The organism is Synechococcus sp. CS-205, from assembly GCF_025128255.1.
Taxonomy (GTDB): Bacteria; Cyanobacteriota; Cyanobacteriia; order PCC-6307; family Cyanobiaceae; genus Regnicoccus_A.
On sequence record NZ_JAHLZB010000052.1, the window covers coordinates 1 to 42,873 of the forward strand.

A 42,873-nucleotide genomic window follows, 5' to 3' on the forward strand; every position below is an offset into this window, starting at 1 on the left:
GCATGTATCGCCTCTGAGAGGCGCCCCACGCCGCTCATTTCATCGGGACTGAGTTTGGCTACATGCTGAGATGATCACGGCGCAGGCATCTCTGGATCAGAGGCTGGCCCGAGCAATAGCTTTTTCAGGAGGCCCCAATTAAATCCCTACTGCAATGCAATGCTGAAATGACATTGGTTTGGTGTGTCGAGGCAATGTGCCCCCTCCCCCATGATCGGCCAGGTCTTCTTTGGCGGGCTCACCACCTGCATCGAAGCAGTGTCTGGGGCGGGGGGATGACCCAGCGGGAGGTGGAGCGCCAACTGCGGGTGATCCAACGCGAGGGGAGGGCCTGATGGAATTCCGCTACCGCCGCCGCCTCAGGATCCTTCCGGGTCTGCCTCTCAATTTCAGCAAGAACGGGGTCAGCAGCCTGTCAATCGTGAAACGTTGCGCCACTGCCCACGTTCCCCCCGTCGTGGCAGCGATGGTGAGGCCGCCACCCGGTAACGCGAGATCGTCGATGCGCTGCAGGAGGTTGAAGTCGACGCGTAGGGGCTCGGGCCGATCGGAGAGCTGCGCCTGGAGCGCTCTGATCTCAGAGATGGGCCGCTCATCTGCCTTGAGCAACGGTTTCGCCTTGCAGGGGTGGGGGTTCGCTGAAACCCTGCGAACACGATGAGACAAGCCTCCCGCCAGTCAAGCCAGGGTGCGGGGCTTGGCGGGGATTGGTCTGCCACACCAACAGCTGATCTGACAAGTGGAAGGGGGCCTTCCAGCCCCCCATGGGTCATTTGGGTGATAAGGCTGACCTACCCCATCTCCCTATAGGAGTCAGGCGGCCACAGGGGCGGGCTGACGGGAGAAACGAACGATGTTGTTCGCTGTTACGGGTTTGCTCTTACCGAGCAGGCTTCAGTCACCCTCCTCATACCCGTCGAAACCATTGCAGCCCCGTGAAACCGTCGCCGCAGCGGGGTGAAATGGAGCTGAGCGGAATCGAACCGCTGTCCGAAGCACTGGTGTGAGCCACCTAGTCAGTCCGAAGACTGACCTTGCCATTGTGGCAGCACACGCGCGTCCCCATGCCGCCCGGCAGGGTGGGCATGACCGAACCCAAGCGCCAGAGCCAAGCCAAGATGAGCCGATCCATGGGCGGGCCGCTGGCCGGCGTGGCCGTGCTGCCCCCGGGGCTGGAGGAGGCGGGCGCCGCTGAGCTCACGAGCCTGGGCGCCGAGTCGGTGCAGGTGCTGCGGCGGGCGGTGGCGTTCCGCACCGACCTGGAGGGCTTCTATCGCCTGCAGCTGCAGGCCCGCCTTCCGTTCAGGATCCTGCGGGAACTGGCCCGCTTCAGCTGTGATGGCCCCGGCCAGCTCTACGACGCCGTGGCCGGCGCCGCCGACTGGGACCAGTGGCTGCCGCCGAGTCGCAGCTTCCGGGTGGATGTGACTGGCAGCCTGCCGGGGCTGGCCCACAGCCACTTCACGGCGCTGCAGGTGAAAAATGCCCTGGTGGATGGGCAACGGCAACGCTGGGGCGAGCGCTCCTCGATTGATCGCGACGATCCCGATCTCTGCCTGCACCTGCACCTCGGCCGTGCGCCGGGAGGGCGCGGCGGGATGGGGGTGCTGAGCGTGGATGGGGCCGGCGGCAGCCTGCACCGCCGCGGCTGGAGGGCCGCCGTGGGCCTGGCGCCCTTGAAGGAAAACCTGGCCAGTGGCCTGATCGCCCTCACGGGCTGGGATGGCTCGGTGCCTCTGGCCGATCCCCTCTGTGGTTCCGGAACGCTGTTGATCGAGGCCGCCTGCCGCCAGCTCGGCCGTGCCCCGGGCCTTGATCCCGCCGGCAACCAGCCGCGGCCCCAGCTGCTGGGCCACTGGCCCGATTTCAAGGCCGCGCTCTGGGCGCAGGAGGTGAAGGCCGCCCAGGGGCTGGCGGAGGCGCCCCCACCGCTGGCGCCGATCGTGGGCCTGGAGCACAACGCCGACGTGCTTGAGCAGGCCCGCGCCAACGCCGTCAGCGCCGGCGTCGGCGACCACGTGCAGCTGCAGCAGGGAGACTGCCGCGACTTCCAGCCGCCGAGCGGGCCGGGAGTGATCGTCTGCAATCCCCCCTACGGCGCCCGGCTCGGTGGCGAAGACAATCTCGAGGCCCTCTACGCCGACCTCGGCGTGATGCTCAAGCAACGCTGCTCCGGCTGGAGCCTCTGGCTGCTCAGCGGCAACCCGGAGCTCACCGGCGCCCTGCGCATGAAATCCAGGCGGCGGATTCCGATCAGCAACGGCGGCATCGACTGCCGCTGGCTGCATTACGAGATCCGCTGAGGCGCTGCTGCCGCGGGGCCGCGGCCGTCATGGCTCCGGCTCAGCCGTGACCTGGAGCAGCTCCTGGGTGTGCCGGGCCAGCAGCGAGAGCATCAGCTCGAAGAGAAACTGCTCGCTGCGCTCCAGATCGGCTTCGGCGTTGCTGTAGTGCTGGCTGAGCTGCTCCACCATCGTTTCGCTGGGGGGCAGGCTCAGCACCAGCGAAAGCAGCAGCAGCAGACAGCCGCCCAGGTAGGAGCCCTCATCCCCGGCGGCCTGCAGTTGGTTGGCCCGCTCACAGACATCGGCGTAGCCGATCTGCTGCAGGTGGTGGAAGCCGCAGGCGCAGCCGGTCTGCAGGCGCAGTTCGGCGCGGATTTCCGGTGACAACCGCCCCAGGCTGGTGGCGCTGGGCACCGACTCCCGGCGCAGGCTGCTCCAGATCCGGCTGGGCACCGGCTGAGATGGCAGGCCCTCGGGCAGCGCCTCGGCCAGATCGTGGCAATCGATCAGCATCTGGCACCAGAGCTCGGTGAGCAGCACGTCCTGACGGCGCAGCTCGGGCGACTCCCGCTGGGTTGGTTCGTGCTGATCCGGCGGCGACGGGCTCTGGGAGCCAGGCTCGGTTCCGAGGCTCCCCTCACCGCCGTGGCTGGATCTGGGGAACGGCTTCGGGCTCATCGGCCCAGCAGGGCGCGGGTGGTCTTGCTCAGCCCAGCCGTGGTCTGGGGCAGGTAGGGCCCGCTGATCAGCTGGCCACCGATGCGCAGCAGCACACCTGCGAACACCAGATCCCCCACCAACAGCAGCAGCACGGCCTGGAGCCATTCCCAGCCGAAGCTCTGGTGCAGCCACAACACCAGGGCGACGTGGCCGGCCACCGAGGCCAGCAGCATCAGGGTGCCGCCGGTCGCCAGCAGCACGCCACCGCTGATCAGCCGTCGCTTCTCCTGGTCCACCTCCTGCAGAGCGATGCGCACGTGCAGGTCCATCACCGACGTCACCAGGGCGGTGACGCGGCCCGCTGCCACCCGACCCATCCCAGCGCCGCCGGAGCGTCGGCCCCGGCGCTCGTCGTCGGCCGAACTCATGAGGAGCGCCGACCGGGAGCCAGCAGCAGCCCGGCGATCAGCCCCACCGCAGCAGCCACTCCGACCGCCAGCAGCGGACGGTCACGCACGGGTTTCTCGATCCGGGGCCGCAGGCTGCTGTTGAGTTCATCGAGAAGATGCTCCAGCTGCTCCTCCAGCGGACCGATGCGATCCACCAGGTCGCGGGTGCGATCGCCGGCCACGTGGACCAGATCAAGCAGTTGGTCCTGCACGCCACTGGCCGTGCGCCCGGTCTGCTCCGCAATCACCGAGACCATCTCATCCAGGTTGCCGCGGGTGGCCTCCAGGGTTTCGCGGGCCACCTGCGGCCACTCGCGCTGGATGGTGGGCAGCAGGGCGTCGAAGCGTTCACGGAAGCGATCACGACTGACGGTGGTGGTTTCCGGTTCCATGGGCTGACGATGCATAGGGTCTCTGCCCTTCACGATAAGGAGGGGCTTGAGATCGGCAGCAGTTCCGCTAGGTTGCGGGTGCTCAGCACTGCACGCGGGCCTGTTGGTTTACATCAATCAGGTCGAACTCGCTCAGTTCAAGTCGTTCGGCGGAGCGATGGCCATCCGGCTGGAGCCATCGTTCACCGTGATCACCGGCCCGAACGGCTCGGGCAAGAGCAACATTCTTGATGCTGTGCTGTTCTGCCTGGGCCTGGCCAGCAGCCGCGGCATGCGGGCCGAACGTCTGCCCGACCTGATCAACAGCGCCACGGTGCGCCAGGGCAAGGCTGCCGAAACGGTGGTCAGCGTGCGTTTCGATCTCAGCGACTGGCAGCCCGATCCGGCCGAAGCGGGCCTCGAGGCCCCGGCTGAGGGGCCCTGGATCCAGCCGGGGCAGAAGGAATGGACCGTGAGCCGGCGGCTGCGGCTGGCCCCCGGCGGCACCTACAGCAGCAGCTACAGCTCCGACGGCGTTCCCTGCAACCTTCAGCAGCTCCAGACCCAGCTGCGCCGCCTGCGGGTGGATCCCGAGGGCAGCAACGTGGTGATGCAGGGGGATGTGACCCGGATCGTCTCGATGAGCGCCCGCGACCGCCGTGGCCTGATCGATGAACTGGCCGGGGTCGCCCTGTTCGATTCCCGCATCGAGCAGACCCGCGCCAAGCTCGACGAGGTGCAGGAACGCCAGGAACGCTGCCGGATCGTTGAGCAGGAGCTGCTGGGGGCCCGCCAGAGGCTGGAGCGCGACTGTGCCAAGGCGCGCACCTATCAGGACCTGCGCCAGCGCCAGCAGCTCGGCCGCCTGCAGGAGCAGGTGCTGGCCCATGAACAGGCTGGCTGCCAGCTGGATGCCCTGCGGCAGCGCCAGACGGCTCTTGAGGAACAGGAACAGAGTGATCGCACGGGGCTCGCCGCCGCCCAGGACACTCTGGAGCAGGCCAGCAGCGGGCTGGCCCTCCTCCAGGCGGAGGTCAAGGCCCTCGGAGAAGACAGCCTGCTGGTGGTCCAGGCGGAGCTGGCCGGCCTGGAGACCAGCGCCCGCGAGCTGCAACGCCAGGCGGAACGGCAGCAGCAGCAGGCCGAGACGCTGCAGGGCCAGCGCCAGGACCTTCAAGGCCAGAACGCCGAACTGCAGCGCCAGCGCCTTGCTCTCAGTGCCGACGAGCAGCACAGCGGCGCCCTGGCGGCGGCGGAGCAGGCCTGCCTCAGCGCCGAAGGCGCCGTGGAACTCTCCCGCCGGCGGCTGGGGGAGGTGGCAGGCCGCTCCGGCACCTGGCTGGAGGAGCAGAAGCACCGGAGCCAGCGGCGGCATGACCTGCAGCAGGCGGTGGCACCCCTGCTGGCGGAACAGCAGCAGCTCACCGAGAGGCTCAGGCAGGCCGAGGAGCGCCTGCTGGAACTCGAGGGGGAACTGGCGAGCGGTGGCAACGCCGACCAGGACCAGCAGCGGCACCTGCAGGAGCTGGTGACCGAGGGCGAAACCCTGCAGAAGCTGGTGGAGGAGCGACAACGCCAGGCCCAGGAGCTGGCCGAAGCACTGGCCCTGCAGCAGCGCACCCGCACCCGCTTGGAGCAGGAGCAGACCCAGCTGGAGCGCGAGATCGCCCGGATCGAAAGCCGCCGCGACACCCTCCAGGAAAGCCGTGGCACCGGCGCCCTCCGGCTGCTGCTGGAATCAGGCCTCGGTGGTCTGCACGGCCCCGTGGCCCAGCTGGCCGAGGTGGAGGAACGCTATCGGCTGGCCCTGGAGGTGGCCGCGGGCGGCCGCCTGGCCCAGGTGGTGGTCGATGACGACCGCATCGCCTCCCAGGCGATCGAGCTGCTCAAGAGCCGCCGCGCCGGTCGCCTCACCTTCCTGCCGCTGAACAAGATCCGGGGCGGCGGCAGCGCCGGCAGTGCTGCCCTGGAGCGGGGAGGCGGGGGTGGACGCACCGGCGGTGACGGACTGGTGGGCCGGGCCGTCGACCTGCTGCGCTTCGAGCCCGTCTACCGGGAGGTGTTCCGCCACGTCTTCGGCGACACCCTGGTGTTCCAGGACCTCGCCAGCGCCCGCCGCGAGCTGGGCCGCTGCCGCGCAGTGACCCTGGAGGGAGAACTGCTGGAGCGCAGCGGAGCCATGACCGGCGGCAGCCTTCAGCAGCGCTCCGGACAGCTCAGCTTCGGACGGGCGGGCGAGCAGGACGAAGCGGAGCCCCACCGGCGCCGTCTGCTGGAGCTCGGGGAGAGCCTGGTGGTCTGCCGTCGCCGGGAGGCTGATCTGGGCCGGCAGCTGGAGCAGCTGCGCCCGGCGCTTCAGGAGGACCGACAGCGGCAGGCTGGCCTCAAGGCGGAGCTGGCGGCGGCAGAGCGGGCCCTGGGGCCTCAGCTGCAACGGCTGGAGCAGCTCCAGCAACGGCGCAGCCACACCCGGGCCAGCCTGGAGAGCGGCCGTGAGCGCAGCCAGCAGCTGGAGCACGAGCTGGCCCCCCTGCTGCAGGACGTGGCGGTGCTGGAGCAGGCCGAGGCCGAAGCCCAGGCGTCGGGCGACAGCTCCCGCTGGCAGGGCCTGCAGCAGGATCTGGAGACGGCCGATCAGCAGCTGGCGGCCGCCCGCCAGCACCGGGACAACCTGCTGCTCGCCCAGCGGGAACGCAGCCTGAGCCTCACCCGCCTGGGGGATCAGCTCGAGGCCCTCGCCCTGGAGGAAAAGCGGCTGCAGCAGGCCGTGGCCAGCCTGGCCGAGGAGCACAACCTGCGCCGGGAGCAGGAACGCCAGGGCCAGGAGCGACGTGCGGAGCTGGAAGGGCAGCAGCAGCAGTTGCAGGAGCGCTTCGGCGAACGGCGTCGCGCCCGCGATGCCGCCGAAGCCCAGGTGGCCCAGCAACGGCAGGCCGTGCAGCAACGCCACTGGGAGCTGCAACGGCTGGGGGAGGAGCGTCTGGCGCTCACCGAACAGGAACGGGCTCTGGCCCTGCGGCTGGAGGCCATGGGCAGGGCCCTGCCCGATCCCCTGCCCGAGATCTCCGAGGAGGTGCGCTCAGCCGGCCTCGACGCGCTGCAGCAGGAGTTGCAGCGTCTGCAGCAGCGCATGGAGGCCCTGGAGCCGGTGAACATGCTGGCCCTGGAGGAACTGGAGCAGCTGGAGCAGCGCCTAGCCGAACTGGCCGGCCGGCTGGAGGTGCTCTCCAGCGAGCGGGAGGAGCTGCTGCTGCGGATCGAAACCGTGGCCACCCTGCGCCAGGAGGCCTTTCTGGAGGCCTTCCACGCCGTGGATGGCCACTTCAGAACGATCTTCGCCGGGCTCTCCGACGGCGAAGGCCATCTGCAGCTGGAGAACGAGACCCAGCCCCTTGAGGGAGGTCTCACCCTGGTGGCACACCCCAAGGGCAAGACCGTGCGCCGGCTGGCCTCGATGTCGGGCGGCGAGAAATCACTGACGGCCCTGAGCTTCCTGTTCGCCCTGCAGCGCTTCCGTCCCTCACCCTTCTATGCCCTTGATGAAGTCGACAGCTTTCTCGATGGGGTGAATGTGGAGCGACTGGCCGCCCTGATCGCCAGTCAGGCTGATCAGGCCCAGTTCCTGGTGGTCAGCCACCGCCGGCCGATGATCGCTGCCGCCACACGCACGGTGGGGGTGACCCAGGCCCGGGGCGCCCACACCCAGGTGGTCGGTTTGCCCACCGCCGCCTGAATCGGTGCGGTGGGTCACAATGACTCGACCGCCCCACTCGCCGAAGCCCCCCCGGGATCTGGCCTTTGACCTCTTCTTTCCCTCCGACCTCCGACCCTTCCGGCGCCACCCCCAGCGACAGGCTCTGGCTGCGCTCGGAGCTGATGGGCACCCAGGTGATCACCCGTGACACCGGCCGCCGCCTGGGGGTCGTGGGCGAGGTGGTGGTCGACATCGACCGCCGTGAGGTGGTGGCGCTCGGCCTGCGCGACAACCCCTTCACCCGTTTTCTGCCGGGGCTGCCCCGCTGGATGCCGCTGGATCGGATCCGCCAGGTGGGTGATGTGGTGCTGGTGGATTCCGCTGATTCCCTGGCGGAGGGCTTCAATCCCGACCGCTACAGCCAGGTGATCAACTGCCAGGTGATCAGCGAGTCGGGTGAGCAACTGGGCCGGGTGCTCGGCTTCAGCTTCGACATCGAAACCGGCGAGCTCACCACCCTGGTGCTGGGAGCCCTCGGTGTTCCCCTGCTCGGCGAAGGGGTGCTGAGCACCTGGGAACTGAGCGTTGAGGAGATCGTGAGCAGCGGCTCCGATCGGATCATCGTGTACGAGGGCGCCGAAGAAAAACTCAAGCAACTGGGCAGCGGCCTGCTCGAGAAACTGGGCATCGGTGGACCCAGCTGGGAACAGGAGGAGCGGGAACGCTTCCGCCAGACCATGGTGCCCGTGGAGAACCAGCTGGCGTCGGGGCAACCCGGGGTGCAGGAGCAACGCCGCATCCAGCCCGCCTCCAGCCGCGCCGTGCAGGTGGAGGAGCAGGAGGAACTGGAGTATGTGGAGCTGGAGCGCCGGCGGCAGGAACCCCTGCGCCAACGCCGCTACCTCGACGAGGACGACTTCGACGACGAGGCGCGCGGACGCGAGCGGCGCAGCAGTGGGGCAGGCGGTCGGGAACCCTCCCGCTACCAGCCCGACACCTATCGCGACGAGGAGCCACCGGCCGAGCGCCGCCCCTTGCCCCTTCAGCCCCGCCAGGCACCGCTGCGCTCCAGCCGGGATCAACGCCAGCCGCTCGATGTGGAGCCCGAGCCCTACCGCGGGGCCCCGGAGCCTGAAGAGGAAGTCCGGGAGTCACCGCCGCCACGCCCCCGCAGCAACGAGGAGCGCTTCTCAGATCCTTGGTGAACCTCCGGGGGCCGGCCCAGGCGGGCAGCCTCAGTCTTTTGGCTTGAAATCGAGGGACGCGGAGTTCACGCAGTAGCGCAGGCCGGTGGGAGCGGGGCCGTCGTGGAAGAGGTGCCCGAGGTGAGCCTCGCAGCTGGCACAGCGGATTTCAGTGCGTACCATCCCGTGGCTGCGGTCCTCCACGGTGGTGATCGCAGCGGGATCGAGCCCGGCCCAGAAGCTCGGCCAGCCGGTGCCGGAATCGAACTTGGCGCTGGAGCCGAAGAGCGGGGAACCGCAGCAGATGCAGTCGTAGCGGCCCTCCTGCTTGGTGTTCCAGTAGGCGCCGGTGAAGGCCCGCTCGGTGCCGCCGCAGCGGGCCACCTGGTACTGCTCAGACGTGAGGCGCTCGCGCCAGTCGGGATCTGAGGGGGTTGGCGTGACGGCGGCCGCGTCGGAACTGGCCATGGGGCGCTGAGGGTCCTGGGGCCATCAACCTAGGCAGCCGGCAGAAGTTCCTGCACCATCGCCGCCAGGGCCGCCACGGCCCCGGGCTGGCCGCGAAGACTGCGCAGATCCTCACGCTGCCCCCTGAGCCGCTCAGGATGGGCCAGCCACTCATTGGCCTCGGCGGCAATCTCCGCCGGTGTGATCGCCCCCACCCGCTCGGGCACCACGGCACGGCCGGCCGAGATGTTCGGCCAGGCCAGGAACCCGCGCTGACGCATGCGCCAGGCCGTCAGCGCCAGGCCCAGCAACCAGCGCAGCAGGGGCAGGCGTGCCACCAGGCCGAGCCAGCCATCCCAGGCCTGCATCACCTGCAGATGCTGGGTGGGCACCAGCACGATCATCGGCACTCCCAGGGCCCCCAGCTCGGCGGTGTTGGCACCCACCGTGGTGAGCGCCAGGGCGCACTGGCTGAGGGGGCCATGGGCCGGATGCTGCTCGTACAACAGGATCGGCGTGCCGGCACCGCTCAGCAGCCAGTGCCGGCCGCTGCCCGGCTCGGGATCCAGCAACCGCGGCGGCTGGCCGCCGTAGTGGCGCTGAATCGGATTGTCGCGGCCCCCGTAGGCGATCAGATCAGCCAGGCTGGTGGTGGGTGCCACCGGCAGCAGGAAACGACAACCGGGCCTCAGCCTGGCGAGGCGGTCGGCGGTGTCGAGCAGAAAAGGGACCCCCACCTGCAACTTGGCCCGCTTGGAGCCGGGCAGCAGGGCCACCCATTCCCCCTCCGGCAGGGAAGACTCCACGCGCGCTTCCTCGGAGAGGTCGGCCATCAGATCCCCCACCACAGTGCAGCGCTCGCGCCAGCGGGGCGAGAGCCGCGCGGCGGCCTGGGGACCCATCGCGGCGATGCGATCGTTCCAGCGCGGCCAGCGGGCCACCCACTCGGCATAGGTGAGGTGGCGATAGCCGAGGCGCGCCGAGAGCAGCACAGTCCAGAACTGATCGCCCCCCAGAAACACCACCACGCCATGGGCCGGCCAGGGGCCCCAACGCCGGGGCCTGAGCAGCAGCCCCCAGAACTGGCGGGCGGGCACGATGCGCGAGAAGAGACCGAGTTCGCGGGCCACCCGGTGTTCACTGCCAGTGGCGTTGGGGCATGGAACGAGCACCAGCTCCAGGGAGCAGGCCGCTGCAGGAACGACCGGCTGGAGTGCCAGCTGCTCATGCAGGCGCTGGGCCAGGGGCCGCACCCAGGTGGTGAGCTCGCCCGGACCGTTGCACACCAGCACGATCGCTGTGGTGGGCGGCGTGCGGCTCAGCGGCGGCTCTCTCAAGTTGTGGGGAAGAGAAATGCGGATGGCGAGACTTGAACTCGCAAGGCCGAAGCCACACGCCCCTCAAACGTGCGTGTCTACCAATTCCACCACATCCGCGTGGCCGTCAGGAGTCTGAGCTCCCTTCGGCTCGTCAATATACCCATCGCCCGTCCCAGCCCAGGGCCACGGGCAGATCCCAGGGTCAGCACTGATACAGTCCGCAGCGGCCTGGACCCACCACGGATGCCCATCGGCAAGCTGCTGATCGCCAACCGTGGCGAAATCTCCCTCCGCATTCTGCGCAGTTGCCGGGAACTCGGCATCAGCACGGTGGCCGTTTACAGCACCGTCGACCGCAACGCCCTGCATGTTCAGCTGGCCGATGAGGCGGTCTGCGTGGGGGAAGCCCCCAGCAGCAAGAGCTATCTCAACATCCCCAACATCATCGCCGCGGCCATCTCCCGTGGCGCCGATGCGATCCATCCCGGCTATGGCTTCCTGGCCGAGAACGATCGCTTCGCTGAAATCTGCTCGGCCCACGGCCTGACCTTCGTGGGCCCCAGCCCCGAAGCGATCCGGGCGATGGGGGACAAATCCACCGCCAAGGCCACGATGCAGCGGGTGGGGGTCCCCACCATCCCCGGCAGCGAAGGCCTGCTGGAAGACGCCGCTGAGGCCTCCGCCCTGGCGGCCCGGATGGGCTACCCGGTGATGGTCAAGGCCACGGCCGGCGGGGGTGGGCGGGGCATGCGCCTGGTACAGGAGCCTGATCAGCTTGAGAGCCTGTTCAAGGCGGCTCAGGGGGAGGCGGAGGCGGCCTTCGGCAACCCTGGCCTCTATATGGAGAAGTTCATCGACCGGCCCCGCCACGTCGAGGTCCAGATCCTGGCCGACCGCCACGGCAACGTGGTGCACCTGGGGGAGCGCGACTGCTCGATCCAGCGGCGGCACCAGAAGCTGCTGGAGGAAGCCCCCAGTCCAGCCCTTGATCCCCAGCTGCGGCAACGCATGGGGGAGGCGGCGGTGGCGGTGGCCCGCAGCATCACCTACGAGGGGGCCGGCACCGTGGAGTTCCTGGTCGACCGCGGCGGCAGCTTCTATTTCATGGAGATGAACACGCGCATCCAGGTGGAGCATCCCGTCACCGAGATGGTCACCGGTTTCGACCTGATCGCCGAGCAGTTGCGCATCGCCGGTGGTGAGCCCCTGAGCATGCGCCAGGACGACGTGACCCTGCGGGGCCATGCGATCGAATGCCGCATCAATGCCGAAGACCCCCAGCAGAACTTCAGGCCGGCACCGGGGCGGATCACAGGCTGGCTGCCACCGGGGGGGCCTGGCGTGCGCGTCGACAGCCACGTGTACACCGGCTACGAAATCCCCCCCTTCTACGACTCCCTGATCGGCAAGCTGATCGTCTGGGGGGCCGATCGCGAGGCCGCCATCAGGCGCATGCGCCGTGCTCTGAGCGAATGTGCGATCACGGGCATCCCCACCACGATCGAGTTCCACCTGGCCCTGCTCGATCGCCCGGAGTTTCAGCACGGCGATGTGCACACCAAATTCGTGGAGCAGGAGATGCTGCCGCCTGGGTGATCCAGGGGGGTCAGGGCCAAGTCCGCTGGGCTCAGGTCAGGGACTGACTCTGGCGCAGCACCTGGGTGAGCAGCCCCTGCTGACCCACCACCAGCTCCCGCAGCAGACTGATCAGCCCCACCCAGATCACCGGGGTCACGTCAACACCGCCGATGGCGGGGATCAACCGGCGGCTGAAGCGCAGCAGCCCTTCGGTGGGCCAGCCGATCAGTCGCATCGCCCCCCGGCTCAGGTCGACCTGGGGGTACCAGGTGAGCACGATGCGGAACAGGAAGAGCAGGGTCCAGGCCGCCAGGCCCAGGGCCAGCATGGTGTGCAGCAACGGCAGGGCAGACGCCAGAACTGAAACGGCCGTCACAAAGCGGTAAGCAGCTGAGGGACCATCGTAGGAAGTGGGGACCGCTGCTTAGGATCTCCACCGGATCTCATGGCGCCATGACCCCCTCCCTCTCCAACTTCCTGAGCAGCCTCGTTTACGGAGCGATGATCGTGGTGATTCCGATCAGCATCGCCCTGGTTCTGATCAGCCAGACCGACCAGGTCGACCGCAAGCTCTGAAACGCAACTGTTTCTGCCCGTCCAGGTCCCTAAACTGGGACCAGCCGTTCTCCTCTGGCGAACCGGCCAAGTCGTTCGCCTGAGGTTTCAGCCGTGGTCAATGCCAGCCTGAACTGGGCCAGCATCGTCGGCATCGTCCTGGCTGTCGGTGGTGCCTTCCTCTACTTCATGAGGAGTTTCAAGCCAGCCCTCGCCCGCGACTACGACGTCTTCTTCGCCGCCGTCGGTCTGCTCTGCGGCGGGATTCTCTTCTTCCAGGGCTGGCGGCTCGATCCGATCCTCCAGTTCGGCCAGTTCCTGCTGGCGGGCACCACGGTCTTCTTCGCTTACGAAAGCGTGCGTCTGCGGGGCGTCACCACCGAGCAGGCGCGGCGCTCCTCCTACTTCGACGACGACGAACCCCTGCCTGCCAGGCCGCGGGTGGGCGGTCGTGCCGGCTGGGATGACGATGTGGAGCGCTTCGAGGAACCCCAGCCTCTGCGCCGGAGGATCCGTTCGCCCCAGGCCGAGGAAGCCGAAGAGGATCCGGGCTTCTACCGGCCCCGCCGTGCCGCCCGGCCAGCCATTCCCGAGCGGGCCGCCAGCCGACGCTCCAGGGACGACGACAGCTGGGAGGGGAGCGATGCAGCAGCCCCCCGCCCTGATCCTGGCTCCTACAGCGGTCGGAGCGTCGGGGCCCCAGGAGGTCGCTCGGCCACCCCACGGGCGTCGGGCCCTGCCTTCGGATCCCGCCGCCGCGAGCGCGACAGCAGTGCTGAACCCCGGCGCGGCAGCCGCCCGGTGCCCAGCAACGACACCATTCCCCGCTCCAGCCGCCGGCCTGGGTCTGCCGGGGCGGGTGAATCATCGACCACCACCCCGCCCGGCGTTCCCCAGGGCACCCCGATCAGCCCCAGCGCAGGACGCGGAACCGCTCCTGGCAGCCCCATGAGCGACGCCGACTACACCCCACTGCGGCCCACGCCCTCCAGCAGTCGTCCGCGGGACAACAGCTCCCGTTTCGACAACTGATCCCAGAGGCGCGCACCACCAGCCTGGCAGCCGTGGTTGTGGCCTGTGCCCTGCTGATCAGCGGTTGCGCCGTCCCCTGGGCACGCCGCTCCCGCCCAGCGCCACCAGCTGGTTGGTCCAGCAACCTCAGCCGCCAGGACCCTGCCCTGAGCGGCGATGGACGTCTGCTGGCCAGCGTGGTCGAACGCGACGGCCGCTCCACCGTGCTCCTTCAGGAGCGTGCCGGTGGCCGGGTGCTGCCCCTGCGGCACCTCAGCCGCTGGCAACCCCATAGTTCTCCCTCCCTCAGCTGGAGAGGCCGCTACCTGGCCCTGATCGTGCAGCGGGGGGGGCGGCGTCTGGCGGTGATCGAGGACCGCCAGACCAACAGGCTGCTGCCTCTGCCCCTGCCAGGAGGCAGGGAACCGGTGCGGCTGAGTCTGGCGGCCGATGGACAGCGGTTGGCTCTGCAACTGGTGGCAGCCGGGCGTTGGCGGGTGGAGGTGTTCGAACTGGGAGGTGTGCTGGAGGTCGACCTCCCGGGCGGACAACTGCTGCGCAACCCCGGGGCGCCGCTACCTTGACGTCCCGGCAGCGGCGCGGCCCCGGCGCGGCCTCACTCGGGCTGGGGCTCAGCCTGCTGATGGCCTGCCTGCTGGGGGCCTGTGGGGCAACACCCCTGCGGCCCCTGCCAGCCATCAACCAACGGCTGGAGCAGACCGGCAGCACCCACGAACCATCCCTGAGCGGTCGCTGGCTGGCCCTGATCAGCGGCCGAAACGGGCGAGAACGGGTGGAGCTGGTGGACCTCGAGCTGAACCGGCCCGTGCCCCTACCGGGCCTGAACCGCCCCGATGCCCAGCCGCTGAGTGTGAGTGTCGACGCCGCAGGGGAGCGGGTGGCCCTGGTTCGCCAGCGTGATGGCCGCACTGAGCTGGCCCTCTACCGCCGCAGCAGGCAGAGCCTCCAACCCCTGCCCCTGGAGCCGCCCGGTGTGCCCAGGCAGGTGCAGCTCAGCGCCGATGGCCGCGTGCTGGGAGTTCAGGTCAGCCGCGGCGGACTCTGGCAGGTGGACCTGATCGAGCTGCCCTGAGGATCAGGGCACCAGGCCCGCCCAGTGCAGAAAAGTGTCGCCGCTGAGGGCCTCAATCACCAGCACGGCAGCAAAGCCGAGCATCGCGAACCGCCCGTTGACCCGCTCGGCATAGCCGCTCCAGCCGAAGGCCGGCAGATCGGAGGTGGTGGCACTGGTGGAGGGGATGGCCTCAGGGTCAGTGCCGGCAGCTGGGGATGGCATCAGGTTTCACGGGAGCGGCCAAAGTCATAGCCGGCAGTGGGAAGCAGTCGCCAGCCGCCCTGGCCGTCGAGTTCGAGCACGGTGTCGTGGAAGTCCACCAGGGTGGGCCTGTGGCCCACGCTCACGAAAGCCATCTCCCGCTCCACCAGCAGCTCGTAGAGGGCCTTCTCGGTGGCCACGTCGAGGGCGCTGGTGGCCTCATCGAGCACCACGAAGCGGGGGGAGTTGAGCAGCAGCCGGGCAAAGGCCAGGCGCTGCTGCTCGCCGAGCGACAGCAACCGGGGCCAGTCCTGCTTGATGTCGAGATCGGGGTAGCGGCGCACAAGCTCCGGCAAGCGCACCTCCTCGAGCACGTGGCGCAGCTGGTCGTCGCTGAAGCGATCGGCGGGCTGGGGGTAGCAGAGCTGCTCCCGCAGGCTGCCCAGCAGCATGTAGGGCTTCTGGGGAATGAACATCAGCTCGCCCACCGGCGGGCGCTGCACATGGCCGGCGGCCGGCGGCCAGAGCCCACTCACCAGCCGCAGGAAGGAGGTCTTGCCGCAGCCCGAAGGCCCCACCACCAGGAGCCGCTGATTGGCCGTCACCTCCAGGCTGAGATCACGCACCAGCATGCGGCTGGTGCGGGGCGGCACCAGATCCACATGGCTCACCAGGATCGACTCGGGACGCACGGCAGCGGCGCCTGCCCCCATGGGGCCTCCGGCGGCGGCCTGCTCGGCGGCCAGGAGCTCGGCCATCTCGGCATTGATCGCCTCGACCTTCCCCTGGAAGCCCTCGAGACGGCTGATCGAGGCGGAGAAGGCAGCCAGGCGGTCGATGTTGTTGACGATGTAGCTGACCGAGAACAGCACCTGGGAGAAGGCGATGCTGGCCTGGCCGAAAACGCCGAAGTCGACCTGCTTGGCGAAGTAGATCGGCGCGATCACCAGCCAGGGCAGGAAGCGGGAAAAGTAGTCGTAGGAGCGCTGGATCACCTGGATCAGGGCTTCCCAGATGATCAGGCGATTGTAGTTAACAATGACCCCGTCGAGGCGGCGTTCACCCTCCTTCTGCTCCTGCCGCTCCCCCCGGTAGAAGGCGATCGATTCGGCATTGTCGCGGATGTGGACAAGGCCGTAACGGAAATCCGCCTCCAGCTTGAGCTGCTGATAGTTGAGGTTGACCAGCTTGCGGCTGGCGAACACGATCAGGGCCGTGCCGCCCACCGAATAGGCCAGCAGCCAGAGGGCCAGGGTCTGGTTGATGCTCCAGAGAACGATGATGAAACTGAAAAAGGTGAGCAGGGCGGCGATGATTTCCACAGTCACGCTCAGGCTGGTGGCCGTGAAGCTGGCCGCGTCCTGGGAGATCCGCTGGTCCGGGTTGTCGATCTCCTCGAGGCTTTCGTCGTTGGGATTGAGAACGTAGTAGGCCCGATTGGTGAGGTAGCGGCCCAGCATGCGGCCACTGAGCCACTCCCTCCACATCAGGCCCAGCTTGGGAATCAGGTAGCTCTGGATGGCGCGGATCGGCAGGGCCAGCACCAGGCAGAAGGCGTAGATCGCGACGATCTTCCAGAACTCCTCCTCCTTGTAGGCCACCAGAACGTTGTCGATGTTCCGGGCGATGTAGCTGATGCCGACGTTGATGCCATTGATCACCAGGATCAGCAGGGCGATCACCCCGAGCAGCAGCCAGGGCAGCCAGCGGCCCTGGCGCAGCTTGCCCCGCAGGGCCACAAAGCAGGCGAGGCCGGCGGCGAACAACACCATCACGACCACGCCGATCGGTCCGTTCCAGATCGCCGCCACCTGCTCGGGGACCCCAGGCAGGAAGCGGCCGCGCAGCTCGGGGATCAAGGCACCGGCGGCGGCCACCGTCCCGGTGAGGAGCAGCAGGGTGAACCCAACCACCACCGCCAGCAGGGCGATCACCAGCAGCAGGAACTCACCGCTGCCGCGATTCCCCTCGTCAAGCGGCAGGAAGTAGGGCTGGGCCAGGCGCTGCAGCTTGGCCAACTGCTCGCGAAGGGCCTTGAGGGGACGCATGAACGGTTGCGGGTCGGCCCATTGTCGCCGTTGGTGGGCGTCAGCCGGGGGGCCAGAGCAGGGGCCGACCACCGATCACGTGCACATGCAGGTGAAAGACCGTCTGTCCGGCCTCAGCGCCATTGTTGATCACGGTGCGCCAGCTGCTCAGACCCTCCTGTTGCGCCACCCGGGCCGCCACCAGCAACAGATGGCCCAGCAGGGCCTGGTGGCGTGGCTCGGCATCGCAGAGGTTCACCAGGGGCTCGCGCGGTATCACCAGCACGTGCACCGGCGCCTGGGGCTGAATGTCGCGGAAGGCCAGGCACAGCTCATCGGCATACACCTCATCACAGGGAATCTCCCCCCGCAAGATGCGGGCGAAGATCGTCTCGCTCTCGGCCATGGCGCCTCCGCCGGAACCCGGCAACGGATGGAGTGGGACAGACGGGGCACTGACAGGGTGTCCGACGCCCGAGCGCCGATGTTGGCACGTTGCAGCAGCGCCGCCCTCCGGGGCCTGGAAGCCACAGAGGTGGCCGTGGAGGTCGACATCGCCCCTGGACTGCCGGGGCTACAGATCGTGGGCCTGGCGGAAACGGCCGTGCGTGATGCCCGCGAGAGGGTGAGAGCCGCCCTGCGCAACAGCGGCTACCGGGTGCCCCTCACCCGGGTGATCGTGAGCCTGGCCCCGGCGGATCTGCGCAAGCAGTGATCCGAACGAGTAGACACGACGGCGTAGGCTGGGATTCTCTGCCTCAGCCCATGACCCGCCGCCCGTTCGCCTACCTCAGGGTCAGCACCGATGACACGCATCAGGACACGTCCCTGGAGCGCCAGCTCTGCTCCGCCGTCCGCTGTGGTGTGGCGGAGCCTGACGTTCTCGTTGAACGGGAATCCGGCCGCAACTCCGCTCGCCCCCAGTGGCAGCGGCTACAGGAGTTGATCAGAGCAGGTGAGGTGTCCACCCTCTGGAGTGATCGCTCCGACCGGCTCGGCCGTGATCTGTTTGAAGTCCGGTCCTTCTACGCCACCTGCGCTCGCAGCCGGACCGAGTGGAAGTTCTGGTCTGAACCCTGGCTGAACAGCGACGCACCCGAGGCCGCTGAGATCCGTGATCGTGCCGCCTATGACGCCGAGTGCGAATCCCGCCGGATCGGTTCACGCGTCAGACGTCACTACGAGCACGTCCGCTCCCTCGGCGTCCCGGTGGCCCGCCGCGCGCCCCTGGGCCTGCAGCTGGAAGGGCGAGGAGAGGCCAAGCACTACATCCTCGACACCCGTCCACTGGCGGGCAGCGTCACCGTGGCGGATGCCGCCCGCCGCCTGATCGACGACTACCTGGCCGCTGGCACCATCTATGCCGCTCTCCTGCGCTGGCGGGCCTGGCTGCAGGGTCTGAAGCCCATTCATGAGGCCAAGGCCTACGCCGCCGCCATGGCCTTCTCCCCGGACGGTGCCGGCGATTGGCTGGAACTTTGCGCAGCCGAACTCGCCGGCCATGTCACCCTCCGGCGCAGGGCGGTGCTCCCGGCCGAGATGGGTCAGAAGCCGAAGACGCGCCGGATGAACTGGCCCGAGTGGGAGTTGGCCCGCGATCGGCACGAGGCCCTGATCGAGCCGATCACGGCGCGGAAGGTGCTCCACCAGCTGGCGGAGAACAGCAACAAAGGCCGCGCTCGCGCTACTGCCACCGAAGCTCGCTCAGATGGCGCGATCTTCCCTTCCTTCTCCCGGCTGTGCGTCTGCGGGGCCTGCGGCAGCAGCGTCACGGTGCAGGGTTCCCGTGATCCGCGAACACCCGGACGGCCGCCGCATCGCTCCCTCCGCTGTCGAAACTCCAGCGCAATCAGACGCCGCTGCAATGAACCCAGCATCGCTGAGAGGAAACTGATCTATCAGTTGATGCCAGTGCTGGTGGCCGAGAGCCAGCGCGTAAGTCAGCTGATGACCGGCGGCGCTCCGATGCTCACCACGGCGGCGCTTGATCCGGCGCTGGTGGCGCAGTTGGAGCAGGCCCGAGCCCTGGCAGCGGCCACCGGACTGCCGGAGATGCGCTCCGCAGTGTTGGCCTTGGAGTCGAAGGTGGCCGACGCCACGGCAGTGGTTCGGGAGGCTGCCGCTGTGGATGAACGCCGCAAGGCTGCAGCCCAGCGGCTGGCCCACATGCTCCCGAGCATCGGCCCGGATCTCCACACGATGCCGGCCGTCCGCCGGTCAGTGATGGGCGCGATCGAGCGGATCGAGGTGAAGGGCGGGAAGGTGGTGGGGGTGACGTTGGCCAGTGGGTAACGGCTGGCTGACGGTGGCTTGCCCCCACCGTGGCAACAGGACGCCATACGGGCATCGTTCCCCTGGTAACCCTGCGGCAGCCGAACCCAGGCACAATCTGCGGGTCAGACACCAACCCCATTGAGCACCCCCCAGGCACTGCAGACCTTCGCTGACTGGGTGGCCACGATCCGGGGTGATGAGGCCAGCGAAGCCCAGACCTACGTGAACCGGCTGCTGCAGGCATGGGGCTGGGCCGATGCGGTGGAGGCGGGCACATTTTTCGAGAAGCCCATCCCCAAGGGCAGCCTGGCTGGAGGCATGGGCAAGGCCGATGCGCTAATCGAGGGAACGCGGGCCACGGTGCTGGTGGAGATGAAGAGCAGGGGCAGGCCCCTAGAGCGCGACTTCCCTCAGCTGCAGCGCTACTGGATCTATCTCACGCCGAAGCCTGCCTATGCGCTGCTCTGCAACTTCGATCAGATCTGGGTCTACGACTTCAACCAGCTGGTAGATGAGCCGTTGGTGCGGCTCCAGGTGGCGGACCTGGCCAGCCAGTCGGCGTCGCTGGCGTTCCTGAGCAAGAGCGAGCAGCCGGTGCACTTCGGCCTCAATCAGATCGCCGTCACCGAGGCCCAGGCCCGCAGCATGGGGGAGTTGCTCGCTCGGCTGCGCAAACGGGGCGAGAAGAGCGGAGCGTTCACTGCCCTGGAGGCCCAGCGCTTCGTGCTGCAGTGCGTGCTCTGCATGTTCGCGGAAGACCGAGGCCTGTTGCCGAATCTGCAGTTCACCGTGGCACTCGATGCCTGCCAGAGCGGCCAGAACAGCTATGACGTGCTCGGCAACCTATTCACCGAGATGAACACGGCCGGGGTGACACCAGGCGGCCAGTTCAAGGGCACGCCCTATTTCAACGGCGGCCTGTTCGCCCAGATCCCACGACTAGAGCTTCAATCAGCCGATCTGGATCTGCTCAGCGCCAGTGCCAATGAGAACTGGAAGCAGGTGCGGCCCAGCATCTTTGGCAACATCTTCGAGGCCAGTAGCGACCCGAAGACCCGCCACGCCCATGGCCAGCACTTCACCAGCGAGGTGGACATGCTGCAGATCATCCGCCCCACGATCGTGGAACCCTGGGAGGAGCGGATAGCCCAGGCGAAAACCATCGCCGAACTGGAGACCCTGCGCTATCAGCTCACCCAGTACCGGGTCTGCGATCCGGCTTGCGGTTCCGGCAACTTCCTCTACATGGGCTACAACGCCGTCAAGGATCTGGAGGCGTCGATCCTGCAGCGCATCGCCGAGCGGCGCAGTTCAGAGACCAAGAAGGATCAGGCTGTGCTGGGGCTGGTGACACCGCTGCAGTTCTTCGGCATCGACACCAGCCCGTTTGCGGTGGAGCTGGCAAGGGTGACGCTGATGATCGCCCGCAAGGTGGCCAACGACCGGCTGGGGCTCACAGAACGGGATCTACCACTCGACAACCTCGACGCCAACATCAGGGTGGCAGATGCGCTCTTTACGCCGTGGCCAGAGGCGGATGCCTACGTGGGGAACCCGCCGTTTCTGGGTGGGAAGCACATGCGGCTCAACCTTGGGGATGAGTACGTGGATCAGGTTTTCAAGAGGTTCCCTGAGGTGCGCGACAGCGTGGACTTCTGCACCTACTGGTTCCGGCTGGCCCACGACAACCTCAAGCCCGACGGCCGGGCCGGACTGGTTGCCACCAACTCGATTCGCCATGGCAAGAGCCGCCGGGCATCGCTCGATTACATCCGCGACAATGGCGGCCACATCCATGCGGCGATCTCAACTCAGCCATGGTCCGGGGAGGCCAACGTGCACGTGAGCATCGTGAACTGGATCCACGATGCTGCTGGCGGGTACCGGCTCGATGGCGAGGAAGTCACCACCATCAACACGAGCCTGCGCTCAACCGTGGATGTCAGCGAGGCCAAGAAATTGAATGCCAACAAAGGCTACTGCTTTCAGGGTGTCATCCCCGTGGGCAAGGGCTTCAACGTTGACCCTGCGACAGCGGCGGAGTGGTTGGCGGCTGATCCAAGGAACGCCGAGGTGGTTAAGCCGTTCTCGATGGGCACCAACCTGGCGAAGCGTCCTTTGGGGCAGCCCGACCGGTGGATCATCGACTTCGGTGATCGCCCGCTTGAAGAGATCGAGGCCTACCCCTCCCCGTTCCGGCAAGTGGTGGATCAGGTTCGGGCCGAGAGACAGTCGAACCGGGAACAGGTGATGCGCGAAAAGTGGTGGCGATTCAAGCGGACCAATGCCGCGATGAGAGAAGCGCTGGCGCCTCTTGACTCATTCTTCGCCGTGCCCCGGGTTTCCAAGTGGGCTGTTTTCATTCCATGCGATAAGGATTGGCTGCCAGGAGATTTGAACGTAGTGCTCGCCAGCGATGATTTCTTTGTCCTTGGGCTGGTCACATCGTCAGTTCACCGGCTTTGGATGCACGCACAGAAGAGCACCCTCGAAGACAGAACTCGCTACACCCATGACACGATCTTCGAGACCTTCCCCTTCCCCCAGCACATTGCCCCAGAGCTGGTGCAGCAGATCCGCCAGGCGATGACCACCCTCAACGACTACCGCAACGAGGTGATGGTGGCGAGGAACTGGGGCATCACCGATCTCTACAACGCCTACTTCAACGAACCCGCCAGCCAGCTCGCCAAGCTCCATCAGAAGCTCGATGCCCTGGTGCTCAAGGCCTACGGCTGGATGGCCAGCGAAGACATCCTCAGCAACCTCCTGGACCTCAACCTGGAGCTGGCAGAGCGCGAGGCGGCCGGCGAGAAGGTAGTAGGGCCGTGGGCGCCAGACTAGGGCGAAGCGTGCGCGAGGGTGGCCTATCAATAGGTTCTTCCTGCGAGGTTCACTGTCTGCGGGTCAGCGAGCCGCAGATTCTTTGTAGCGTCTGGGATTCTCTGAAGTTGAATTAACAGTGGCAGCAAGGGTTTTCAGTGTGGCGGCACGGAGAATCGAGCGGGGTTTTCTCTATCTTGCGAGTTTTTCTGATCGGGCCAAAGTAGCGTTAAGCTCAAGAACAACCGCTTAACGCTTGCATGAACCTGCGCGAATACGCCCAGCACCGCAAGGATCGGGGGCTGGCTGGAACGACGCATGTTGCTGTGTACTACGCCGCCACAAAAGGCCGATTGCCCACCAGCGCAAAGAAAGTAGGGGGCGGCTGGGAGATTGACGCTGAGATTGCCGATCAGGAGTGGGAGCTGAACAAGCGCAATCCTGTGATGAGGGTGAGCGCGGCAGGAGGAATGACCATGGTGGAGGGTCCGAAGCTGGCGGCAGATCTGCCCGGCGGGATTCCGAATCTTGTGCGTGCTGAGAGTGAGAAGCGGCGTGCAGAGGCTGACCTAAAGATTATGCAAGTCAAACTCCGCCAGGGGCAGCTGATCGAAGCCAGCAAGATTCGCCCGCTTATTTTCCAACGTCACAGGCAGTTTCGTGATGCAGTGCAGAACATACCCGTTCGCGTGGTGGACTCGATTGCTGCCATTATCGGGGATCTGGACACAGACCAACGCCATAAGATCCGCACCCTTGTTTCAACCGAGTGCCGAAGGGTGCTGGAGGATTTAGCCAAGAACCCGATTCTGGAGCCCCCGGCTGTTGACTCGGCGCCAGCTGCAGCTGGCTGAGGAGCAGGGAGTCAGCACCGCCGCGCTGAGCAAGAGGATGCTCGAAGCCCGAGCCCAGCTGTGGGCGCTGGCTGAGGTTGATGCTGTGATGGCCGCCTACTAAACCACGTTGCTCTATTGCGAGCTGGGGCAACCTGGCGGCGGTGGATGAGAGCGCCCCGGCCAACCTGGCGATGCTGGCACTCATCGCGGTGGGCTTATGATGGCGCTTATATCTCTCCGCCGTGCCGATGGACGTTCTTGAACCGATCAGCTTCGCGGTATCTGAACCGATGCTCGAAGAGATCAAACGCCTTGCTGCAGAACGGGGCTGCAACCGCTCCGAAATCCTGCGCGTGCTGGTGGCCGAGGGGATGGGCGCCATCGGTGGCGAGCCAAACAGCGCCAGCTTGCTGGTGTCTGGTGGGCTCAGGCTGGTGGGCCAGCACCTGGAGCAGGCCTGCCGCCACTTCGAGCAGATCGAGGGCCGGCTGGCCCCGGCAGCGCCAAGCCTGGCCCCGAGCGGCGCCTACTGGGCACCGACTGGGGAGCACCGGCCCGATCCTGAGGCCCTGGCCCCACCTGCTGTGATCGCAGAACAGGGCGGCATCCTGCTGATCGGCCTGGGCGGCACGCTGGTGGTCAATGCCGCCGATGAGCGGCTGGCGCTGTTGTCCGCTGAAGACAACGAAACAATGGCGGCGGAGCCGCTGCCCCTGCCGACCCTGGCCCGGCTGGCGGCGGCGGTGCCCACCTGCCTGATCCGGTTGGCTGAGGCTGAAGGACCATCGCTGGCCAGCTGCCGGGGCTGCGGGCTGCAGCTCGAACGGCCCGGTGATGGGTCGCTGATCGTGAGGCTCGGCGCCGTGCAGACGGTGATCGACGTGACGACCGGCTGGCAATTCTCGGCGGAGGTGGCGGGGCTGCTGAGCCGCCGGCTGGCTGGCCGGACCGATCAGCTGCTGCGGCTGGAGTCGGCGCTGGCTGCTTCGGGCCAGGGGGTGGGGCGATGACAGCCACCCCCGCCGCCGTTCCGCTCCACCGCTCAGCGTTCAGCAAGCCGAAGACCGTCAACGAAGCGGCCCGTTCTGTGACGTTGGTGATCGCAACCGATGACCCGGTGGACGGTATCAGCCTGGCCTGCAATCGCAGCGCCGTGAAGCTACCTGATGCCCCCGTTCCCATTCTGCTGGACCATACAAACACAACCGACAGAATGTGCGGCAGATTATCAGATCTCCGCTTCGAGTCTGGCCAAGTTGTTGGCACTGCGGTGATGAAAGATGCACCGGCTGCTGATACCGGATGGGCTTTAGTTCGCAGCGGTTGCGCAACGTCAGTTGGTGCAACTTACCTCGCTTCAGACCTTGAGCGTACCGGCCAGTTTGCTACAGCTAAGCGGTGGACCTTGCGCAGTATTGCGTTAGTCCCCCAGGGCCAAGATACCCGAACACTTGCTAGATCCGCCATGGACAACTCTGCTCCCGTTGATTCCACTGCTTCCCTCCCCGTGACGATTTCACCTGCAGCACCTGAGCCAATGGCCACCGCTACCGCTCCAGATCTCACCCTTCGGCTGGAACGGGCCGAGAGAGCAGAGAGGATCTACAAAATGTGCGGCGAGGCCAGAGTTCCTGCTGGTGCTGCGCAACAGTTTGTTGACAGCGATTTAAGTTACTCGCAAGTCGTCAACGAAGTGCTGCGCAGCCAGCAGCCAGTGGCGCCAAGCCTTGAGCAGCTGAGCCACTACCGCCAGGCACCCGCCAGCAGCGGTGGGCTGGCGGATGTGCTGACCGCAAAGCTCCAGGGCTCCAAAGATGCCGCCGGTCAGATTCCACTCAGCCGCGCAATCGAAAGCTGGAATCAGCAGCGCGGCATCTTTGATCCCTCCCCCGGCGGCAGCCCCATTCGCGTGATCGAGCGGGCCTGGTCAACTTCGGACTTCTCCAGCCTGCTGCTCAGCAGCGCCGAGCGTACTTTGCAGAATGGCTACGAGTCAGCACCGCAAGGCGTGAGAGCGTTAGCACGAGTGCGGCAACTTTCTGACTTCCGCGCTGTCCAGGAACTGCGAGTGTCGCAGTTCGGTGATCTGGCCGAGAAACTCGAAGGCGGAGAATACACCGGTGGTACGCTCGAAGATGAGGATGCCGCCACCCTGCAGGCGGGAGAGTTTGGCCGGTTGGTGACGCTGACCCGTCGCGCTGTGATCAACGACGACCTGGACGCCTTCGGCAGACTGCTGGCTGAAATGGGTAAAGCTGCTGCCAGAAGTGAAGCGGTTGCATTAGCAGCTCAGCTGGGCAACATTAGCTGGGGCCCTGGTAACTCCACCACCGCTACCGGAGTATTCCCCGCAATCGAGGCGGCAACACTAAAGCTACGGCGGCAGGTTGATGCTAACGGGATTCCCGTTAGTTTCGAGCCTCGATTGTTGCTAGTGGCACCAGAACAGGAAGCTCAAGCCAAGCAGATGCTCGGAGAATATGCTCCCGCTAAATACAGTGATGTGATGCCATTCTCGGTTGCGTTGGAAGTTGACGCACAACTTACCGGCGGCGTCTGCTATGTGGCCGACACCAACTACCAGCCGTTGCTGCTAGGCACCATCGGGAGCCCGGTTGTAACGCAGGAGGAGGACTTCGATTCTGGCAACCGGAAGTTCAGGATTCAGCATGACTTCGGGACTGCAATCAGTGATGAGCGGTCCATCTGTCAGGTAACAATCAGTGCCGAGTGAGCCTAACGCTGAAGCATAAAAAACCCGCCGGGCGTTGACCACAGCCGGCGGGTTATTCCCTTTGCACCGATAAAACCATGAAGCGCATCGATCTTACTAGCCACAGCTCCAACAGGCCACCGCCGAAGGTCAGCGCCATCTCCAAGCAGCTGGCCACCACCGCGCCCGGAATGGGAGTGGGCTTCAACTATTCCAACGGCGCTTCGATCCTGGTCACGCTCGCGCCGCTGCTGGCGGGACGTGGCGCGAAGCTGGCCGGCAGCGGCACCACGAGCCGCAGCATCCGCAGGGGCGCTGAGCGGCAGCGCCGCCGTGATCGTGCTCGAAGCGGCCCGTGATGGGGCTGGCGTGCCACTGAAGCCGAGGCCCTCGAAGCCCTGAAAAGGGAAACGGCCCGACCGCGAGGCCGAGCCGTTGAACCCTTAAAACCTTCCAGATCCCACCCGCCCTGGAAAGCACGGGATCTGGCTCAACCCATAACCCGAACGGATCAATGGATTTTGTTGAACCAAGCCTACAGCGAACTGGAGAACCTGATGGTTGCAGCGATGGTCGCCGCAATCCAAAGGTATCACCGATGGGCGACGATGGGCCACCTTCCCCCATCGTCAGCCATCAAGCCCCGGCCGCAGCTGCGCCTGGCCAGGCCGGCCGGGCCATCGACTGGGGCGAAGTTGTCCGCTTCCTGCAGCTGATCGGCCGGCCCGGCGCCACCGACGGGGAGATTGTCTTCGCCGTCTACCCACCCGGCGGTAAGGGCACCCGGCACTACAACGTCCCCAGCCTGCGGACCCTCCCCAAGGAGCAAAAGCAGATCCAGGACCGCCTGAGAGCAGAACCCACCCACAGCCTGGGCGTGATCATCAACGCCCCCGCACCCCTGCCCCAGAGCTGGGGCTCTCTGCCAGAGCACTACCACTGGGACGGCGGACCGCTCAAGGCATGGGGCGCACAGAACCATCACATCGCCCGATTCGTTGGTGGTTACAGCGAGTGTGATGGCGGCTTGCCCATTGATGACCAGCTGGCACTGCCGGCCCGAGCGGGCCTGCCGCCCCCGTCGCTGATCATCTTTACCGGCGGCAAGAGCATCCACTTCTACTGGCTGCTCCGCCAGGGGGAACTGCTCACCGATCACAAGATTGCCCGGCGCCTGCAGAAAGCACTGGCCGCCGCAATCGAGCACGTCTGCCCTGAAGCCGGCGTCGATAAGGGGATCAGCTCCGCCAGCCACGTCATGCGCTGCCCCGGTGGCTACCACCCGAAGACAGGCCAGAGCACACGCATCCTGGTGGACGACGGCCCCCGCTACAGCGCCGCCGATCTGCTGAATCTGACCGAGTGGATCGAAGACAAGACGGGGACAAAGCCCCAGCCGCCGCGTGAGCCACGGCCGCCAGCTGCCCCGGTTGAGTTCACCGCTGACGCTTCAGATCGCAACCCGAACGCAGCCACATGGTTTGAGCGTTGCGGCCGGCTGGAGCAGCTGGGACTGGCCGCTTCGATGCTGCAGACCATCCCCCCGCGTGGTGCTGCTGGCAGCGGCACCTACAACGACGCCCTGGCCGCTGTGGCTGCCCTGGCCGGGCACTTCGGCGCCGATGGCGCCTTGCATGTGATCGACCTGGCCGGCTGGGATGATCCCGCCGCCGCTGCTGATTGGGACACCGCCGACAAGGTGGCCGATCTGGCCGCCAGCAGCCGCACCGGTATCGGTGCCCTGATCAAAGCCGCCCGTGCCCGTGGCTGGGAGCATCCCCATGCTGATCAGATCGAGCAGGCCAAGGCCGGGCAACCATCCGCCAATGGCACCGCCCCGCCTGCAGTTGCTGACCCTGACGACCTGCCGCCTGCCCCCACACCTGAACGCCTGGCGGAGATCGAGCAGGAGATCGCCGCCCTGGAGCACGACGCCGAAGCGGCCGAAGCAGCAGCGCCAGATCGTGAAAGCGTACTACTTGCCATTGCGGATCTTTCCGTCAAGTGGGACGAAGACCCCGATCAAGTTGAGGCCATAGCTGATACCATCGGGCACTACTTAGCGGCATCCGAAGATTGGGGCCAGCTGATACCACTACGCGATCGCCTATGCGCCGCTGCTAAAGGCGCACCGAAAAAGCATCTTCAGGAGAAGATCCAGCACGCTTGCATCAATCATCGCGCTGCGTTGCACTCCCATGGAGCGCAGATAGCAGTGCTGATCGCTGAACGTGATGCACGCCAGCTCGCCATTCAGCAACGCGAGAGGCAGCGCGAGCAGCAGCACGAGCAGCAGGCAGCAGCAGAGCGCAAGCAACGCCTGCTGAAGCAGGCGGCGGGCATGGAGCCCCTGAAGGGGCTGCTCTCTCTCCTGCCATCAGGCTGGGGCTCAAACGAGGAAGGGGAGACCACGCGAACAGGGCTCAACGGTGGCGCGGTCGCCGCACTCGTTAATGAACATGCCCATGGCTTGGTCCGGTTCAATGACCTAACCCGGCGGATCGAGTTCTACAACAAGCCAATCAATGAAGATTGCGGCTCTACGTTCTACATCAAAGTTCAAGGGCACGGCTACTCCGTAAGCAGCCAACACACAACCGACGGTATTCTTGACGTCGCCTATGACAACCGCTACCACCCGGTTCGTGAATACCTGGACACGGTGGCTGCTGAGGGGGACATCAACCCCGTTGATCTAGATACCCTCGCCACCACCTACCTAGGCACGAAGGACCAGCTCTACGACAAGATGCTGCGCAAGGCATTAATCGGTGCCGTTGCCCGTGTCTATGACCCCGGCTGTCAGTTCGACTTTGTTTGTGTCCTGAAAGGTAAGCAAGGGATCAGGAAGTCTTCCTTCTGGAAGGTGCTCGCATCCCACCCTTGGTTCAACTGCACGACGCCCGACGATGACAAGGATCTGATCCTGAACATCCACTCCTGCTGGATCTTCGAGCTGGGGGAGCTGGAGACCATCACCAGCAAGCGTGAAGTAGGGCAGCTCCGAAACCTGATCACAACCGCAACTGACAACATCCGCGTGCCCTATGGCAAGACCACAGCGCCCTACCCCCGCTGCAGCATCCTTGTGGGCAGCGTCAATGGTGACGCCTTCCTCAGGGACGACGAAGGCAGCCGCCGCTTCGGTGTGATCGAGTGCCCGCAGGACTTTGACCGGGGCGAGCAGATCGACCTGGAGGCGGTCCACCGTGATCGAGAGGCGATCTGGAAGGCAGCGGTGCTGGCCTACCGCAATGGGGAGCTGCCCTGTCTGGATCATGCCGACCAGATCGAGAGCAACCGCAGGAACAGCCGCTACGAGCAGGAGCACCCCTGGACCGCGCAGCTGGACGCATGGGCCAGGCGCCAGGGCACGGAGCCCTTCACCACCGCCGAGGCACTGGCCGGCGCCGATTGCCGTGCCCGTGATCAGATCGACCGGCGCCATGAGATGGAGGCGGCCGCCGTCCTGAAAAAGCTCGGCTGCCCCCGCGAGCGGTACCCGTCGCGAGCTGCAGGCGGCAGGGCACGGCGGTGGTTGGCCCCGGCACAACCGGCACAACCTGGCACAACCTCAGAACGCGAGGTTGCGCCGGGGCAAACGGCAGTGGTAGACAGCGATCCTGCCCCCCTGGCACAACCGGCACAACCTTTTTTGGTTGTAGAGAAGGGGGTGACAGGAGGTGAGAAAGAGCCCCAGCTAGGAGGGGATGTGCGTGTATGTGGTGGAGCATCGGGAACTTCTGCGCCTGAGGTTGTGCCACCCCCCCTGGCGTGCCCAGAACCGCTGTCCTGCAATGGCGCTGCCCCGGCACAACCTCAGCCGCCGGAGGTTGTGCCGGGGGGCGCTATTGCGACCGGTTCGCAACAACCGCCGGAGTGGCTGCCGGTGCTCCAGCAGGTGGCCACCGCCTACCCGGACGACACCGCCGCCGAGCTGAGCGATCGGCTCTGGAGTGGCTACCGGATCGAGACCACGGAGCAGGAGGTGACGCGCGCTCTGGCCGCCCTGCCGCCGGCCACTACCAACGGGCGAACGGCAGGCCATCGCCCCTATCCATCCGTTCGGGTCACTACAAGGAAGGTCCGGCCTTCGATCTGCCGATCGCCCTGGGGCTGCTGCTGGCTTCGGCTCAGCTGCCACCGGAGCGGATGGAGGGAATCTGGAGCTCCGGCGAGCTGGGCCTTGATGGCAGCCTGCGGCCAGTGCGGGGGGTGATGACCCTGGCCCTGGCCGCCAGGCGCGGCGGTGCCCGGGCTCTGGTGGTCCCCCAGGCCAATGCCGCCGAGGCCGCCCTGGTTTCGGGCCTGGCGGTCTGGCCCGCCAGCGACCTGGCGCAGGTGCTGGACTGGCTGGCCGATCCGCAGGCCGTTCCGGCCCCCACCCCCGCCCGGGCCCGGATGGGGGCTGCACCGCCCGACCTCGCCGACGTGATCGGCCAGGCCCACGGGCGCCGGGCCCTGGAGATCGCCGCAGCGGGAGGACACCATCTGCTGCTGGTGGGTCCCCCGGGCAGCGGCAAGACCATGCTGGCGCGGCGACTGCCGGGTCTGCTGCCCCCCCTGCCCAGGCACCAGGCTCTGGAGCTCACCCAGCTCTATTCCGTGGCCGGACTGCTGCCGGAGGGCGGTGCCCTGATCGGTTCAAGGCCATTCCGCGCCCCCCACCACAGCTGCACGGCCGCCGCCCTGGTGGGGGGCGGTGCAACGCCGAGGCCCGGGGAGCTGTCGCTGGCCCACCACGGGGTGCTCTTCCTCGATGAGCTGGCGGAATTCCGCCGCGAGGTGCTCGAGCAGCTGCGTCAACCCCTGGAGGAGGGAGAGGTGTGGATCAGCCGTACACGCCAGCAGAGCCGCTTTCCCTGCCGCACGGCCCTTGTGGCAGCCACGAACCCCTGCCCCTGCGGCTGGTTCGGCGACCCTGAACGAGCCTGTGCCTGCAGCGAGGCTCAGCAACGGCGGTACTGGTCACGGTTGTCGGGGCCCTTGCTGGATCGCCTGGATCTTCAGGTGGTGATGGACCGCCTCGACCCCGGCGCGCTTGCCCGCAGTTACAACCCGGGGGCTGGGGCTGAAGCCATGGCCCAGGAACCGCCCGAGAACACGGCGCTGGTGGCGGACCGGGTGCAGCAGGCCCGGAGGAGGATGAGCCGGCGGAATCCCGGAGGGAGGCCCAACAGCCAGCTATCAAGTGGAAGCCTGAGGCGTCTGATCGAACTCGGCCCAGACATCCTACGGCTCTGGCAACAGGCCATGGCCCAGCGGGGCCTGAGTGCCCGTGCCGGGGAGCGTGTGCTGCGGGTGGCCCTGACGCTGGCGGATCTGGAGGGCACCACCACGGTGTGCGCCCAGCATCTTGGAGAGGCCCTCTCCTACCGATCGTTCGACCAGATCAGCAGGGAACCGGTGCTCGATCAGGCGGAACGGCGAGCCTGATCAGCGGCGACGACGGCGCTGCTGGGCCTTGCGCTTGTACTTTTCGGTGGGCGTCTCGTGGTGACGGAGGCGCTTGAGGTCAGCGAAGATGCCGGCTTTCGACACCTGCCGCTTGAAGCGGCGCAGGGCCGATTCGATGCCTTCGTTTTCGCCGACGGTGACCTGGGTCATGAACCACGCAGTTGGGCAAGTTGGATGTCAATGTAGCAATCGGCTCAGCAGGGCCTGATCAGGGCGTGGGCTTGATGCTGGGGAGGGCCAGAGGCTGATCCATGGCTTCCGGGGCCGAGGCCGCCGGGACTGTGCTCTCCGGGACTGTGGCCTCCGGAACAACCCCTTCGGCGGCCTCGGGCGCCACCAGTTCAGGCTGGCCGATCTCCTGACCCGGCCAGGTCTCCCGGTAGAGGTAGATGTGACCCAGGGCGCGGTCGCCGAAGTACCGGCGCATCAGCCTCCAGCCCGGCTCCGGCACGAACTGCAGGAACCCATCGCTGTGACCCTGGGTGCGGGCCACCACCACCTCAGGGCCTGCCTGGTTGCGGCCTGGAGCCGCGAGCAGGATGTTGTCGGTTCCCTGGCGCACCACACTGAGGCGGTACACGGTGCCCAGATCACTGCCACCCACCCGCAGGGAGTAGCCGTTGGCATCCATGTAGCGCGAGCAGATCCCGGTGAAATTGAAGCTGCCCAGCAAGGGCTCCACCCGGGACGGTGCCGCGCCGCTGGTGGAAAAGCAGGGGCGGCGATCGGTGACCTGCTCGTAGATGTTCAGCTGGGCACGCAGGCCATCGCCGATCGGAGCGGCCACCAGCACGAACTTCGACTGGTCCAGCTCCCGGGCCTGGAAGAGGGACCCCTGGGCCGCAACAGGCCTGCCCATGGCCAGACCCAGCAGGGCCGTCAGAGCCGGCGCCAGAGCAGCCAGCGTCCGCAGCAGGATCGGAGGGCGCGCAACGCGCATCGGTGAACGGTGCAAGGTGAGCCCGATCGTAGAAGTGGGATCGGAGGATGCCAGGGGCGTTCAGCTGGCCTTGTTGAGACGAATTGCGACCAACAGGCTGATCACCGTGCCGGGCAGGCAGGCCGCCAGGATCAGTCGGGTTGTGAGAACCCCCAGATCAGGCTCGCCATAGGAGAGCTCGAAGACGGAACCCGTGGCGGCGATGCCGAGCAGGCAGGCCAGCGCCAGAAAGACCCCGGCGAGGGGTTGCATGGGCATGGAGCGATCAGCGCAGGGATTGGACGTCGTCACGGCGGAAGCCGTGTTCCTTCAGCTCCTCATTGAGGCTGAGTTCATCACCGACCCGATCCACGAACAGCACACCCTTGAGATGGTCCATCTCGTGAAGGATGCAGCGCGCAAGCAGACCATCAGCCTTGATGCGCCGGGGGCGCCCATGTTCGTCGCGGAAACTCACCTCGGCCTGGCTGGGACGGACCACCGAGAGGTAGACCCCGGGGATGCTCAGGCAGCCTTCTTCGTAGGTGTCGAGGGAAGCGCTGACCGAGCCGAGTTCGGGATTCACCAGCACCAGTGGCGGTGTGGCCGGATTTTCGGGATCGAGATCGATCACCAGCAGCTGCTTGTGGACCCCCACCTGGGGGGCGGCCAGGCCGATGCCACGGGCGGTGTACATGCTGCGCAGCATGTCGCGGGCCAGCTCCCGCACCGATTCATCCACTTTGCTGATGCGTTTGGCGGGCTGCCGCAACACCTGATCCCCGAGGGTGTGGATCGTCAGTGGGGGTGCCTCGAGCACCTCCTTGGGGACCTGGACAGCCCGGGTGGTCTGCTCCGCCTGGCGGGCCATTTTGGCGAAGCTGCTGGCCAAAGCGTCACCTGAAACGATGGGGACATTGTAGGAGTCGCCGGTGGGGCAGGGGTTGGTGCAGGGGTCAGGCGCCCGGCCGAGCCAGCCACTGGCGGCCTCGGAGGTGGTGGGACGCAAGCCCCGGATCAAGGAACCCCAGCTGCACCGAGGGCGTCTGTTCTGGATGGAGCAACGCCCCGCCGAGCAGGGGCGTACCACCTTGATGCTGAAACCATCGCCGGAGGCTGAGCCGATCGAGCTCACCCCCGGCACCTGGAACCTGCGCAGCCGCGTGCATGAGTACGGCGGCGGCGTGGTGGCGATCGGTTCCGGGGCTGGGGGGGCCAGCGCGGACGAGCCGGTGGTGGTTGTGGTGAACGACCGCGACCGCTGCCTCTGGCGGCTGGAGACCGGCCCGCGGGCTTCCTACCCTGTGCGGCTCACCGAGCCGGGCGCCCGGGCCTTCGCCGATGGCCTGATCGACGAGCGGCACCAGCGCTGGATCGGCGTGATGGAGAGCGATGGAACTGATCGGCTGGTGACCGTCGCCCTGGCGGGGGGGGAACCGCAGCTGCTGCGACAGCCCCTCGACTTCTGCGGGTATGCCGTGCTCAGCCCCGACGGGGGCCGGCTGGCCTGGGTGGAGTGGCAGCAGCCGCACATGCCCTGGGACCGCAGCCAGCTGTGGCTGGCCGACGTGGAGCCCGGAGGAGACCTGGGCCCGGCACAGCTGATCGCCGGCTCAGGGGCGCCCGGGCAGCCATCGGCGTGCTCGATCTTCCAGCCCCTGTGGCTCCCGAACGGAGATCTGGTGGTGGCCAACGATCGCCATGGCTGGTGGAATCTGGAGCTGCTGGAGGCCAGTGGCCAGGAACCCTGGCAGCGGTTGCTGCCGATGGAAGCGGAGTTCGCCATGCCGCAGTGGGTGTACGGGATGCGCACCACCGCCTGGGATGGCCGCCAGCTGGTGGCGGCCGCCTGCGTGCAGGGCAGCTGGCAGCTGGGCCGGGTGGTGCTCAATCCTGCAGAAGATCCGGACGGTGGTGCGGGGGTGGCCCCCGCGCGCTGGGAGCCGATCTCCTGCCCCTTCGATGATCTCGAGGGGCTCAGGGCCGAAGACGGCCAGCTGGTGGCCGTGGCCGGCAACGGCACCACGGCAGCGGGTCTGCTGACCCTCGAGCTGGCCAGTGGCCGCTGGCGGCACCAGACGGCGGCCGACCTGGCGGGAGCGCTCCCTCGGGCCCAGCCGGCGACCTGGGCGACGCCGGCCGAGGCGCTCTGGTTCGAGGGTCACGGTGGCCGGCCCACCCACGCCTGGTATCACCCCCCCAGCGGAGGCGCTCACCCCGCCGCACCTCTGCTGGTGAAGGGTCACAGCGGACCCACCGGCATGGCTCGCACCGGCCTCAACCCGGTGAACCAGTACTGGACCAGCCGCGGCTGGGGCGTGGTGGATGTGAACTACGGCGGCTCCACTGGCTTCGGGCGGGCCTACCGGGAACGGCTCGACGGGCTCTGGGGTGTGGTGGATGTAGCCGACTGCGCCGCCGCGGCCCGCGCCCTGGTGGCTGCGGGACTGGCCAGCGCAGAGCGGATCGCGATCGAAGGGGGCAGCGCCGGTGGTTTCACCGTGCTGGCGGCCCTCTGCTTCAGCAACGGGTTCCGTGCGGGTGCCTGCCGCTACGCCGTGGCCGACCTCTCAGGCCTGGCCAGCAGCAGTCACCGTTTCGAAGCTCGCTACCTCGATGGCCTGGTGGGCCCGTGGCCGGCCGATCGGGCCACCTACGAAGCCCGATCCCCCCTGCGCCATGCCGATCGGATCCGCTGCCCCGTGATCTTCTTTCAGGGTCTCCAGGACAAGGTGGTGCCACCGGAGCAGACCGAGGGGATCGTGGCGGCACTCGCCGCCAACCGGGTTCCGGTGGAGCTGCATCGATTTGCCGCTGAAGGTCACGGATTCCGCAGCGGTTCCGTGCAGATTGAGGTCCTGGAGGCCACTGAAGCCTTCTTCAGGAAGCACCTCGCCCTCTGATGCCCTTCATTCCAGGCAGCGTCAGGATTCTGGTGGAGGCCGTCGAGACGCCGGCGGTGGCTCTGGTGGCCCTCGGCCTGGTGCTGGTGGTGGGCCGGAGCCTCGGTGATGTGCTGGGGCTGCGCCACTGGGGCATTCCTGAGGCGTTGCTGGCCGGGGTGCTGGGCCTGCTGGTGGCGCCGGCGGGGCTGGTGCCCCTGCTCAGCCAACCCGTGATCGACATCTGGAACCAGCTGCCGATGGTGCTGCTGACGCTGGTGTTCGCCACCCTGTTGCTGGCCAAGCCGCTGCCACGGCTGGCCGGCCTCTGGCGGCCGCTTTCAGCCCAGGTCCTGCTGGCCCTCACCCTCGCCTTCGGCCAGTACATGGTGGGGGGGCTGGTGGTGCTGGTGGTGCTGCAGCCGTTGCTGGGAGTCCATCCGCTGATGGCCTGCCTGATCGAGGTGGCCTACGAAGGGGGTCACGGCTCCGCCGCCGCCATGGGCAACAGTTACGCCAGCCTGGGCTTTGATGGCGGCCAGGCCCTGGGTCTGGCCATGGCCACCGTGGGGCTGCTCACCTCCACGGTGGTGGGGGGCCTGGTGGTGCTCCTGGCCCGCAACCGGGGCTGGCTGCTGGGGGGCTCCACGGTTGCCTCGGGGGTGGAGAACCCCCCTGAGCCGGAGCCCGGGCCCGCACCCGAGCCTGAGCAGGCATTCGCCGCCCAGGCCCTGCTCCCGCTGCCGCCTCCGCCGGAGCTGAGGGTCTCGGCCCTGGCCCTGAACCTGGCCCTGACGGGGCTGGCGGTGGCGATCGGTGTGGTGGCCCTGGCGGGCCTGCATCTGGTGGCCGGGCACGTGGGCGGTGGACTGGCCATGGTGATCGATGTGTTCCCGGTGTTCCCCCTGGCCCTGGTGGGATCGCTGCTGGTGCGCTGGCTGCTGGAGAGGCTCGGCAAGGACCACTGGGTCTCGACCCGGGTGCAGAACCGCCTGGGCACGGTGTCGGCCGATCTGCTGATCACGGCGGCCACGGCCTGCCTCGATCTCACCCTCCTGGCCCACGACTGGATGTCACTCACGGCCCTGGCCATGGCCGGCCTGGCCTGGAACCTTGGGGTGCTGTTGCTGCTGGCGCCGCGCATCCTTCCCTCAGCCTGGTTCGAGCGGGCGATCATCGAGTTCGGCCAGGCCACGGGAGTGGCGGCCAGCGGGTTGCTGCTGCTGCGCATGGCCGACCCCCTCGATCGCAGCGAGGCTCTGCAGCCGTTCTCGATCAAGCAACTGCTGCTGCAACCGGTCCTGGCCGGCGGGGTGATCACCGTGGTGGCGCCGCTGGCGGTGAGCAGCTGGGGCCTGCCGGCCTGGACGGGGCTCTGCCTGACGCTGGTGCTGCTGTGGGGAGGCCTGGGCCTGGCCCTGATGGCGGGGGCTCGCGAAGCCGCCTGAGGCCTTCAGCGCACCATGGCCGCCACGTTGCCCCCATCCACGGTCAGCACCGCGCCGGTGGTGCGCTCCAGCAGGGCCAGGGCCACGAAGGCTTCGGCCACGTCGGTGGCCCGCACTTCCTCCCCCAGCAGGTTGCCGGCCATGTAGGTGGCCTCGCTCACGCCCCGGGCGGCCGAGCGCTCCCGGATCATGCCGGCGTCGAGCAGGCCCGAGCGGATGCGATCGGCATTGATGGCGTTGGCGCGCACCCCTTCACCGCCGCCCTCCAGGGCGTACTGGCGCATCAGGGCCAGAAGGGCCGCCTTGGCGATGCCGTAGGCACCGAAGCCGGGGCCGGGATTGAGCGCCTGCTTGCTCACGTTGAAGAGCAACTGGCCGCCCATGCCCTGGGCTCGGAAGATGGCCATCGCCGCCTGGGCGACGCTCTGGTGGGCGAAGAGGTTGAGCTCGAAGCTGGCGCGCAGGTCGGCGTCGCTGAGCTCGGCGATGGCACCGCTCCAGGCGGCGCCGGCATTGCTGACCACGATGTCGAGCCCACCGAAGTGGGCGGCCACGGCCGCCAGCGCCTGGCGCACCGCCTGGGGGTCGGTGAGGTCACAGGCCAGGCCCAGGGCGCACCGACCGCAGCTGGCCGCCACGGCCAGGGCCTCCTCCTCCTGCCGATCAAGCACAGCCACATCGGCGCCGCGCCGGGCAAAGGCGCGGGCGGTGGCGGCACCGATGGCGCCGGCGCCGCCGGTCACCAGCACCACCCGGCGGGCCAGGGGAAGCTCCTTGGCCTGGCCAAGCTTGGCCTGCTCCAGGCTCCAGTACTCCATGTCGAAGGTGTCGTCCTCCCCCACCGGCTGGAAGCGGCCGAGGGCCTCCGCCGCCAGCAGGGTGCGGGCCCAGGCCTCGGCGATGTCGGCGGTGACGGCGGCGTCCTGGGCGGAGCGGCCCAGGCCCACCAGCCCCAGACCGGGCAGCGCCAGCACCCGCGGCAGGGGATCCAGCGGCGTGCGCCCGCCACCGACCCGTCCGTTCTGACGGGCCACGTAGGCCTTGTAGTCGTCGACGAAGGCCGCCAGCGCCGCGGCCGCGGCCTCCGTCCAGGGGGCCAGATCGCCGCAGGCGGGGGACAGCACCAGGGGCTGGGCCTTGGTGCGGATCACGTGGTCGGGGGTGGCCACACCGCGGCTGGCCCAGTCGAGAAGGCGCTGATCATTGACCACCGCCAGGGCGGGAGCTGAATCCCGGAGATCGAGCAGCCAGCGGCCAGGGGCCGCCTCGGCATCGGCGGCCCGGCTGAGCAACCCGCGCAGCACCGGCAGCACTGCCGCCGCGGGGATGGGGGGCTCCGGCATGGGCTGCGGCAGGGGCTGGCCGCTCACCCGGGTCAGACACGCCTCGGCCTGCCCCACCAGCGCCAGCATCCGCCCGTAGCTCTGCTCGGCCGTGGCACCGAAGGAGAACAGCCCGTGCTGCAGCAGCACCATGCCTTCGAGCTCCACCCCAGCGGCCCTGGCCCGCTGCTCGGCCGCCTCATAGGCCTCAGCAGCAGCCTTGGCCAGGGCGAAGCCGGGCATCACATAGGGAACGAGGGCGACACGATCGCCATAGACCTCACGGCAGAGCGCTTCAGCGCCGGGCTGATCGGCCAGGGCCAGCAGGGCGATCGAGTGGGTGTGATCGACGAACTTGTGGGGCAGGAAGGCATGGAGCAGGGCCTCCACCGAAGGGTTGGGGGCAGCGGGATCGATCAGGTTGCGGCGCTGGGCCGCCACCATGTCTTCATCGCTGAGGCGCTCGAGAACCCGCAGGGCCTGCAGGGGTTCGAGGCGCACGGCCGGGTGGCCAGGGGGCTCGATCGTGGCCAGGTCCCAGCCGCTGCCTTTGACGCAGAGCACCGGGATGGTCTCCCCCAGCAGCCCCGTGACCGTGGTTTTGACCGACGTGTTGCCACCCCCATGCAGCACCAGATCGGGGTCGGCACCGAGCAGACGGGCGCTGTAGGTGCGCAGGGCCAGGTCCTCGCTGACCCCCTCAGCGCCGTAGCGGGCCACAGCGGCCTCGGCCTCGGCCTGCGACCAACGGTTCTGACTCGGCATCCGGCGGTTGGGCGTCACGTGGCCAGGAGGCTAGGGAAGGGTGATCCGGTCGGAACCGTGCCAGCATCAAGCCCATTGAACCGGCACCAGCCGCCACGGCGATGGAGCGATCCAGCAGGTCGAGGCCAATGCCGCCGCGGCGTCGCCCCCGCCGCCGCCGCCAGGCACGGGCGCTGGGCGGGGGCGTCAAGACAGGCCTGGCCCCGGGCACGATGGTGTTCGTGGGCGAGCGCAAGTGCGTGCGCGCCCGGGTCGACATCCTGGATTACAACGCCGATCGCCTGAGCGAAGCCCAGGACGTGGAGGTGAGCCAGTGCTTCGATCAGGCCCTCTCAGACACCAGCGTGACCTGGATCAACGTCAATGGGATCCATGACGTGGCGCTGATCGAAACCCTCGGCAGGCACTTCGGCCTGCACCCGATGACGCTGGAGGACCTGGTGAACACCAACCAGCGCCCCAAGGTTGAGGAGTTTCCCCACTACCTGCTGATCGCGATGAAGATGATGGAGTTCGACGGCGAGAGCCAGTCGATCACCATCGAGCACCTGAGCCTGATCGTGGGCGAGCATGTGGTGCTCTCCTTCCTGGAAGAAGAGGGAGATGTGTTCAACTCCATGCGTCAGCGCCTGAGGGCGGGGAAGGGGCGGATCCGCCAGCTGACGACCGACTACCTGGCCTACGCCCTGATGGACACGGTGGTGGACCACTACTTCCTGGCGATCGAGCAGATCGGTGATCACATCGAAGCCATCGACGACAAGATCCTCGAGGATCCGAGCCCGGGCAACATCCAGGAGATCCATTATCTCAAGCGCGACGTACTCGGCATGCGCAAGGCGGCCTGGCCCTGTCGCGAAGTGATCAGCACCATTGAGAAGGGGGAATCGAGGGTGCTCACCGCCGGTACCAGGGTGTACTGGCGCGACCTCTACGACCACTGCATCCAGGTGATCGACATGCTGGAAACCTACCGGGACCTCCTGGGAGGCATCCACGACACCTACCTCTCCAGCCTGAGCAACCGCATGAACGAGGTGATGAAAACCCCCACGATCATGTCCTCGATCTTCATCCCCCTCACATTCATCGCAGGGGTGTATGGCATGAACTTCGAGAACATGCCAGGGCTGCGTTGGCGGCTCGGCTATCAGTTAACCCTGGCCTTGATGGGCCTGATCGGGGTGGGGCTGGCGATTTACTTCCGCCGCCGGCGCTGGCTCTGAGCCATTCGCCACTCGCCCGTAGAGGCGCTGCAGGCCTGCCTCGGTGGCGGGGGCCACACCCCGCTCGGTGATCAGAGCGCTCACCAGCCGCGCCGGGGTGACGTCAAAGGCGGGGTTGAAGCCGGCACTCCCCTCCGGCGGGAGCTGCACCGTGGCGATCTCTCCTGAAGCCGAACCCCCTGCAACCAGCCCCTGGATGTGGGTCACCTCAGTGGCGCTGCGGGCCTCGATCGGGATCTCCGCCAGCCCATCGCAGAGGCTCCAGTCGATGGTGGAGGCGGGCAGGGCCACATAAAAGGGCACGCCGTTGTCGTGGGCGGCGAGAGCCTTGAGGTAGGTGCCGATCTTGTTGCAGACATCCCCTGAGCGGGTAGTGCGGTCGGTGCCCACGATCACGGCATCCACCAGGCCGTGCTGCATCAGGTGACCGCCTGCATTGTCGACGATCACGGTGTGGGGCACCCCCTCACGACCCAGCTCGAACGCGGTGAGGCTGGCACCCTGGTTGCGCGGGCGGGTTTCATCCACCCAGACGTGAATGGGCAGGCCGGCGCGGTGGGCCTTGTAGATCGGTGCCAGGGCCGTGCCCCAGTCGACGGTGGCCAACCAGCCGGCGTTGCAGTGGGTGAGCACGTTCAGGGGCTGCCCCTGACGCTCGCTGGGCCGCGCAGCCGCCAGCTGCTGGAACAGCATCAGGCCGTGGTCGCCGATCGCCGCGCACATCGCCACGTCGTCTTCGGCGATGGCCGCAGCCTCCACGGCAGCCGCCTCCGCCCGCTCGACCAGCGGCAGCGCCGCCACCCGATCGCGCACCCGCTCGAGGGCCCAGCGCAGGTTGATGGCGGTGGGGCGGGTGGCGTTGAGCTGCTCAAAGGCCGCTGCGAGCGAGGCATCACCCGGATCCGCCTGCAGGGCCAGCATCAGGCCATAGGCCCCGGTGACACCGATCAGGGGCGCCCCGCGCACCACCATCGTGGCGATGGCCTCCGCGGCCTCATCCAGGGTGGCGAGCGATCGGGTGCTCAAACGGTGGGGCAGCAGGGTCTGATCGATCACCCCCACCGAGCGTCCGCCCTCCTCCAGCCAGATCGTGCGCCAGGCCTTGCCATCGATGTTCATCGGCTGCAGGAGGCAATCGGAAGCGACGTCATGTTGACAAACGACCTGGATGAAGGACGGTTGCCGGATCCCAGTCGTCGGGACCGATCACGAAGAGCAGGTCGCCCACCAGCAGCGGCGTGTGTCCGTGGGGGTGAGCCAGGGGCTCCCCAGCGCGGGTGATCGCCAGGATCGTGACGTTGTGGTCGGCGCGCAGGCCGCAGCTGGCGATGGTGTGACCCACCAGTGGGGAGCGTTCACCCAGGCGCAGGGAGTGGGTGGTGAGGTGGGGCACCGCCACGCGCAGATCGCTCACGGCGGTGGCCTCCGGGGAGAGGCCTCGGGCCATCTGGCGCCAGTCGCCTCGGACATCGCCGATCAGGCGCTGGATCTCCTCGCGGGGCACGAGCATGCGCGACAGCACTCTGGAGAACACCTCGATCGACACCTCCAGTTCATCGGCGATCACCTCATCGGCCCCAAGAGCCAGCAGGGTTTCCACCTCACGCAGGTAGCGGCTGCGCACGAGGATGTAGGCGTCGGGGGCAAAGCGGCGCGCCAGTTCCACGATGCGCCGCGCACCGGCCGGATCATCGATCACCACCACAATGGCGCGGGCCTGATCCGCGTTCACCAGGGAAAGGATCGGCTCCTGGCTGGCATCGCCGTAGTGAATCGGCTCGCCGGCATGGAAGGCATCACGCACGATCGCGGCATTCACATCCAGCACCGCATAGGGGATGTTGCAGCGGCGGGCCGTACGGGCCAGGTTGGAGCCTGTGACCCCGAAGCCCACAATCAGGATGTGGCCGCTGAGGGCTGTGGAGGTGCCTGAGGTGTCGGGGGCAAGGCTGCGGCGCTCAAGTCGCCGCAGGGGCGTGGTGGCCAGCCAGGCGGCGAGCCGTGGACCGCTGGCCACCAGCGCCGGGGTGAGCATCATGCTGAGCACCGCCACATCGAGCACGGTCTGGAAGATGTCGGGTCCAAGCAGACCGGTGCTGACGCCCGCCTTGGTGGCCACGAGGGAGAATTCACCCACCTGAGCGAGTGCCAGGCCGGTGAGCACCGAGCCACGCAGGGGCAAGCCCACCACCAGGGCCGACCAGGCCGCCACCAGGGGTTTGATCACCACCACCGCCAATGTGAGCAGCAGCAACGCCAGTGGGTGGGCCAGCATGAACTGGATGTCGAGCAGCATGCCGATCGACACGAAGAACAGACTCATCAAGACGTCACGGAAGGGCAGCATCACCGCCACCGCTTGGTGGGAATACTCCGATTCCGAGAGGATGAAACCGGCCAGGAAAGCGCCCAGCGCCAACGACAGCCCCAGCGACTGGGTCATCACCGCGATGCCCACGCAAAGGCTGAACACACCGAGAAGAAAGGCCTCCGAACTCCGGGTGCGGGTGATGCGCTCCAGCAACCAGGGCACGATCCAGCGCCAGGCCAGCCACGCGACCAGCGCCACCAGAGCGATCCGTCCCAACAGCGCCGCGATTGCACCGACCCCCGAACTCGCCCCGACGCCTGCCAGCAAGGGGGCCATCAGCATCACCGGGACCACCCCCACGTCCTGATAAATGAGGATCGCCAGAGTGGTGCGCCCATGGGGCGTTTCCAGTTCGGCCCGCTCCTGCAGCATGCGCAAGACGATGGCGGTGCTGGAGAGGGCCACCACGAAGCCCACGTACACCCCCTGACCCGTCGACAGACCCAGCCCCCAACAGATCACCCCCACCAAGGCGGCGGTGCCGAAGAACTGCAGCGAGCCGCCGATCAGAAAGTGACGACGCAAGCGCGCCACATCCGCCAGGGAGATCTCCAGTCCGATCACAAACAGCAGCAGCACCACACCGATCTCGGCCAGCAGCTCGATCTCGTGCACGTTCTGCACCAGCCGAAAGAGGTCAGGCCCGGCCAGAACGCCAGCGAGGAGCAGACCGATCGAACTGGGGATGTTGAAGCGGTGGCAGAGCACCGCCGCCATGGCCGACATCGTGAAGATCACGACAATGTCGAGCAGCAGCGTGGTCATGGCAGTGACTCCAGGGCAAGGATCAACGGGGCCACCTTCAGAGTGTCTCCCTTCCGCTCAAGGCTCTGCTCAGAACACAGGGCCGCCTGAAAGTCCGTCCAGCTTGCCCTTGGCGCCCCTGCCGCGGCCTGGTTTGCTCGCGGGACCAGCCCCTCCGCAATGCCCCAGACCGCTGCTCCCGCTGTTGATTTCAGCGCCGATGCCGACCTGATCAGC

General features: G+C 67.3%; 36 protein-coding genes, 1 tRNA gene and 1 pseudogene. 21 read left to right on the forward strand and 17 right to left on the reverse strand.

The genetic code is table 11. The annotated features are described in order from the left end of the window. Nucleotides 1-334 precede the first annotated feature (334 nt). The gene (locus tag KQ297_RS12800) at nucleotides 335-661 is read left to right on the forward strand and encodes a DUF4236 domain-containing protein (RefSeq protein WP_399251807.1); all 327 of its coding nucleotides are present in this window, start codon (nucleotides 335-337) and stop codon (nucleotides 659-661) included. 424 nt (nucleotides 662-1,085) lie between these two features. Beyond that, nucleotides 1,086-2,303: a class I SAM-dependent RNA methyltransferase gene (locus tag KQ297_RS12415; RefSeq protein WP_259739696.1), complete on the forward strand. Its 1,218-nt coding sequence runs from the start codon at nucleotides 1,086-1,088 to the stop codon at nucleotides 2,301-2,303. A 27-nt stretch (nucleotides 2,304-2,330) separates the two neighbouring features. On the opposite strand, the gene KQ297_RS12420 is transcribed toward KQ297_RS12415, so the two are convergent. Genes KQ297_RS12420 through KQ297_RS12430 form a run of 3 tightly spaced genes read right to left on the reverse strand, consistent with a single transcriptional unit; the run spans nucleotide 2,331 to nucleotide 3,786 of the window. Continuing rightward, entirely contained in the window at nucleotides 2,331-2,963 is a 633-nt protein-coding gene (locus KQ297_RS12420) for a hypothetical protein (protein WP_259739697.1), read from the reverse strand. Next, complete coding sequence (locus KQ297_RS12425; protein WP_259739698.1) at nucleotides 2,960-3,373, reverse strand: phage holin family protein; 414 nt, start codon at nucleotides 3,371-3,373, stop codon at nucleotides 2,960-2,962. The genes KQ297_RS12420 and KQ297_RS12425 overlap by 4 nt, the downstream gene beginning before the upstream one ends. Continuing rightward, nucleotides 3,370-3,786, reverse strand: a complete 417-nt coding sequence (locus KQ297_RS12430) for a YqjD family protein (RefSeq protein WP_185466785.1) — start codon at nucleotides 3,784-3,786, stop codon at nucleotides 3,370-3,372. The genes KQ297_RS12425 and KQ297_RS12430 overlap by 4 nt, the downstream gene beginning before the upstream one ends. 103 nt (nucleotides 3,787-3,889) lie before the next feature. On the opposite strand from KQ297_RS12430, the gene smc reads away from it, so the two are divergent. Both smc and KQ297_RS12440 read left to right on the forward strand, forming a co-directional pair. Further along, nucleotides 3,890-7,498 carry a chromosome segregation protein SMC gene (gene smc, locus KQ297_RS12435; protein ID WP_259739699.1) on the forward strand — a complete coding sequence of 1,203 codons (3,609 nt, stop codon included), beginning with the start codon at nucleotides 3,890-3,892 and terminating at the stop codon, nucleotides 7,496-7,498. A gap of 65 nt (nucleotides 7,499-7,563) precedes the next feature. Continuing rightward, on the forward strand, nucleotides 7,564-8,664 hold the full coding sequence (locus KQ297_RS12440; RefSeq protein WP_259739700.1) for a PRC-barrel domain-containing protein: 1,101 nt from the start codon (nucleotides 7,564-7,566) through the stop codon (nucleotides 8,662-8,664). A gap of 30 nt (nucleotides 8,665-8,694) precedes the next feature. Here KQ297_RS12440 and msrB read toward each other — a convergent pair whose 3' ends face one another. The 3 genes from msrB to KQ297_RS12455 all read right to left on the reverse strand — a co-directional run bounded on the left by msrB (nucleotide 8,695) and on the right by KQ297_RS12455 (nucleotide 10,526). Next, nucleotides 8,695-9,111 (reverse strand): peptide-methionine (R)-S-oxide reductase MsrB, encoded by a 417-nt coding sequence (gene msrB, locus KQ297_RS12445; RefSeq protein WP_259739701.1) that lies wholly within the window; start codon nucleotides 9,109-9,111, stop codon nucleotides 8,695-8,697. Between the two features lie 29 nt (nucleotides 9,112-9,140). Further along, nucleotides 9,141-10,427: a glycosyl transferase gene (locus KQ297_RS12450; protein WP_185466781.1), complete on the reverse strand. Its 1,287-nt coding sequence runs from the start codon at nucleotides 10,425-10,427 to the stop codon at nucleotides 9,141-9,143. A gap of 17 nt (nucleotides 10,428-10,444) precedes the next feature. Next, a tRNA-Leu gene (locus tag KQ297_RS12455) sits at nucleotides 10,445-10,526 on the reverse strand. A 126-nt stretch (nucleotides 10,527-10,652) separates the two neighbouring features. On the opposite strand from KQ297_RS12455, the gene accC reads away from it, so the two are divergent. Then, nucleotides 10,653-12,005, forward strand: a complete 1,353-nt coding sequence (accC, locus tag KQ297_RS12460; protein WP_259739702.1) for an acetyl-CoA carboxylase biotin carboxylase subunit — start codon at nucleotides 10,653-10,655, stop codon at nucleotides 12,003-12,005. A 31-nt stretch (nucleotides 12,006-12,036) separates the two neighbouring features. Here the strand turns inward: accC and KQ297_RS12465 are convergent, their stop codons facing one another. After that, a complete protein-coding gene (locus KQ297_RS12465) occupies nucleotides 12,037-12,315 on the reverse strand; it encodes a YggT family protein (protein ID WP_399251831.1) in 279 nt (92 codons plus the stop codon). Between the two features lie 125 nt (nucleotides 12,316-12,440). Here KQ297_RS12465 and psbX point away from each other — a divergent pair, with 125 nt between their 5' ends. From psbX to KQ297_RS12485, 4 genes are all read left to right on the forward strand, one after another. Then, nucleotides 12,441-12,563 carry a photosystem II reaction center X protein gene (gene psbX / locus KQ297_RS12470; protein WP_185466778.1) on the forward strand — a complete coding sequence of 41 codons (123 nt, stop codon included), beginning with the start codon at nucleotides 12,441-12,443 and terminating at the stop codon, nucleotides 12,561-12,563. A 93-nt stretch (nucleotides 12,564-12,656) separates the two neighbouring features. Beyond that, nucleotides 12,657-13,574, forward strand: a complete 918-nt coding sequence (locus KQ297_RS12475; protein WP_259739704.1) for a Ycf66 family protein — start codon at nucleotides 12,657-12,659, stop codon at nucleotides 13,572-13,574. Between the two features lie 32 nt (nucleotides 13,575-13,606). Then, nucleotides 13,607-14,137 (forward strand): TolB family protein, encoded by a 531-nt coding sequence (locus tag KQ297_RS12480; protein ID WP_399251817.1) that lies wholly within the window; start codon nucleotides 13,607-13,609, stop codon nucleotides 14,135-14,137. A gap of 59 nt (nucleotides 14,138-14,196) precedes the next feature. Then, the gene (locus KQ297_RS12485) at nucleotides 14,197-14,646 is read left to right on the forward strand and encodes a hypothetical protein (RefSeq protein WP_259739723.1); all 450 of its coding nucleotides are present in this window, start codon (nucleotides 14,197-14,199) and stop codon (nucleotides 14,644-14,646) included. Nucleotides 14,647-14,649: 3 nt separating this feature from the next. Here KQ297_RS12485 and KQ297_RS12490 read toward each other — a convergent pair whose 3' ends face one another. From KQ297_RS12490 to KQ297_RS12500, 3 genes are read right to left on the reverse strand one after another with little or no spacing between them, the layout of a single operon-like run. Beyond that, the gene (locus tag KQ297_RS12490; RefSeq protein ID WP_259739705.1) at nucleotides 14,650-14,850 is read right to left on the reverse strand and encodes a chlorophyll a-b binding domain-containing protein; all 201 of its coding nucleotides are present in this window, start codon (nucleotides 14,848-14,850) and stop codon (nucleotides 14,650-14,652) included. Beyond that, nucleotides 14,850-16,877, reverse strand: coding sequence for an ABC transporter ATP-binding protein/permease (locus KQ297_RS12495; RefSeq protein WP_259739706.1), 2,028 nt, complete (start codon nucleotides 16,875-16,877; stop codon nucleotides 14,850-14,852). Before KQ297_RS12495 ends, KQ297_RS12490 begins: the two co-directional genes overlap by 1 nt. A gap of 40 nt (nucleotides 16,878-16,917) precedes the next feature. After that, nucleotides 16,918-17,262 (reverse strand): histidine triad nucleotide-binding protein, encoded by a 345-nt coding sequence (locus tag KQ297_RS12500; protein ID WP_259739707.1) that lies wholly within the window; start codon nucleotides 17,260-17,262, stop codon nucleotides 16,918-16,920. 78 nt (nucleotides 17,263-17,340) lie between these two features. Between KQ297_RS12500 and KQ297_RS12505 the strand changes: the two are divergent. The 9 genes and pseudogenes from KQ297_RS12505 to KQ297_RS12545 all read left to right on the forward strand — a co-directional run. Continuing rightward, nucleotides 17,341-17,568: pseudogene (locus KQ297_RS12505) on the forward strand (magnesium chelatase domain-containing protein); the annotation flags it as partial. 53 nt (nucleotides 17,569-17,621) lie between these two features. After that, on the forward strand, nucleotides 17,622-19,148 hold the full coding sequence (locus tag KQ297_RS12510; protein ID WP_259739708.1) for a recombinase family protein: 1,527 nt from the start codon (nucleotides 17,622-17,624) through the stop codon (nucleotides 19,146-19,148). A 120-nt stretch (nucleotides 19,149-19,268) separates the two neighbouring features. Then, nucleotides 19,269-21,974 (forward strand): DNA methyltransferase, encoded by a 2,706-nt coding sequence (locus tag KQ297_RS12515; RefSeq protein WP_259739709.1) that lies wholly within the window; start codon nucleotides 19,269-19,271, stop codon nucleotides 21,972-21,974. A gap of 239 nt (nucleotides 21,975-22,213) precedes the next feature. Further along, complete coding sequence (locus KQ297_RS12520) at nucleotides 22,214-22,807, forward strand: hypothetical protein (protein WP_259739710.1); 594 nt, start codon at nucleotides 22,214-22,216, stop codon at nucleotides 22,805-22,807. A gap of 230 nt (nucleotides 22,808-23,037) precedes the next feature. Then, on the forward strand, nucleotides 23,038-23,799 hold the full coding sequence (locus tag KQ297_RS12525; RefSeq protein ID WP_259739711.1) for a ribbon-helix-helix domain-containing protein: 762 nt from the start codon (nucleotides 23,038-23,040) through the stop codon (nucleotides 23,797-23,799). Continuing rightward, a complete protein-coding gene (locus KQ297_RS12530; protein ID WP_259739712.1) occupies nucleotides 23,796-25,523 on the forward strand; it encodes a hypothetical protein in 1,728 nt (575 codons plus the stop codon). The genes KQ297_RS12525 and KQ297_RS12530 overlap by 4 nt, the downstream gene beginning before the upstream one ends. A gap of 77 nt (nucleotides 25,524-25,600) precedes the next feature. Next, a complete protein-coding gene (locus KQ297_RS12535; protein ID WP_259739713.1) occupies nucleotides 25,601-25,861 on the forward strand; it encodes a hypothetical protein in 261 nt (86 codons plus the stop codon). 239 nt (nucleotides 25,862-26,100) lie between these two features. Next, a complete protein-coding gene (locus KQ297_RS12540; protein WP_259739714.1) occupies nucleotides 26,101-29,721 on the forward strand; it encodes a VapE domain-containing protein in 3,621 nt (1,206 codons plus the stop codon). After that, a complete protein-coding gene (locus KQ297_RS12545; RefSeq protein ID WP_259739724.1) occupies nucleotides 29,625-30,938 on the forward strand; it encodes a YifB family Mg chelatase-like AAA ATPase in 1,314 nt (437 codons plus the stop codon). Before KQ297_RS12540 ends, KQ297_RS12545 begins: the two co-directional genes overlap by 97 nt. Here the strand turns inward: KQ297_RS12545 and rpsU are convergent, their stop codons facing one another. From rpsU to def, 4 genes are read right to left on the reverse strand one after another with little or no spacing between them, the layout of a single operon-like run. Continuing rightward, nucleotides 30,939-31,109 (reverse strand): 30S ribosomal protein S21, encoded by a 171-nt coding sequence (gene rpsU, locus KQ297_RS12550; RefSeq protein WP_006172073.1) that lies wholly within the window; start codon nucleotides 31,107-31,109, stop codon nucleotides 30,939-30,941. It lies immediately after the preceding gene. 58 nt (nucleotides 31,110-31,167) lie between these two features. Further along, the gene (locus KQ297_RS12555; protein WP_259739715.1) at nucleotides 31,168-31,899 is read right to left on the reverse strand and encodes a DUF3747 domain-containing protein; all 732 of its coding nucleotides are present in this window, start codon (nucleotides 31,897-31,899) and stop codon (nucleotides 31,168-31,170) included. Between the two features lie 60 nt (nucleotides 31,900-31,959). Further along, entirely contained in the window at nucleotides 31,960-32,157 is a 198-nt protein-coding gene (locus KQ297_RS12560; RefSeq protein ID WP_259739716.1) for a hypothetical protein, read from the reverse strand. A gap of 7 nt (nucleotides 32,158-32,164) precedes the next feature. Then, on the reverse strand, nucleotides 32,165-32,770 hold the full coding sequence (gene def, locus KQ297_RS12565) for a peptide deformylase (RefSeq protein ID WP_185466801.1): 606 nt from the start codon (nucleotides 32,768-32,770) through the stop codon (nucleotides 32,165-32,167). Nucleotides 32,771-32,933: 163 nt separating this feature from the next. Between def and KQ297_RS12570 the strand changes: the two genes are divergently transcribed. Both KQ297_RS12570 and KQ297_RS12575 read left to right on the forward strand, forming a co-directional pair. Beyond that, complete coding sequence (locus KQ297_RS12570; protein ID WP_259739725.1) at nucleotides 32,934-34,781, forward strand: prolyl oligopeptidase family serine peptidase; 1,848 nt, start codon at nucleotides 32,934-32,936, stop codon at nucleotides 34,779-34,781. Further along, nucleotides 34,781-36,208: a sodium/glutamate symporter gene (locus tag KQ297_RS12575; protein ID WP_259739717.1), complete on the forward strand. Its 1,428-nt coding sequence runs from the start codon at nucleotides 34,781-34,783 to the stop codon at nucleotides 36,206-36,208. Before KQ297_RS12570 ends, KQ297_RS12575 begins: the two co-directional genes overlap by 1 nt. A gap of 5 nt (nucleotides 36,209-36,213) precedes the next feature. On the opposite strand, the gene KQ297_RS12580 is transcribed toward KQ297_RS12575, so the two are convergent. Next, on the reverse strand, nucleotides 36,214-38,295 hold the full coding sequence (locus tag KQ297_RS12580; protein WP_259739718.1) for a bifunctional aldolase/short-chain dehydrogenase: 2,082 nt from the start codon (nucleotides 38,293-38,295) through the stop codon (nucleotides 36,214-36,216). 128 nt (nucleotides 38,296-38,423) lie between these two features. On the opposite strand from KQ297_RS12580, the gene corA reads away from it, so the two are divergent. Next, nucleotides 38,424-39,521, forward strand: a complete 1,098-nt coding sequence (gene corA / locus KQ297_RS12585; RefSeq protein WP_259739719.1) for a magnesium/cobalt transporter CorA — start codon at nucleotides 38,424-38,426, stop codon at nucleotides 39,519-39,521. On the opposite strand, the gene mtnA is transcribed toward corA, so the two are convergent. Both mtnA and KQ297_RS12595 read right to left on the reverse strand, forming a co-directional pair. Continuing rightward, entirely contained in the window at nucleotides 39,450-40,640 is a 1,191-nt protein-coding gene (gene mtnA, locus KQ297_RS12590) for an S-methyl-5-thioribose-1-phosphate isomerase (protein WP_259739720.1), read from the reverse strand. The genes corA and mtnA overlap by 72 nt on opposite strands. Before the next feature lie 28 nt (nucleotides 40,641-40,668). Continuing rightward, a complete protein-coding gene (locus KQ297_RS12595) occupies nucleotides 40,669-42,657 on the reverse strand; it encodes a monovalent cation:proton antiporter family protein (protein WP_259739721.1) in 1,989 nt (662 codons plus the stop codon). Nucleotides 42,658-42,873 lie beyond the last annotated feature (216 nt).

Excerpts from the sequence above, each read along its gene's own strand:
- KQ297_RS12570 (WP_259739725.1), top strand. The coding sequence starts at position 32,934 with ATGGAGCAACGCCCCGCCGAGCAGGGGCGTACCACCTTGATGCTGAAA.
- KQ297_RS12800 (WP_399251807.1), top strand. The coding sequence starts at position 335 with ATGGAATTCCGCTACCGCCGCCGCCTCAGGATCCTTCCGGGTCTGCCT.
- rpsU (WP_006172073.1), bottom strand. The coding sequence starts at position 31,109 with ATGACCCAGGTCACCGTCGGCGAAAACGAAGGCATCGAATCGGCCCTG.
- KQ297_RS12510 (WP_259739708.1), top strand. The coding sequence starts at position 17,622 with ATGACCCGCCGCCCGTTCGCCTACCTCAGGGTCAGCACCGATGACACG.
- KQ297_RS12520 (WP_259739710.1), top strand. The coding sequence starts at position 22,214 with ATGAACCTGCGCGAATACGCCCAGCACCGCAAGGATCGGGGGCTGGCT.
- KQ297_RS12490 (WP_259739705.1), bottom strand. The coding sequence starts at position 14,850 with ATGCCATCCCCAGCTGCCGGCACTGACCCTGAGGCCATCCCCTCCACC.
- KQ297_RS12425 (WP_259739698.1), bottom strand. The coding sequence starts at position 3,373 with ATGAGTTCGGCCGACGACGAGCGCCGGGGCCGACGCTCCGGCGGCGCT.
- KQ297_RS12430 (WP_185466785.1), bottom strand. The coding sequence starts at position 3,786 with ATGGAACCGGAAACCACCACCGTCAGTCGTGATCGCTTCCGTGAACGC.
- accC (WP_259739702.1), top strand. The coding sequence starts at position 10,653 with ATGCCCATCGGCAAGCTGCTGATCGCCAACCGTGGCGAAATCTCCCTC.
- KQ297_RS12535 (WP_259739713.1), top strand. The coding sequence starts at position 25,601 with ATGAAGCGCATCGATCTTACTAGCCACAGCTCCAACAGGCCACCGCCG.
- KQ297_RS12595 (WP_259739721.1), bottom strand. The coding sequence starts at position 42,657 with ATGACCACGCTGCTGCTCGACATTGTCGTGATCTTCACGATGTCGGCC.
- KQ297_RS12575 (WP_259739717.1), top strand. The coding sequence starts at position 34,781 with ATGCCCTTCATTCCAGGCAGCGTCAGGATTCTGGTGGAGGCCGTCGAG.
- KQ297_RS12580 (WP_259739718.1), bottom strand. The coding sequence starts at position 38,295 with ATGCCGAGTCAGAACCGTTGGTCGCAGGCCGAGGCCGAGGCCGCTGTG.
- KQ297_RS12420 (WP_259739697.1), bottom strand. The coding sequence starts at position 2,963 with ATGAGCCCGAAGCCGTTCCCCAGATCCAGCCACGGCGGTGAGGGGAGC.
- KQ297_RS12500 (WP_259739707.1), bottom strand. The coding sequence starts at position 17,262 with ATGGCCGAGAGCGAGACGATCTTCGCCCGCATCTTGCGGGGGGAGATT.
- KQ297_RS12485 (WP_259739723.1), top strand. The coding sequence starts at position 14,197 with ATGGCCTGCCTGCTGGGGGCCTGTGGGGCAACACCCCTGCGGCCCCTG.
- KQ297_RS12525 (WP_259739711.1), top strand. The coding sequence starts at position 23,038 with ATGGACGTTCTTGAACCGATCAGCTTCGCGGTATCTGAACCGATGCTC.
- psbX (WP_185466778.1), top strand. The coding sequence starts at position 12,441 with ATGACCCCCTCCCTCTCCAACTTCCTGAGCAGCCTCGTTTACGGAGCG.
- KQ297_RS12495 (WP_259739706.1), bottom strand. The coding sequence starts at position 16,877 with ATGCGTCCCCTCAAGGCCCTTCGCGAGCAGTTGGCCAAGCTGCAGCGC.
- KQ297_RS12560 (WP_259739716.1), bottom strand. The coding sequence starts at position 32,157 with ATGCCCATGCAACCCCTCGCCGGGGTCTTTCTGGCGCTGGCCTGCCTG.
- KQ297_RS12530 (WP_259739712.1), top strand. The coding sequence starts at position 23,796 with ATGACAGCCACCCCCGCCGCCGTTCCGCTCCACCGCTCAGCGTTCAGC.
- mtnA (WP_259739720.1), bottom strand. The coding sequence starts at position 40,640 with ATGAACATCGATGGCAAGGCCTGGCGCACGATCTGGCTGGAGGAGGGC.
- KQ297_RS12540 (WP_259739714.1), top strand. The coding sequence starts at position 26,101 with ATGGGCGACGATGGGCCACCTTCCCCCATCGTCAGCCATCAAGCCCCG.
- KQ297_RS12415 (WP_259739696.1), top strand. The coding sequence starts at position 1,086 with ATGACCGAACCCAAGCGCCAGAGCCAAGCCAAGATGAGCCGATCCATG.
- corA (WP_259739719.1), top strand. The coding sequence starts at position 38,424 with ATGCCGCCGCGGCGTCGCCCCCGCCGCCGCCGCCAGGCACGGGCGCTG.
- KQ297_RS12465 (WP_399251831.1), bottom strand. The coding sequence starts at position 12,315 with ATGCTGGCCCTGGGCCTGGCGGCCTGGACCCTGCTCTTCCTGTTCCGC.
- KQ297_RS12555 (WP_259739715.1), bottom strand. The coding sequence starts at position 31,899 with ATGCGCGTTGCGCGCCCTCCGATCCTGCTGCGGACGCTGGCTGCTCTG.
- msrB (WP_259739701.1), bottom strand. The coding sequence starts at position 9,111 with ATGGCCAGTTCCGACGCGGCCGCCGTCACGCCAACCCCCTCAGATCCC.